At 40.0% G+C, this 57671-nt stretch carries 53 protein-coding genes, 1 tRNA gene and 1 pseudogene; 28 read left to right on the top strand and 27 right to left on the bottom strand.

Annotated features, from left to right (window positions below; translation table 11 throughout):
• The first annotated feature begins 45 nt into the window (after positions 1 to 45).
• The gene (locus JQC92_RS00265; protein WP_204997756.1) at positions 46 to 846 is read left to right on the top strand and encodes a dual specificity protein phosphatase family protein; all 801 of its coding nucleotides are present in this window, start codon (positions 46 to 48) and stop codon (positions 844 to 846) included.
• On the opposite strand, the gene JQC92_RS00260 is transcribed toward JQC92_RS00265, so the two are convergent.
• Both JQC92_RS00260 and JQC92_RS00255 read right to left on the bottom strand, forming a co-directional pair.
• Positions 809 to 1720 carry an alpha/beta fold hydrolase gene (locus JQC92_RS00260; RefSeq protein WP_204997755.1) on the bottom strand — a complete coding sequence of 304 codons (912 nt, stop codon included), beginning with the start codon at positions 1718 to 1720 and terminating at the stop codon, positions 809 to 811. The two genes, JQC92_RS00265 and JQC92_RS00260, sit on opposite strands and share 38 nt — an antisense overlap.
• Positions 1721 to 1976: 256 nt before the next feature.
• Positions 1977 to 3071, bottom strand: coding sequence for an MBL fold metallo-hydrolase (locus JQC92_RS00255; protein ID WP_204997754.1), 1095 nt, complete (start codon positions 3069 to 3071; stop codon positions 1977 to 1979).
• A 185-nt stretch (positions 3072 to 3256) separates the two neighbouring features.
• Between JQC92_RS00255 and JQC92_RS23010 the strand changes: the two genes are divergently transcribed.
• From JQC92_RS23010 to JQC92_RS00215, 9 genes are all read left to right on the top strand, one after another.
• The gene (locus tag JQC92_RS23010; RefSeq protein WP_338049471.1) at positions 3257 to 3379 is read left to right on the top strand and encodes a hypothetical protein; all 123 of its coding nucleotides are present in this window, start codon (positions 3257 to 3259) and stop codon (positions 3377 to 3379) included.
• Positions 3342 to 3671 (top strand): BlaI/MecI/CopY family transcriptional regulator, encoded by a 330-nt coding sequence (locus JQC92_RS00250; protein WP_338049470.1) that lies wholly within the window; start codon positions 3342 to 3344, stop codon positions 3669 to 3671. The genes JQC92_RS23010 and JQC92_RS00250 overlap by 38 nt, the downstream gene beginning before the upstream one ends.
• A 111-nt stretch (positions 3672 to 3782) precedes the next feature.
• A complete protein-coding gene (gene rsfS, locus JQC92_RS00245) occupies positions 3783 to 4112 on the top strand; it encodes a ribosome silencing factor (RefSeq protein WP_129948229.1) in 330 nt (109 codons plus the stop codon).
• A 43-nt stretch (positions 4113 to 4155) separates the two neighbouring features.
• Complete coding sequence (gene rlmH / locus JQC92_RS00240) at positions 4156 to 4626, top strand: 23S rRNA (pseudouridine(1915)-N(3))-methyltransferase RlmH (protein ID WP_204997753.1); 471 nt, start codon at positions 4156 to 4158, stop codon at positions 4624 to 4626.
• A gap of 48 nt (positions 4627 to 4674) precedes the next feature.
• A complete protein-coding gene (gene mrdA / locus JQC92_RS00235) occupies positions 4675 to 6531 on the top strand; it encodes a penicillin-binding protein 2 (RefSeq protein ID WP_204997752.1) in 1857 nt (618 codons plus the stop codon).
• Positions 6528 to 7634 carry a rod shape-determining protein RodA gene (gene rodA / locus JQC92_RS00230; RefSeq protein WP_204997751.1) on the top strand — a complete coding sequence of 369 codons (1107 nt, stop codon included), beginning with the start codon at positions 6528 to 6530 and terminating at the stop codon, positions 7632 to 7634. Before mrdA ends, rodA begins: the two co-directional genes overlap by 4 nt.
• 15 nt (positions 7635 to 7649) lie before the next feature.
• On the top strand, positions 7650 to 8642 hold the full coding sequence (gene mltB / locus JQC92_RS00225; RefSeq protein WP_204997750.1) for a lytic murein transglycosylase B: 993 nt from the start codon (positions 7650 to 7652) through the stop codon (positions 8640 to 8642).
• On the top strand, positions 8629 to 9438 hold the full coding sequence (locus JQC92_RS00220) for a septal ring lytic transglycosylase RlpA family protein (RefSeq protein ID WP_204997749.1): 810 nt from the start codon (positions 8629 to 8631) through the stop codon (positions 9436 to 9438). The genes mltB and JQC92_RS00220 overlap by 14 nt, the downstream gene beginning before the upstream one ends.
• A 98-nt stretch (positions 9439 to 9536) precedes the next feature.
• Positions 9537 to 10700 (top strand): serine hydrolase, encoded by a 1164-nt coding sequence (locus JQC92_RS00215; RefSeq protein ID WP_204997748.1) that lies wholly within the window; start codon positions 9537 to 9539, stop codon positions 10698 to 10700.
• Positions 10701 to 10741: 41 nt separating this feature from the next.
• Here JQC92_RS00215 and JQC92_RS00210 read toward each other — a convergent pair whose 3' ends face one another.
• Both JQC92_RS00210 and JQC92_RS00205 read right to left on the bottom strand, forming a co-directional pair.
• Entirely contained in the window at positions 10742 to 11185 is a 444-nt protein-coding gene (locus JQC92_RS00210; protein WP_204997747.1) for a hypothetical protein, read from the bottom strand.
• A gap of 32 nt (positions 11186 to 11217) precedes the next feature.
• Entirely contained in the window at positions 11218 to 11583 is a 366-nt protein-coding gene (locus tag JQC92_RS00205) for a glutathione S-transferase N-terminal domain-containing protein (protein WP_204997746.1), read from the bottom strand.
• Between the two features lie 173 nt (positions 11584 to 11756).
• Between JQC92_RS00205 and JQC92_RS00200 the strand changes: the two genes are divergently transcribed.
• Positions 11757 to 11833: transfer RNA gene (locus JQC92_RS00200), tRNA-Trp, on the top strand.
• Between the two features lie 59 nt (positions 11834 to 11892).
• Here JQC92_RS00200 and JQC92_RS00195 read toward each other — a convergent pair.
• The gene (locus JQC92_RS00195; protein ID WP_204997745.1) at positions 11893 to 12330 is read right to left on the bottom strand and encodes a hypothetical protein; all 438 of its coding nucleotides are present in this window, start codon (positions 12328 to 12330) and stop codon (positions 11893 to 11895) included.
• Between the two features lie 258 nt (positions 12331 to 12588).
• The gene (locus tag JQC92_RS00190; protein WP_204997744.1) at positions 12589 to 12792 is read right to left on the bottom strand and encodes a hypothetical protein; all 204 of its coding nucleotides are present in this window, start codon (positions 12790 to 12792) and stop codon (positions 12589 to 12591) included.
• Positions 12793 to 13061: 269 nt separating this feature from the next.
• Here JQC92_RS00190 and ahpC point away from each other — a divergent pair, with 269 nt between their 5' ends.
• The 4 genes from ahpC to JQC92_RS00175 all read left to right on the top strand — a co-directional run bounded on the left by ahpC (position 13062) and on the right by JQC92_RS00175 (position 18766).
• A complete protein-coding gene (gene ahpC / locus JQC92_RS00185; RefSeq protein WP_204997743.1) occupies positions 13062 to 13631 on the top strand; it encodes an alkyl hydroperoxide reductase subunit C in 570 nt (189 codons plus the stop codon).
• 139 nt (positions 13632 to 13770) lie between these two features.
• On the top strand, positions 13771 to 15342 hold the full coding sequence (gene ahpF, locus JQC92_RS00180) for an alkyl hydroperoxide reductase subunit F (protein WP_204997742.1): 1572 nt from the start codon (positions 13771 to 13773) through the stop codon (positions 15340 to 15342).
• A 286-nt stretch (positions 15343 to 15628) separates the two neighbouring features.
• On the top strand, positions 15629 to 15751 hold the full coding sequence (locus JQC92_RS22875; RefSeq protein ID WP_276315767.1) for a hypothetical protein: 123 nt from the start codon (positions 15629 to 15631) through the stop codon (positions 15749 to 15751).
• 39 nt (positions 15752 to 15790) lie between these two features.
• On the top strand, positions 15791 to 18766 hold the full coding sequence (locus tag JQC92_RS00175; RefSeq protein ID WP_204997741.1) for a TonB-dependent receptor domain-containing protein: 2976 nt from the start codon (positions 15791 to 15793) through the stop codon (positions 18764 to 18766).
• Between the two features lie 64 nt (positions 18767 to 18830).
• Here JQC92_RS00175 and JQC92_RS00170 read toward each other — a convergent pair whose 3' ends face one another.
• Both JQC92_RS00170 and JQC92_RS00165 read right to left on the bottom strand, forming a co-directional pair.
• On the bottom strand, positions 18831 to 20843 hold the full coding sequence (locus JQC92_RS00170) for a winged helix-turn-helix domain-containing protein (RefSeq protein ID WP_204997740.1): 2013 nt from the start codon (positions 20841 to 20843) through the stop codon (positions 18831 to 18833).
• 324 nt (positions 20844 to 21167) lie between these two features.
• Positions 21168 to 24827 carry a S8 family serine peptidase gene (locus JQC92_RS00165; protein ID WP_204997739.1) on the bottom strand — a complete coding sequence of 1220 codons (3660 nt, stop codon included), beginning with the start codon at positions 24825 to 24827 and terminating at the stop codon, positions 21168 to 21170.
• A 494-nt stretch (positions 24828 to 25321) separates the two neighbouring features.
• Between JQC92_RS00165 and JQC92_RS00160 the strand changes: the two genes are divergently transcribed.
• The gene (locus JQC92_RS00160; protein WP_204997738.1) at positions 25322 to 29164 is read left to right on the top strand and encodes a S8 family serine peptidase; all 3843 of its coding nucleotides are present in this window, start codon (positions 25322 to 25324) and stop codon (positions 29162 to 29164) included.
• 342 nt (positions 29165 to 29506) lie between these two features.
• Here JQC92_RS00160 and JQC92_RS00155 read toward each other — a convergent pair whose 3' ends face one another.
• Positions 29507 to 29692: a cytoplasmic protein gene (locus JQC92_RS00155; protein WP_239480227.1), complete on the bottom strand. Its 186-nt coding sequence runs from the start codon at positions 29690 to 29692 to the stop codon at positions 29507 to 29509.
• A gap of 252 nt (positions 29693 to 29944) precedes the next feature.
• On the opposite strand from JQC92_RS00155, the gene JQC92_RS00150 reads away from it, so the two are divergent.
• Positions 29945 to 30364: a CBS domain-containing protein gene (locus tag JQC92_RS00150; RefSeq protein WP_204997736.1), complete on the top strand. Its 420-nt coding sequence runs from the start codon at positions 29945 to 29947 to the stop codon at positions 30362 to 30364.
• A 3-nt stretch (positions 30365 to 30367) separates the two neighbouring features.
• On the opposite strand, the gene JQC92_RS00145 is transcribed toward JQC92_RS00150, so the two are convergent.
• The 6 genes from JQC92_RS00145 to JQC92_RS00120 form a co-directional block, all read right to left on the bottom strand.
• Complete coding sequence (locus JQC92_RS00145; protein ID WP_204997735.1) at positions 30368 to 31207, bottom strand: hypothetical protein; 840 nt, start codon at positions 31205 to 31207, stop codon at positions 30368 to 30370.
• Positions 31208 to 31314: 107 nt separating this feature from the next.
• A complete protein-coding gene (queG, locus tag JQC92_RS00140; RefSeq protein ID WP_204997734.1) occupies positions 31315 to 32475 on the bottom strand; it encodes a tRNA epoxyqueuosine(34) reductase QueG in 1161 nt (386 codons plus the stop codon).
• Positions 32476 to 32551: 76 nt separating this feature from the next.
• Complete coding sequence (locus JQC92_RS00135) at positions 32552 to 34240, bottom strand: NAD-dependent malic enzyme (RefSeq protein WP_204997733.1); 1689 nt, start codon at positions 34238 to 34240, stop codon at positions 32552 to 32554.
• 42 nt (positions 34241 to 34282) lie between these two features.
• A complete protein-coding gene (locus tag JQC92_RS00130) occupies positions 34283 to 34744 on the bottom strand; it encodes a YehS family protein (RefSeq protein ID WP_204997732.1) in 462 nt (153 codons plus the stop codon).
• A gap of 78 nt (positions 34745 to 34822) precedes the next feature.
• A complete protein-coding gene (locus tag JQC92_RS00125; RefSeq protein WP_204997731.1) occupies positions 34823 to 35725 on the bottom strand; it encodes a pentapeptide repeat-containing protein in 903 nt (300 codons plus the stop codon).
• 83 nt (positions 35726 to 35808) lie between these two features.
• Positions 35809 to 36537, bottom strand: a complete 729-nt coding sequence (locus JQC92_RS00120; protein WP_204997730.1) for a hypothetical protein — start codon at positions 36535 to 36537, stop codon at positions 35809 to 35811.
• Between the two features lie 189 nt (positions 36538 to 36726).
• Between JQC92_RS00120 and JQC92_RS00115 the strand changes: the two genes are divergently transcribed.
• The 4 genes from JQC92_RS00115 (at position 36727) to ung (ending at position 41305) form a co-directional block, all read left to right on the top strand.
• Positions 36727 to 38226, top strand: a complete 1500-nt coding sequence (locus JQC92_RS00115; RefSeq protein ID WP_204997729.1) for a S10 family peptidase — start codon at positions 36727 to 36729, stop codon at positions 38224 to 38226.
• A gap of 180 nt (positions 38227 to 38406) precedes the next feature.
• Positions 38407 to 39912: a S10 family peptidase gene (locus tag JQC92_RS00110; RefSeq protein WP_204997728.1), complete on the top strand. Its 1506-nt coding sequence runs from the start codon at positions 38407 to 38409 to the stop codon at positions 39910 to 39912.
• 101 nt (positions 39913 to 40013) lie between these two features.
• Complete coding sequence (locus JQC92_RS00105) at positions 40014 to 40634, top strand: LysE family translocator (protein WP_204997727.1); 621 nt, start codon at positions 40014 to 40016, stop codon at positions 40632 to 40634.
• Between the two features lie 5 nt (positions 40635 to 40639).
• On the top strand, positions 40640 to 41305 hold the full coding sequence (gene ung, locus JQC92_RS00100; protein ID WP_204997726.1) for a uracil-DNA glycosylase: 666 nt from the start codon (positions 40640 to 40642) through the stop codon (positions 41303 to 41305).
• 100 nt (positions 41306 to 41405) lie between these two features.
• Here ung and JQC92_RS00095 read toward each other — a convergent pair whose 3' ends face one another.
• The gene (locus JQC92_RS00095; RefSeq protein WP_204997725.1) at positions 41406 to 42530 is read right to left on the bottom strand and encodes a hypothetical protein; all 1125 of its coding nucleotides are present in this window, start codon (positions 42528 to 42530) and stop codon (positions 41406 to 41408) included.
• A gap of 727 nt (positions 42531 to 43257) precedes the next feature.
• Positions 43258 to 44229: an octaprenyl diphosphate synthase gene (gene ispB, locus JQC92_RS00090; protein ID WP_204997724.1), complete on the bottom strand. Its 972-nt coding sequence runs from the start codon at positions 44227 to 44229 to the stop codon at positions 43258 to 43260.
• Between the two features lie 267 nt (positions 44230 to 44496).
• Here ispB and rplU point away from each other — a divergent pair, with 267 nt between their 5' ends.
• The 7 genes from rplU (at position 44497) to JQC92_RS00055 (ending at position 48593) form a co-directional block, all read left to right on the top strand.
• Positions 44497 to 44808, top strand: a complete 312-nt coding sequence (gene rplU / locus JQC92_RS00085) for a 50S ribosomal protein L21 (RefSeq protein ID WP_129948259.1) — start codon at positions 44497 to 44499, stop codon at positions 44806 to 44808.
• 15 nt (positions 44809 to 44823) lie between these two features.
• Positions 44824 to 45078 (top strand): 50S ribosomal protein L27, encoded by a 255-nt coding sequence (rpmA, locus tag JQC92_RS00080; RefSeq protein ID WP_129948260.1) that lies wholly within the window; start codon positions 44824 to 44826, stop codon positions 45076 to 45078.
• Positions 45079 to 45207: 129 nt separating this feature from the next.
• Positions 45208 to 46368, top strand: coding sequence for an Obg family GTPase CgtA (gene cgtA / locus JQC92_RS00075; RefSeq protein WP_129948261.1), 1161 nt, complete (start codon positions 45208 to 45210; stop codon positions 46366 to 46368).
• Positions 46369 to 46427: 59 nt separating this feature from the next.
• Positions 46428 to 47192, top strand: a complete 765-nt coding sequence (locus JQC92_RS00070) for a threonine/serine exporter family protein (RefSeq protein ID WP_204997723.1) — start codon at positions 46428 to 46430, stop codon at positions 47190 to 47192.
• The gene (locus JQC92_RS00065; protein ID WP_204997722.1) at positions 47192 to 47659 is read left to right on the top strand and encodes a threonine/serine exporter family protein; all 468 of its coding nucleotides are present in this window, start codon (positions 47192 to 47194) and stop codon (positions 47657 to 47659) included. The genes JQC92_RS00070 and JQC92_RS00065 overlap by 1 nt, the downstream gene beginning before the upstream one ends.
• Before the next feature lie 13 nt (positions 47660 to 47672).
• The gene (gene folA, locus JQC92_RS00060; RefSeq protein ID WP_204997721.1) at positions 47673 to 48155 is read left to right on the top strand and encodes a type 3 dihydrofolate reductase; all 483 of its coding nucleotides are present in this window, start codon (positions 47673 to 47675) and stop codon (positions 48153 to 48155) included.
• Positions 48156 to 48221: 66 nt separating this feature from the next.
• The gene (locus JQC92_RS00055; protein ID WP_129948265.1) at positions 48222 to 48593 is read left to right on the top strand and encodes a DUF3718 domain-containing protein; all 372 of its coding nucleotides are present in this window, start codon (positions 48222 to 48224) and stop codon (positions 48591 to 48593) included.
• A 67-nt stretch (positions 48594 to 48660) separates the two neighbouring features.
• Here JQC92_RS00055 and JQC92_RS00050 read toward each other — a convergent pair whose 3' ends face one another.
• The 10 genes and pseudogenes from JQC92_RS00050 to JQC92_RS00005 all read right to left on the bottom strand — a co-directional run bounded on the left by JQC92_RS00050 (position 48661) and on the right by JQC92_RS00005 (position 57506).
• A complete protein-coding gene (locus JQC92_RS00050; RefSeq protein ID WP_204997720.1) occupies positions 48661 to 49287 on the bottom strand; it encodes an SCO family protein in 627 nt (208 codons plus the stop codon).
• Positions 49288 to 49311: 24 nt separating this feature from the next.
• A complete protein-coding gene (cyoE, locus tag JQC92_RS00045; protein WP_204997719.1) occupies positions 49312 to 50202 on the bottom strand; it encodes a heme o synthase in 891 nt (296 codons plus the stop codon).
• On the bottom strand, positions 50199 to 51188 hold the full coding sequence (locus JQC92_RS00040) for a COX15/CtaA family protein (protein WP_204997718.1): 990 nt from the start codon (positions 51186 to 51188) through the stop codon (positions 50199 to 50201). The genes cyoE and JQC92_RS00040 overlap by 4 nt, the downstream gene beginning before the upstream one ends.
• Entirely contained in the window at positions 51188 to 51733 is a 546-nt protein-coding gene (locus tag JQC92_RS00035; protein ID WP_204997717.1) for a hypothetical protein, read from the bottom strand. Before JQC92_RS00035 ends, JQC92_RS00040 begins: the two co-directional genes overlap by 1 nt.
• Entirely contained in the window at positions 51711 to 52415 is a 705-nt protein-coding gene (locus JQC92_RS00030) for an SURF1 family protein (RefSeq protein ID WP_204997716.1), read from the bottom strand. The genes JQC92_RS00035 and JQC92_RS00030 overlap by 23 nt, the downstream gene beginning before the upstream one ends.
• Positions 52416 to 52479: 64 nt before the next feature.
• Entirely contained in the window at positions 52480 to 53352 is an 873-nt protein-coding gene (locus tag JQC92_RS00025) for a cytochrome c oxidase subunit 3 (RefSeq protein ID WP_204997715.1), read from the bottom strand.
• Between the two features lie 9 nt (positions 53353 to 53361).
• Entirely contained in the window at positions 53362 to 53985 is a 624-nt protein-coding gene (locus tag JQC92_RS00020) for a cytochrome c oxidase assembly protein (RefSeq protein ID WP_129948271.1), read from the bottom strand.
• Between the two features lies 1 nt (position 53986).
• Positions 53987 to 55603 (bottom strand): cytochrome c oxidase subunit I, encoded by a 1617-nt coding sequence (ctaD, locus tag JQC92_RS00015; RefSeq protein WP_204997714.1) that lies wholly within the window; start codon positions 55601 to 55603, stop codon positions 53987 to 53989.
• Between the two features lie 24 nt (positions 55604 to 55627).
• Positions 55628 to 56734 (bottom strand): annotated as a pseudogene (gene coxB / locus JQC92_RS00010) (cytochrome c oxidase subunit II); the annotation flags it as partial.
• 490 nt (positions 56735 to 57224) lie between these two features.
• The gene (locus JQC92_RS00005) at positions 57225 to 57506 is read right to left on the bottom strand and encodes a hypothetical protein (protein WP_204997712.1); all 282 of its coding nucleotides are present in this window, start codon (positions 57504 to 57506) and stop codon (positions 57225 to 57227) included.
• Positions 57507 to 57671: the final 165 nt, after the last annotated feature.

Below are 57671 nucleotides of genomic sequence, written 5' to 3'. Positions count from 1 at the left end.
AGCTTCATTTTATAATCAAACACCGATTTAAAAAAATGAATACCAATGAATATCACCTACAAGTTATTGATAATCTTTAGTCTATGTGGTGTCACAACAGCATCATTAGCCACTGACTATTATCCAGAAAGAACACACCTCATCGATCAAAACACTCAATTAGGTACCTACCTGTTTCGTGGCAACATGCCGCTCATAGGAAAAGGTAATCAACGTACGTTTCAATATGAGCAACTTTCAAAACAGCTAAAAAAGTACGTAAAAATACTTAATTCTGGTTTTTACTTAATTGATGTTTCTCTTATTAATAAAGTGAACTCCGACGAACGTAAGGATTTAAATATTGAAAATGTCTATTTTGATAATAATCCAGACAAAGGTGTTCTAGCACACCATGCTATTTTTGGACAACTTGTGTCATACCCTAGAACACTAAAAAAACTGTTCCATCAAAGCAGCAATGCAACACTAGCAACAATTAAACTTCCCATTTTTCTAGACAAACTTCCCAGCCTTATCGAGCAACTGGGTCAATGTACACATAAAAAGCAATGCGATAATTTAGCGCCACTCTATAACAACCCTGATAATTTACCCGTTGTCATTTATTTTCATTGTGAATCGGGGACTGATCGAACTGGCAACATAGCCGCCTCATATCGGATGCATTATAAGAATATGGGACTAAATCAAGCTTGGAATATGAATTTAAACGAAAGCTATCGATCTCCAAATAAAGCTGCACAACGTGAAACTGAAAACTATTGCGCTCGTATAACCCCATATTCAGATTGGGTGTCACACTGTATTATTCAGCCTTTTGATACCAATCAATTAGCTCTATAAAATGATCTTGGGTGCAATCTGGGTGAGTAAGCATGCTTGCATGGTCATAGTCTTGCTTATTGCCTTTACCTTTCCCAAGCAAAGTGAATTTAAATATTGAGGGTTGTAACTCTTCTAAAGAATCTTTCACATCTTTGGGATTTCCAAGAACTTTATCGTTAACCGCAGCAAAAAACCAACATGGAGGCAAAGTTGCAGTACTTATACATTCTTGATAATTAAAACCATCGACCGGATCGATCCAATCTTTACTCAACCAAGGAATTTGATTTTTAATAGAGAATTCACTCTCATTATCCATCCCTAAACCATACTTATCAGCGGCTAAATAACCCTGTTTTTTTATCATTAGCAATGAGATATGTTTCCAAAATACATCTATCATCAAAAACTTCTTGATCGATTTTGCTCGCAAACGTCTTTTCGTACCAAATCCAACCAAAGTCTTAACTTGCTTTTGCAATTCAGGAAAACGGAGTAAAGCCGCAGACATAAGCACTCCGCCCCACGAATGCCCCACCCAATTAACTTTTTTCGTATCAGGATGCTGAGATAAAATGAACTGTTGTATTTGTGGAATAACGTCAACAATAACTTCGGTTTGTGAAGGGTTCACCCCACGAGATAATTTAGGCTCGCTCAAGCCTCGACCCGGCATATCAATGATGTAAGACGTGAATCCATGCTTGGCTAGAAAGCATGCGAATCCCTTCCCCGATTCCGAATAAAAAACTTTTCCATTAGATATAGAACCGTGAAGCATCATGAAAGGCTTTTCAACTTTATTGATATTTACCGGTGCAACTTTTCGTATATGAAGACACCCTTGTTTATAAGGAAAAAATATAGATTCCTGCTTTATTTCATCATGCACTTAGACATTCCACTGTAGACTTTTTACTCAACCACATTGCCAATTTCACATTTAGTTTTCAAGTTTTAAAACTTTTAAGCATCTTTTTTTATAACTGACGTCTATTACTCCATGAATAAAAGCCTTTGAATGACACCATCATGATCAAAATAATTAGCTTTAAAATTTGTCCGTTTGTGCAACGTGTAACTGCAGCACTTGAAGCTAAAAATATCACCCATAAAATCAAGTTCTTATCATCAGGTACTTAACCACGTTAAAACCTCGATTTTTCACCTTCATTCAGAATATAAAGATGTACTTTAGAGTCGAGTTTTTTATGCATGTGTAATAGTCTTAATAATGGGCCGTAAGAAGATCGATCGCCCATTTGCCAGCTGTATTTTCCATAGCCCCATGGGATCATAACCTTACAATTCAATTCATCTGCAGCAGCAAGTGCATCTTCTGGCGTTAAATGAACATATCGATACCACATTCCATTTTCTGGATGATGATAAGAGGCTATCGGCATCAGGCATACATCCATATCACCATATCTTTTTTGAATATCTTTAAAGTGATCGGAATAGCCTGTATCACCAGCAAAAAATAGTTTCTTATCTTTATTTTCAATAACCCAACCGCCCCATAAAGAAGTATTACGATCTTCATAAATATAAGGGACCAAAATTCGATCACTGAAATGATTGCCCGGAACAAAATTAATCGTAGTATCACTTAATGTAGTAGATGAAAACCACGCCATTTCATTGATTTTGTAGCCATCATTTTCAAAGTGTTCTGCGAACCCTAATGGCACTATGTACTGAATATGCCGACTCATATTATCAATGTCAGATTTATTAAAATGATCGTAATGGGTATGAGAATACATTATTGCGTCAACATCATTAAGCTCTGTATCCGAAAGCCAAGATTCTGGTTCGTTACGGTATTTGCCACCGAATGCCCACAGTGCAAAACCCACCGGCCAATCAAATTGTTGCGAAATAGGATCGAATAATAAACTAGTTCCATCTTCAGTCTTAACATGAAAACTTGCATGCCCAAGCCAATGAACATCAAACCCTGTATTGGTCGTTGATGACTTCTGTTGCCCAACAAACTGACAATTCTCTTCTTTTAATTCACATTGGAGTTTCTCAGATTCAGGGTAACAATCTTGCTCACACGTATAAGGATAAACACGATCTTTTAATTTTTTTACTGGATACAAATTAGAAAAACGATTCTTCTCTTTTTCTCGGTACTTAATAATTGAATTATTATCAACGATTCGTTGTACTTGATTAGTGTTCGTACACCCCATGACAGTAATTAGAAACAGCAAACTGAACCATAATCGCATTTTATTTACATCCATATCTTTTTTAACTAATTCTATTGTTTTAATGACATAGCTTCTATCACGAAGATGTTAGCGAGTGTTTCTGACAAAGATAAAGTTTCATCTTGTTGCAAATATATACCATTATGATGTAAAACCAATCACCAATCGGTTTTAAACTATTTTTTATAGGATCAGGAGATAAAATGCAGTTAGGTGCTCTTGAAAAACAAGTATTGCATTACCTGTGGCAGTATAAATCGGCCGATGCAAAGCAAACGTGGTGGTACGTTGAATACAATCCAGAGTACGTTAGACCGTTTGTATAAGAAAGGGTTACTTACTCGCCATAAAGTCAGTTACGCTTGGTGCTACGAACCTAAAATTGAAAAGCATCAATTGATTGCACAATTGATAAAATCCGTCACCAGTGATTTTGTTAACGATGAAGAAAATAGCTTAATTGCTGCGCTTTATACCTTGGCAATGGAATATGGTGTGAATGCGCTGAGTATCCTAACGATTTCTGACCACATTGTTACTGGAGAAGAAACCACAAGCGAGGAACGCCAGAACGGCTTTACTGATATGGTTAAACTCGCACCGGAAACTGGAATATAAATTTTTCCGAGTTGCTCAAATTACGTTCTCAACCTTGTGGAGGATATCGTATATTTAAGCTCAAAGTTTTGCTATTATGCTGGGCTATTTTAAAATAAGGGGTAGCTCAGCGTGCAAGGCGCCGAATTAAGAGATTTTATCATCGACAAAGTTGATGATCTAAAAGCAAAAGATATCATTTCACTTGATGTACAAGATAAATCAACTATCACAGACTACATGGTGATCTGTTCAGGTACTTCAAAAACTCATGTTAAATCTATTGCAGAATATATTGCATTAGAAACCAAAAATGCAGGATTTCCACCAGTAGGCATCGAAGGTCGAAGTGGCAGTGAATGGGTTCTTGTCGATATGGGTGATGTTATCTTGCATGTGATGCAAGACCAAACTCGAGACTTTTATCAATTAGAAAAACTGTGGTCTGATAATCACGCTTAATGGGTTGTTCTCTATCAGCCTTATTACATGAGAACAATTTAATATGAAATTACAATTGATTGCAGTTGGCACTAAAATGCCTTCTTGGGTTACTCAAGGTTTTCAGGAGTATCAGAGGCGATTTCCACGAGATATGCCGCTTGAATTGCTTGAAATCCCAGCAGGGAAACGTGGCAAAAATGCAGATATTGCACGAATCCTTCATAAAGAAGGCGAGCAAATGCTTGCTGCAATTCCCAAAGGCAATCGTATTGTAACTCTTGATTTACCTGGAAAAAATTTAACGACTCCGGCCCTTGCAACTGCCATGAATAAATGGCAACTTGATGGTCGGGATGTCACTTTATTGATTGGCGGACCAGAAGGACTTGCACCAGCCTGTAAACAAGCTGCTCAAGAGAGTTGGTGTTTATCCGCGCTTACTCTTCCCCATCCTTTGGTTCGTATTGTTGTCTCTGAAAGCCTTTATCGGGCTTGGAGTGTCAACAATAACCATCCTTACCACCGAGAGTAACAATATAATTACCTACAGTTAGCTAGGACTGATTTCGGAGAAACATCAGTGTCGCCAAAAAAGCGAATGACCATACATGATCACGCCGCTGAGGCGTCACTGTTTAAACGCAGAGCATTTTTTACCTTTACTTGTGTTTTAGTGATGATAGGGATATTGCTCACTAACCTTTATCGCCTACAAATCGAAGATTTCAAAGACTTTAGCACTCGTTCTAATGATAACCGAATTAGAGTTGTTCCTGTCGCACCAAGCCGTGGATTAATTTATGATCGTAACGGTCAGCTTCTGGCTGAAAATCGCCCTTTTTATACACTTCAAGTGCTTCCAGAAAAAGTAAAAAACATAAATGAAACCCTGGAAAATCTTAAAAAAGTCATTCCGATATCTGATGATGAAATCGAAGACTTTAAAACCTCATTAAAATATCACCGCCGCTTCAAGCCGCTTTCACTCAAGAACCGTTTAACTCAAGAACAAGTTGCCGAGTTCAGCGTTAATCAGTATAGATTTCCTGGTGTTTATGTAGATGCAGGGCTAAAGCGCTTTTATCCGTATGGTTCACTTCTGACTCATGTTTTGGGGTATGTCGGAAGAATTAATCAAAAAGATCAAGCTCGCCTCGAAGCGAACGATGAGTGGAAAAATTATGCCGCTACCAAAGACATTGGTAAACAAGGAATCGAACGCTATTACGAATCTCTGTTACACGGTAAGCCTGGTCACTTAGAAGAAGAAGTAAATAATCGCGGCAGAACTATACGAACGCTAAAAAGCACACCGCCAGTCCCTGGACAGGACATCTATCTCACTATTGACTTGAACTTACAAGCAAAAGCAATGGAACTGCTTAATGGCCGCCGTGGGACAGTAGTAGCAATCGATCCAACAGATGGCGGTGTTTTGGCTATGGCTTCGAGCCCAAGTTACGACCCGAATCAATTTGTTCATGGCATTTCAAGTAAAGCTTACCGTGGTTTGCTTAACGATGATGCACGACCATTAATTAATCGTGCAACTCAAGGACAATACTCGCCGGCATCCACCATCAAACCATTAATGGCACTGGCGGGGCTGGAGGATAAAGTGGTCACGGAACAAACGCGCATTTGGGATCCTGGTTTTTGGCAAATTCCGAATGTTGAGCACAAGTACCGTGACTGGAAACGCTGGGGGCATGGTTGGGTTGATGTCCATGATGCGATTATTGACTCCTGTGATACCTATTTTTACGAACTCGCCTACAAATTGGGGGTAAATCGCATTGCACAATTTATGGCGCCTTTTGGATTTGGTGAAAGCACCGGCATCGACATTTTCGAAGAGTCTACCGGCAACTTACCAGATAAAGATTGGAAGCGAATTAAGTACGAACAACCTTGGTATATTGGTGATACGATTTCAGTAGGCATTGGCCAAGGATACTGGACTGCAACGCCAATGCAACTTGCTAAAGCTATAACGATCATTGCTAATAAAGGTGAGCGATTTGTCCCACACTTTTTAAAATCACTCCAAGATGATACCTCAAAAATAGATGCGCCGATCGATGAACTACCTCCAATAAAACTCTCTAACCCACACAGTTGGGATATCGTAATTGATTCAATGTATCGCACTGCGATGAAAAAGCGCTTTACACATTCACCTTATATGGCAGCGATGAAAACGGGGACAGCCCAAGTTATTGGTATTGCACAAGACCAGAAGTACGATGCGAAATCCATCAGCAAGAAACATCGGGATAATGCTCTGACCGTTGCCTTTGCCCCTGTAGATAACCCCAAAATTGTTGTTGCTGTCGTGCTCGAGAATGCAGGTTGGGGAGGAGATAATGCCGGCCCTGTGGCTAAAGGAATGTTAGATACTTATTTGCTTAATACTGATGGGAGTTTAAAACAATGAATTCACGACACCATCGCCCTAACATATGGCGCAGACTTCATCTTGATCTCCCGCTCTTAGTTGGCCTGTTAGCATTGATGACCTTTAGCATTTTTGTCATTTATTCAGCCAGTGGTGGCAGTTGGGCAATGATTGAACGTCAAGGTGTCCGTATTGGTCTATCACTTTTTGTCATGTTTGTGGTAGCTCAAATTAACCCAGAAATATTAAGGCGTTGGGCACTGCCCATTTACTCAGTTGGAATAGCTTTGCTTCTCGGTGTTCACTTCTTTGGGGAGATCAACAAGGGCGCTCAGCGTTGGTTAAATTTAGGTTTTGTTGAGTTTCAGCCTTCAGAGCTAATGAAACTCGCCTTTCCAATAACGATGGCTTGGTATATCAGCAAGTTTCCACTTCCTCCTAAAAAACGTTACTTAGCGGGTGCTGCCGTTCTGCTCATTGTTCCAACGTTACTTATTGCTAAACAACCTGACTTAGGCACATCTATTCTTGTAGCAGCCTCAGGCGTTTTTGTATTGTTTTTATCAGGAATGAGTTGGTGGATTGTCGGCGGCATAATAGCCGCAGGCTTGGCTTTTTTACCCGTATTATGGTTTTTCTTAATGCACGATTACCAAAGAACTCGGGTACTTACGCTGTTAGATCCTGAAAAAGATCCCTTAGGCGCTGGCTATCATATTATCCAATCAACCATCGCAATTGGATCTGGTGGTCTTTGGGGTAAAGGCTGGTTACAAGGTACCCAGTCACAATTAGAGTTTTTACCCGAACGCCACACTGACTTTATTTTTGCTGTAATTGGTGAAGAATTTGGTCTTGTCGGCAGTCTTTGCTTACTTGCTCTTTACCTATACGTTATCGGGCGTGGGCTTGTGATTGCATCAAGAGCACAAACCAGTTTTGCACGTTTATTAGCAGGAAGTATCACACTGACATTTTTCGTCTATATTTTTGTAAACATTGGTATGGTTTCGGGTATTTTACCCGTGGTCGGTGTTCCCTTGCCATTGATCAGTTATGGTGGTACTTCTATGATGACATTGATGATTGGTTTTGGGATATTGATGAGCATTAATACTCATCGACGCTTTATTGATAGATAACAATATGGAATTTTTATGTCTTTATTAAAAGGGTTTGCTGCTGCCAGTATTCTCGTGTGCTTTAGTTTTTCTTCCGAAGCAGTCGTATCAGAAGCACCTCCTGCTCAGCTCAAAGCTGAGTTTATAAAAAAGCAAGTTAGCGACGGCATGCCAGAACAAGAGGTCAAAGCCTTATTGGCCAAAGCTCAGTATCAACAAGAAGTGATTGATGCGATCACTCGGCCGTGGGAAGCAAAGCCATGGCATCAGTACTATCCAATATTTCTAACCGAAAAGCGGTTAACTAAAGGTTTAGCGTTTTGGAATACTTATCAAAAAGATATTGACCGAGCAGCGGAACAATTCAATGTCGACCCACAAGTGATTGTTGCCATCATTGGCATTGAAACCTTCTATGGTGGCTATTTAGGCAAATATTCAGTGCTAGACGCTCTTTATAGCCTTGGATTTTATTATCCACCTAGAGGTAAGTTTTTCCGTAGCGAGCTTGGACACTTATTCCACCTGATCGATGAAGAAAATCTCGATATATCAAAATTAAAAGGCTCTTATGCAGGCGCAATGGGTTATGGCCAATTCATACCATCAAGCTATCGTCATTACTCGGTAAATTTTGATGACCAACATGGTCGAGATCTTATCGAAAGTCCTGTAGATGCAATTGGGAGTGTGGCTAACTATTTACATCAACATGGTTGGCAAAAAGGTAACCCTGTTGCTTTGCAACTCGTCACCAAGGCGACACCAAAAGCCAAGGTCTGGTCAGGTGAACGTTTGAAATTAAAAGTTTCAGATATTCTATCGCCTTCTGTTTATCTTAAAGACAATATTGACTTAGATGTTTCACAACCAACGATGCTCATAAAACTCAAACAGCCTGAAGCCACAGAGTATTGGCTAGGCTTAAAGAACTTTTATGTGATAACTCGATACAATCGAAGCCCATTATATGCAATGGCCGTTTACCAATTTAGCCAACAATTAAAGCAGGCTCATGAAAACCCATAACCTGTTACCTCTTGTCGTTTCAATATCCATTTTGGCCTTATCAGCTTGTAGCTCTTCGGGTGGCCGCTATCATCTAAAAAATGATCGCGCTCCTGTAAACCCACCTGATTTATCTAAAATTGAAAATGCACAACCAAGATACGAGCCATATTCCAGGCAAGGTAATAAACCTTATGAGGTTTTCAATAAGCAATATCGTGTACTTCAAACAGCTAAGGATTATGTCGAAGAAGGTAAGGCATCCTATTATGGCGCCAAATTTCATGGCTATCACACCTCTAATGGTGAAGTGTATGATATGTATTCTATGTCTGCAGCTCACAAAACGTTACCGATCCCCAGTTATGCTAAAGTTACTAACTTAGCGAACAGAAAATCTGTGATTGTTAGAGTTAATGACCGTGGTCCTTTCCACTCGAATCGAATTATAGATTTGTCTTATGCCGCAGCATACAAACTCGGCATGCTTAAACATGGCGTTGCTGATGTACGTGTAGAGGCTATTCACTTCGACTCCCCAACCCAAACCTATCAAGGCAAAACTAGCAAACCTAAAACAACACCTATTGCATCTGGCCACTTTATTCAGATTGTTGCTTCAAAAGACAGAATAAAGCTCTCGGTCATTGCGAATCAATTGAAGAAGAAATACAAAGTGAGTTCTCGTCTAAAACGCGCAGATGGCCTCTATAAATTGCAGATGGGTCCCATTTCGCAAACTTTACTCGCAAATGAATTACTTGAATCTGTTCGTAGAAATGGTTACCCACAGAGCTACTTGGTCAAAACTGATTGATTTTTATATAACAAAGGAACTTTATGACTTATGGAAAGTCTAATCGCTGATGTTATACTGTTTCTTATTTTCTAATCTAACTAAAATGTGCCTTTTTGATGATGAATCTTTTTAAATACTCTTGTAAGACTGCGTTTCTTTCGTTAGTTACCTTTTCTTCTTTCGCAGCACCTGTAATCATTCCAGAAGCTCCAAAAGTAGCGGCTAAAGCTTATGTTTTAATGGACTACAATACTGGGCAAATCATTGCTGAAAATAATGCTTACGATCAGTTAAACCCTGCGAGTTTAACAAAGATGATGACCAGTTATGTCATCGGTACAGAGATTAAAAACGGTAATATAAGCCCCACGGATGAAGTAATCATTTCTAAAAAGGCGTGGTCAAAAAACTTTCCAGACTCGTCAAAGATGTTTATTGAAGTCGGTAAAAAAGTCACCGTATCTGAACTTAATCGCGGCATCATTGTTCAGTCTGGCAACGATGCATGTGTAGCAATGGCAGAACATATTGCTGGAACGGAAGATGGCTTTGTTGCATTAATGAACTCTTGGGCGACTCAGCTTGGAATGAAAGACAGCCATTTTGAAAATGCTCATGGACTCGATTCAGATGCGCACAAAACAACGGCTTATGATATGGCCCTTTTAGGTGCGGCACTGATTCGTGATGTTCCTGAGGAATATCGAATTTATAGTGAAAAATCGTTTACCTATAACGGCATTAAACAATACAACCGTAATGGTCTATTGTGGGATAAAAGTATGAATGTGGACGGCATTAAAACCGGTCACACTTCTGGTGCAGGCTTCAACTTAGTCGCATCAGCAACCAAAGGTAATATGCGCCTTGTGTCTGTAGTTATGGGGGCGAGAAGTAGCACTGCACGCAAAGCTGAAAGTAAGAAATTACTGAACTTTGGATTCCGTTTTTATGAAACAGTAATCCCATATAAATCAGGCGATAGCTTTGTAACTCAAAAAATTTGGTTTGGTGATAAGCCAACAATTGATTTGGGTGTAAATACTGATACTCCAATTACAGTATCTCGCTCTCAAGCAAAACAACTTAAAGCACATTTTGAGTTAACCAAAGAGATTGAAGCACCTATAGCTAAAGGTGAGACAGTTGGTCGTATTTACTTTCAATTAAATGGGAAAGACGTTGCAGAATATCCACTGGTAACGCTTCAAAAAGTGAATGAAGGTAGCTGGTTCAGTAAACTTACTGATTACTTCAAAAAGAAAATTGCTGAGTTTTAATCACTCACAAGAACTAAAATATATGACAAATAAAGAAGGGGCTATTTAGCCCCTTCTTTACATTCGCCTCTAATCTCAACCGTCTCATGTAACACGGTACGATTGAGCTCATAAAAACCATTCTTACAATAGCCAGTTTGCTTTAGCGTTCTTTCCAACCCTAACTCAACCGCTAACTCCCAATCCTTTTCTCGCTTTTTATACGCTTCATACTCTTTCTTGAGTTGTCGGCGAGATTTTTTACGATTAGAAATTCGGTTTTCATGTGGTAAAGGATGTACCAGAGCATTTTGTGCTCTGACTTTCCATGCCTTATAGGTGAACAGTTTTAGCCCATTATCTTTAACCTCGGTACTAAAGCTGTCCTTTACTCTACCTCGAAGTGACTCAGTTTGCTCTTCGGCGGTCTTTGTTGAGCTGCACCCTGCGATCAAAGCTGCAACAATCACAAGTAATAATGCCTTATAGCCGCTCCTTGGTAGCATACCCTTATCCTTTACTAAAATTGACGATTGACTTACTTAGCTTCAATAATAAGCTCTTCAAGATAATTAATGACATCGTTCGATTCGTATAACCACTCTACTTTGCCGTCTTTCTCTATGCGTAGACATGGCACTTGAACTTTACCACCATTATTTAACAATTCTTGGCGGTTATCCGCTTGTTTTGCGTCGACTAATTTAATATTTAATCCTTTACGACAAATATCTCGACGTACTTTCACGCAAAATGGGCAGGCTGCAAATTGGTATAACTGTAGACTACGAGTCTGCTCATCTAATTTAGCTTGTAATTCATCAGAGTGATTAGGTTTTTTAGGTGCAAAAATAAAATCAAAAAAAAGAATGATTCGGCCTAAAACCCAACGAATAATAAACATAAACTACCTCTATTAACTAATTGTGTGAGCAGTGTAACGAAATATTAGCTGTGCTCAAAGCTGAAAAATGAGCGAGATGGAAAGAACTGACCGAAAAATCTGCACTTAGTCGTAATGATTTGAAAAAGTCCTTTACCTTTTAGATCGCTTTTTGCATAATGCGTTTCGTCGACAGGGGTGTAGCTCCAATTGGTAGAGCGCCGGTCTCCAAAACCGGATGTTGTGAGTTCGAATCTCTCCACCCCTGCCAAGATTTCGAAAGCCTTGCATTTATGCGAGGCTTTTTTCGTTTACAGTTATTAATTATCTTCAATAACTGTGTCCACCTGCTTGCACATAATGATATGTAAACTTAGCTACATCTCCGCCAAAAAATATTCTCCAAGCCCTGGATATTGAATGCCTTTCTGATATGTGTTCGTTTTCCACCTTGGAAAACTCAGCAGTTAATAGCCGTTCTCTTGAAACCGTATCGTTTATTGTCTTATCTCTTAATCGTTCACTCTTAATACCACGACGTGACATTAACAGTACGGCTTCTTTACGACCATTAGTGCTATCCGCTATCAGTTTGACCCTGACAGCAGTTTCTTTAGTTAGCACTTCTCCAGTAATTGGGCACCTTTCTCTGATCCTAAACGTTTTTTCTTCTAACTTATCAGCAGCACTTACCTCAGTTTTTTTTACTTTATTCCAGGTCATCCTTGTTTTTTCAAAATTATTATCTTTAGCTCTAATAATATCCAAATTGGAAACACCAACGTTTCCCCTAACACAGGCGATTCGCCTTCACTCAGTTGATGGTCTCTTACAGGAGTCAGCCCAGAGGTTCGTAGTTCTGCATCAAGTTGTTTATCTGTATCCATTTTCAATGCACTAAAACGCTCAACAATAAATTTTTTAAAGTTAGTAAAACTAAATTCAAATTTACGTTTTGCAAAAAAATTCGGGAATGTACCATTAGGATTATCAGAAATATCACGTTTTATTTGGTAACTCCTCCCTTCAACGGTTAACCCCCCCTTTTATATCCGAACTGGTGCTTACAGAATGTGAACCTTGTACTGAAACATCAGTTGAACCCACTAAAAGTTCTGTGTGAGAATCTGATTCAGTATTATCTGACAAACCAGTTACTTGGTTTAAATAATCATTTACAGATCTACCAGCTGCAGAATTAATTCCGATATGACTGGTTAGGTGGCTCATTAGATTCCCCCTCTGCGATCTCTTATATCTATATCTTTGTATCTACCTTACTGTTCTACAACTTAATAAAAGTTAATTAATTACCAGAGAATATGAAATTAATATTGATCGTTCATTCTCGAACAAGATGAATCTAAAAAAACGATTACAGCGATAGCTTTTATCTGTTATACATAATTATGAGTTAGCTCTATTATTTGAATCAACAAAACGAAGCATGAAAACAAACATCATGCAGATGAAATTCAAAATACATAATGGAGCTAAAAATGAGCCAATCAATCATCAACACAAAACTAAAACCATTCGCTGCAACGGCTTTTCACAATGGTGACTTTGTTGACCTAACTGAGCAAGACCTTCTAGGCAAATGGTCTGTTGTTTTCTTCTACCCTGCTGACTTCACTTTTGTTTGCCCAACTGAATTAGGTGACATGGCTGACCATTACGCTCAACTGCAAGAAATGGGTGTTGAAGTTTTCGCTGTATCTACTGACAAGCACTTTACTCATAAAGCATGGCACGACACTTCTGACACCATTAACAAAATCCAATTCCCAATGATTGGTGACCCAACGGGTGCAATTAGCCGAAACTTCGGTGTACTGGTTGAAGAAGATGGTGTTGCACTTCGAGGTAGCTTTGTAATGAATCCAGAAGGTGAAATTAAAATTGCTGAAGTTCATGACTTAGGTATTGGTCGTAGCGCAGCTGAGTTACTCCGTAAAATTCAAGCAGCACAATATGTTGCTACACATAACGGTGAAGTTTGCCCAGCAGCATGGACTCCAGGTGAAGAAACATTGGCTCCATCATTAGATTTGGTAGGCAAAATCTAAATTTAAAATAAAAAAGTTGTATTCGTAAAACGATTATCCAGTGACTTTTCCTCTTTCCTAGAAAGTCACTGGATGCCTGCCTACGCAGGCATGACGATACAAGAAGAACATTTAGTCGTTATTTCTACAAGGAGTCATCATGCTAGATACTAATTTAAAAAATCAATTGGCCACGTACTTACAAAATCTAAAACGCCCAATTGAACTTCTATTAAGCCTTGATGATTCAAAAGCTGCACAGCAATTGGATCAACTTGCCGTTGATATCACTTCATTATCTGAGCTGATCACGATAAAACATCAAACAAGTTCACGACTTGTAGAAATGACGATTTACGACCCTGCAAACAATACTCGCATTCAATTTGCAGGGATCCCAACCGGACATGAATTTACTTCATTAGTGTTAGCCCTGCTTCACTCTGGTGGCCACCCGATAAAGCTTGATGAAGAAACCATTGAACAAGTACGAAATCTTGATGGTTCTTTTCAATTCGAAACGTTTATATCCTTGAGCTGCCAAAACTGCCCTGACGTTGTGCAAGCGCTTAACATAATGGCTGCCATCAACCCAAACATTACCAATGTCATGATTGACGGTGCGGTATATCAAGATGAAGTCACTGAACGCAATATCATGGCGGTACCATCTGTATTCTTGAACGGCGAGGAATTCAGCCAAGGTCGCATCAGTTTAAAAGACATTTTGTCGAAACTTGATTCAACTTCTGATGCTAAGCAAGTTGAAAAATTGAATGCGAAAGAACAATTTGATGTATTGGTTGTCGGCGCAGGGCCTGCAGGTGCAAGTGCAGCCATCTATGCTGCACGTAAAGGCTTAAAAACGGGTATTGTTGCCGACCGCTTTGGTGGGCAAGTGAGTGAAACGGTCGGCATTGAAAACTTTATTTCAGTGAAAGCCACTGAAGGGCCAAAGTTGGTTGCCAGCCTTGAAGAGCATGTACGTGACTATGATGTTGATATTATGCAAGGTCAAAAAGCTAAATCGTTAAGCAGCACTCAAGGCTTATCAATTGAGTTAGAATCTGGTGCAACGCTGAGCAGTAAAACCGTGCTTTTAGCTACCGGTGCGCGTTGGAGAGAAATGAACGTGCCGGGTGAACAGCAATATCGTGGCAAAGGTGTCGCTTACTGCCCGCATTGCGATGGCCCATTGTTTAAAGGCAAACGTGTCGCTGTTATTGGTGGTGGTAACTCAGGCATTGAAGCGGCTATTGATTTAGCTGGAATAGTTGAACATGTCACCGTTCTTGAGTTTGACTCAACGCTGCGTGCTGACCAAGTACTGCAAAACAAAGCGAACTCTATGGGTAATATCGATATCATCACCCAAGCTCAAACTACTGAAGTACTCGGTGATGATAACAAAGTTACCCGTTTGAATTATACCGACCGCAAGACTGGGGACACACACAATATAGAGCTGGCTGGTATTTTTGTTCAAATTGGACTGGTGCCGAATACTGAATGGGCTAAAGACGAACTGCTGTTAACAAATCGTGGCGAAGTGATTGTTGATGGAAAAGGCCAAACGAATGTGCCAGGTGTTTTTGCTGCTGGTGATGTAACAGACAGTGCTTATAAGCAAATTATTATTGCTATGGGTAGCGGTGCTACCGCTTCACTTGCTGCTTTCGACTACTTAATTCGTCATTCAGAACCTGAAGTCAGCACTGTGAAAGCGGCTTAGTCCTCAAAATTCGTTAAATCCTTACATTCCCCCCACTTGCCCCAGACTGCCTTCGCAGACTGGGGCTTTTTTAGTTATTCCTGAAAGCATGAATCAATCGATTTTTAATACCTCGACACGAAATATATTAGCTTTTTTTGTTATATGAAAATTTGAAATAAAACATTAAAACAACAGGTTTTTAACTTTGTGCGCACAAATAAATAAAACAAGCTTACTGACAATTAGGTGGAGCCTTTTTGTTATACCATTCACACTAATTAGATATGTGTATTAGGGTGAAATTTTGAAGTCAGTACGAGGCGCAATGACGAGTCATAGTCGTAGCTATGGCGAGGAATTGCAACGCAGTAATGGCAAAAACAATTTCGCACTTTATGGCATAGATAATGAGTACGAATGGTATTAGTAGGTAATCTATGACACAACAATAAAAATTGAGGTGCGTATGTCTGCATACAATCGTTCAAAGTTAACAAAATCAATAAAGAGAGCATTATTATTGGGGACGGCAGCGACCCTACTTTCACCTATGGCAATGGCTGAGGAAGAAAACGAAGGCGCTGAGAAAGTTGAGCGTATTTCGGTAACAGGCTCTCGTATCCGTTCCACTGATCTTCAAGAGTACACACCGATTCAAACCATTGATGCGAGTGACATCGATGCGTCTGGTGCCATTAACTTACAAGAAACATTATTAAAGAATCCACAGTTTGGTGCGCCTGGTATCAGCCGTACTAACTCAAATTTCTCAACATCAAGTGCAGGTGTTTCATCGGTAGACTTAAGAAACCTTGGTTCAAATCGTACTCTTGTACTCGTTAACGGTCGTCGTGTTGTTTCAGGTATCCCAGGGTCTTCAACCGTTGATTTAAATACCATTCCAGCACAATTTATTGAACGTGTTGAAATCGTAAGTGGTGGTGCATCTGCGGCCTACGGCTCAGACGCGGTAGCGGGTGTTGTGAACATCATCTTGAAGAAAGATTTCGAGGGCTTAGAGTTTGAAGGTCAATTCGGCCAAACAGCTGAAAGTGACGGTGAAGACGCACAATTACAAGTAACTTTCGGTTCTTCTACAGAAGATGGTAAAGGCAACGTCATGTTTCATGCGGCTTATACCGACCAAGGTGCGATTTTTTCTCGAGATCGTGAACGTTCTGCTGTTGATCAAATTTCAGAAGGGTTATTTACTGGCGATGTGAATGATGTATTTACGCCTCGTCGACCATTTAACTCTTCATTCCCACCACAAGGTCGTTTTACTGCAGGCGATACAACCTACACTTACGATCCAAATGGCAATCTCATTGATTCATTCTCAGCAAACGGTGGTGACGGTCAAGCGGCCAACGGTTTCAACCGTAGCGCATTCCGTACCATTGCCATTCCAACAGAACGTTATTTATTAGCAGGCTCAGCTAATTATGAGTTTTCAGAAGGTTGGGTAGCTTCTCTTTCAGGTAACTATGCTTCAACCCAAACTCAAACAGAGCTAGAACCATTCCCATTTTCATCAGATGATATTTACCCTAACGGTGGGCAAGCGCCTATTGAGTATGCACAATACATTGAAAATGAAGCTGGTGAAATTGAAAAATTATTGTTGAGAAACGCCTACGTACCTGATGCTATTTTTAATGCTGCAACAGATACTGATGGTGACGGGCTCAAAGACATTTCGTTTGCTCGACGCCTTTCAGATATTGGCGCAAGAGGTAATATTGCCGATCGTGACACTTTCCAAGTGACTGCGTCAGTAGAAGGTGAATTATCAGATACATGGTACCTTAATGCCTTTTATAGTTATGGCCAAACGAAAGAAAGCCAAGTTTCAAGTGGTCAAGTTAACGTACTTAACTTCCGAAGTGCATTCGAATCAGTTATCGATCCTGAAACTGGTGATGCAGTATGTTTAGACCCAATAGCTAACGCACAAAATTTTGCCTGTGTACCGCTCAACCCGTTTGGTGAAGGCTCAATTTCAGAAGATGCAGCGGCATACGTGAGTGCATCAGGCTTACTTTCAACATTTGTTTCGCAGAAAGTTGCAGGTGCGAGTGTTTCAGGTGAGTTATTTGATTTACCAGCAGGTACCGTTTCGACTGCATTCGGGGTTGAATATCGTGAAGAGTTTTCTCGAGATGAATTCGATGCTCTGCAACAAGCAGGTTTAAATGCTGGTAATGCCATTCCAAGAACAGAAGGTGAATTTGATGTCATCGAATACTTCGCCGAAGTTCAGGTTCCTCTGCTTGCAGATTTACCATTTATTCAACGGTTGGACTTGAAGTCAGCAGTTCGTTTATCTGATTATTCAACTGTTGGTAAAACAACAAGCTGGGATGTCGGATTAAACTGGACACCATTTGATGATTTAAAATTCCGTGTGAACCGTTCACAGTCAACTCGAGCACCGAATATTGGCGAACTTTTCTCACCGCCAAGTCAGACATTCCCATCAGTTACAGATCCGTGTGTTGGTGTTACATCAACCTCAACAGGCGCAGTTTCTGAAGCTTGTCGTGCTGATTCCGCAGTGTTAGCCAACATTAATGCAAATGGTGGAACATTTTCACTTAATCAATCAGACCTTCAAGGTGTCAGTGGCTTCAACCGAGGTAACTCTGAACTAAAGGAGGAAGTCGGTCGCTCATTAATCGCTGGTTTCAGTTATGCGCCAGAGGGCATCCTTGTTCTTGAAGACTTTGATTTTAATTTTGATTATTTCGACATCGAAATTGAAGATGCCATTGTTGGAACTCCAAGAAGCTTTATTCTCGAGCAGTGTTATGGCGGTGACGCTGCGCTTTGCCAATTCGTAACTCGACGTGATACCGGTGGTGCCACCAACAGCATCGGCTCTTTAGAATTTGTTGATTCTGCTGTAACTAACAGTGGTGGAACTGAGACATCAGGCTACGATATTGTTGTATCGTATGTAAAAGAACTCGATGACTATGGCTTAGCGGGCGATGTTAGCTCTCGTTTATCTTACACCCATGTCATTCGTTACGACGATACACCATTACCTGGTTCAGCCGTTGATCCGTTTGCTGGTGAAGTTGGTGCAGCTAAAGATAAGTTCTTCTTAACTACTTCGTATGGCTATGAAGACTTTGCAGTTACTTGGAATGTTAATTACATTGGCAGCTCTTACCTTGATGATCAGTTCTTAGCGAGCACTTTTGGTGCTGAACCTGAGTCTGCGGGCATAGGTAGTTACACCTATCACGATGTGAATGTTCGTTACCACTTAAGTGAAAGTACTGAACTATTCGCTGGTATAAATAATGTGTTCGATAAAGAGCCACCTAAATTAATTACTGGTGTTGCTGGTAACAATACAGGTACTGAAACTAATGCTGCGATTTACGATGCGATCGGCCAACGCTGGTATGCAGGTATTAGAATGAAGTTTTAATACTCATATTTACAACTAAGCAAAGCCCCGACCTTCCCTCAGGGGCTTTTTTTATTTAATAAAATTATGGATTAACATTCAATTCAAGCTCAAAAATATCGGCATCATTAATGCCTAGCATACTGACGATAACTTGCCCATCAGCCCCCTTTGCTATCGCTCGACCAGTTCGAATACTTTTTGCTGGTAATTCAAATAACGTTTCTGTCATTCCATCTAAATTGCGTTTTTGAAGTAAATCTTTTTCTTTTGTGCGTGCGACATAAAATATCTCATTACCATGCACAAAAAAGCTTCCCCAATCACCTTTACTCAACTCAGGAATAAGTAAAGTTTCTTCATTCGTTACAAAGTTAAAATGAAAAAGACCTGAATGATTTTCTTTACTGAAGTACAACCCTTTTTCTGTTTGAACCGTATATCTTGCATTAGCACTGTGAAGCTGAGTAAACGACTTATCATCAAGATTATAGCTTTGAATAATCCAGTTTGAACCTTCCATTACCGAAAATACGATATTTTCCCCGTCACTGCTAAACGATGGGTATTTAATGTTTTTACCTTCAAATTCAGGCATTGACTGTAATTGATTTTGTCGGCGGTCGCCCAAATACAGCTGATAATCGACATTACCTTTAGGTTTAATAAGCACAATAAATTGGCTATCAACGGGAGATACCGAGGGTAAACTGACCAGACCAACATCATCGGTCAGCATAAGATTTTGGCCGTTTTTTTTACTCCATAACTCCCAATTACCATTTCGATTTGAGACATACAAAATTTCATTAGTGGCCTTTAATTGCTGACCAAATAAATCACGGGAAGATGAGATAACCTGCGAGTGAATGGCACCCGTTGTTATATCTCTAACGGTGATAAATTCTTGACCAATATGGTTCGAATAATAGAGTTTTGTACCTGCTTTATTGAGTGTAAGACTACTAATGGTATTATCACGATGAAACTCAGTTGTACTGAAATCATCTAGATTAAGCTTTTCTATCACAAAGCTCCCTTCTTTTAATGCCGTTGCGTACAACTCATTTTTTTTATGCTGCCATGCAAGGCCAATAACCATATCTCGCGCATAAGGTAATGTTGAAGTTTCATCCGTAGAAAAGTCAAACATGACTAGCTCAGCACTCATTTCTCGCTCACGAATATAGAGTAGCTGCTCGGAATCCGCTGACCACTCAATCAGCACATCTTGAATTTCTTCATCAGGTATTGATACTTGCTTAACTTTATTCGAATCTAAATCAGTACTGAATACGGCTTTTTGATCACCTGTCGATTTTATATAAACCAACTTTTTTCCATCAGGCGACCATGAAAGGTTTCGACGGAATCCGAGTTTAGCGCAGCCAGTATCAATTTCTCTGTCCTGATTAGAAATGAGATCGCGAATTCGAATTGAACATTCATCATTGTCTTTAATTTGCAAATAGGCCAATGATTGGTTGTCTGGTGACCACGTCGGGCTTTCTTCTGAATATTCAGACATCGATACTTGTCGAAGTGGTGCGTTTTGATCAACTAAATCTTTAATGTAAATCTGCGCTGGTTTGCGATCTCTCTGCCATAAAAAAGCCATTCGCTTACCATCTGGAGAGATTGCAGCCTGTTCTTCTACACCTTCATAATGCGTTATTCTTTGAGGTTCAGAGTTAACTGCTTGCTGCACCTCACTATTAGGCCGCCAGAAAAAGATAAAGCCTAATAAGATAATGATACCAATTAATGCAAACACGATTTGAGACGTTGAGCGTTTATCTTGTTGATAAACCGCTGCTGTTACAGGGAGCTCTATAACAGGTAAGAGTAACTGATAACCAACTTTAGGAATGGTTTTGAAATAATCATCAGGATCTAGCCCTAATTCATTCCATGTCTTTCTTAATTGCCAAATGGCGTTTCCGACTCCCCGTTTTCCAACTTCAACATTCCTTTCCCATACCAACTCAATAGCTTGCTCTTTAGAGACCGTTTGCTGTGCATTTAGTACTAATAACTTTAAGAACTCGAATACCTTAGCAGGTAGGTGTTCACTGTTTTCTAGGTATTGGACTGACATATCATTGCAGTTAATTATGCAATCACCCAGTTGGAATTTTTGAAATGGTAAGGCGATCATTATTAGAGTTTTAACCTCTTTGCAAACCAAAGAAAACAATGGTCATCATCATAGACCGCAAATAATGATTAACCAATAGCCCTAAAAAAAACAGTGTATTCCTACTACCAACCCACCCAAACAAGACGATTCACCCACAATGTTAACGCTCAGCAGTTTTAGGCACTAAAAGAACCCTGCAAACCAACACTATTAATTTGCTATAACATATAAAAAGAGCATCTAAACGATGCTCTCTTTAACAACTAAATGTGAATAGACTGCTTATTTAAGCATTTTGCGACGACGAACGGTTGCAAATAACCCTGCTAATGCAATCAGACCAAAACCAAAACTACCACTGCTTTTCTTCTTTGGTTCTTCAGGTTCAGGCTCAACGACGGGTTGGGCATTAACGGTTATAGTGAAGTTTGCTTCAGTGTTGTTTACCGAATCATCAGCAACAACCGTCACTTCAAAACTACCAGCATTAGAAACAGAACCTGTAATCATGCCGCTATTAGCATCAATAGATACACCTTCTGGTAAGCCCGTTGCGCTGTACATTAACGAATCCCCCTCTGCGTCAGTAAAGTGCTCTGCTGCGTTGATTTCAATACTTTCACTGGTTTCAACGGTTACAGCATCAAACTCAACAACAACTTCAGGCGCAATGTCATTAATAGGGTTGATGTTAATGTACACTTTTGACGCCGATACATGTCGATTACCTTGCTTAGCAATAACCTCTAACATGTACTCTCTATGTCCAGCATCATAATCTAATGCTTCTGGGTTATTAACAATCAGCTGACCTTTAGGCGTCAGAATGAATGGGCTTCCTGGTAACGTATTCACCATTTTTAATTCATAAGGATTCCATTCTGATTCAAAATCCGCCGAGGCAAAGAAGCCCTTAGCATCGAGTTCAATCGTTGCAACTAAATCGTCCTTATTAGCGTCTTCATTAACTGAATGCTGTTGCCCATCTTTAACATAAGCTGTTGGTGTTAGTGATGTGTCAAGCGGTGACCACATTCCCCAGTTATCATTAAGGCTGACTAGCATCATTCCTGGGTTTTGACATCCAAAACTAACGCCAAGCCCTCCGGTAAATGCACAAACACTAATACTGGACATTTGTGCTGATTCATCAGGCCCTAATGTCAACATTGGTGAATATTGACGTTCCTCTCCCTCTGCAACTGACTTCGAAAGTAAAGGTAAACCGCCCATATTACTTTCTCTAACTTGCTCCTCTCCTGTAAACCAATCAAAATATGAAACTTTTTCAATCATGCCATATTTCACTGGGTTATATTGAATCATCGGCTCACCAACATCTGCCACAGCATCACGATCCGTTGCAAATAACCAACCATGGTTCTTATCGAAATCTTCGATACTATTCATGTGCTCATTGTGATACAAATCTTCTAAACAATACTGAGCCACTACATTTTGACCATGACCAGAAATATGAGTTGGAAGTTTTGATTTTTTATAGCGAGCACGGGGTTGTGTATAATCGTACTCCATGTTCATATCAATATACCAAGCGACAGGTAATTGATTCTCATCAGGTTCAATAAAGCCACTCATTACAATATCTGTCGCTTCATTAGCATACGGTTGACCCAATACTTCTTTATCAAGCCCATTGTCGATAACAAATTGCTCTTGATAGGTAGACCACCATAATAATGCTGCGCCACCTTTATCAAAATGATTGGCCATTCCAGCATCGTTCGGATCAAAAAAGCGTGAAGCTACTACAAGTTTTTTTCCACTAGTACACTGTGCTTCATCGTAAACACCACCACCGATATCTGATGGAAAATTACCGCGTGACTTTTCTTTTGTCACCGGCTTATGTTCTGCATGGTACAGGGAAGGAAAAACCGCAAAAGTTGTTTCTGTCGGACTGTCATTGGTGAAGTCTTGAGTATATGCTGCTGCAGTCGGATCAAATTCAGCAGCTTTTGGATGTTGAAAGTCTTCCTTAAGTGTATCGAAATGACGGCTAATTTCTGTAGATTGTCTTGGTTTTATCAGCCAGTTCATTTTTATTGAAGAAGCCCCTTCCATTGTAAATGAAAGCCCACCTGTCAATTCAATTTTCGACCAGTTTTCTGAGGTAAAAGTGTCTGCACTGTTAATTGGCCAATTATCTAATTTACTGAAATCTACATTTAAGATAACTGGAAATTCAATCGTTTGCCCTGCTGGAACGCTTACGGAATTAGGATGTTCCCAGCCTAATGCTTCTGTGCCCGGTTTTTCCTCTGAATGAACAGCAACCTCATAGGTCACCGTTTTATCAGTTAAATTCTTAAGCTGAACATTTTTAACAAAACGTTGCTGAGCCATTCCTTCTTGGAAACCGAAATTTAGATTGGGTTGGTAACTGCCTTTTTCCCATGCAACCGCTGATGAAGCCAAAGCTGCTTCCATATTTTCAAAACCGTTCCCTATCAACGCTAATTCAGCCGTTTTACTTGCTAAATTCATCACAGTACCATCAGCCGTATTCATCAATAGCGACTTAACTTCGATCATTGACAGCTCAGGGCGTTTAGATTTAATAATGGCCGCTGCGGCAGCAAGGCGAGCTGCTCCCATTACAGTATCTGATGACTTATCCATTTCAGTAACGCTACCAACAACTGCAACACCCACCTGTTCTGCGTAAGTCACCATGTCGGGTTTAGTATAAGTATTCGCACCACGCACTGGGCCGTGTGGTGTTTTCTCAGTGACTTTCATTGAGTCACCGTCAATAGTCATACCACCAACCGTTAATGCGCTTGGTGCAGCACCACGCCACGCAAGATTAAAACGGTTATTCGAATACTCACCCGCACTTCCTGCATTAACAACAACGAGACTACCAAGCGATGAAGCCATTTCTATTGCCAGTATTTCAGCTACTGGTGATGAAATTCCATCATCATCTGAGCGATAAAAGGCATTTGAACCTTGAGAATCAATCAGAATCACATCGGCGCGACCTTCAAAGCTACCATCGCCTTTAGGATCAACGGCTCTTTCAAGTGCCATTATAAATGTATCGCTAGTTTCAAGTGATAAGTTACATGTATTTGGATCTGGCATCTGTACATTTGACGTTTTATACGCCGCCAACTTTGCACCAGGCGCTAACTCATGAACAACACTGGCTAAACGAGTACCATGCCCCGTATTGTGTGTAGAACCATCATAATCTCGAACACAGCTGATGTTCTGATCGATCGGGTTTTCATCTAAGCCCCAGCCTGAGTCACTACTAAAATCTAAGCCATCTACAACAACTTCAGTCGGAAAGCCATCGAAAGGTGCGGCGCCATTCTCAATCGCTTCAGCATAAGCTTCTGCCGTACCTAAACCACCCAAAGACTTATGCGTGTAATCAACGCCTGTACCAATAATGGCAACCTTTACGCCTTCACCAGCATTCGCATCTTCAGATAAAGCTGGAATGACAATTTCATCATCATTTTGAACTTGATTTTTTATTTTTGAAGCAAGTGCATTCACTGGCATTGAGGTAGCCTGAACTTCTGCAGTTACTCTACTTACACCGTCAACTGAGCTAATGCGATTGAGTAAGGTAGAATTTGCTTTTACTCGAATAAAATTTCCAAATAGTTTTGCCGAAGATAAGACTTCTACATTGCCATCTAAAGCTTCAATGTCAGCAATCACCTTTTGCTGCTGTTTCGTTATTTTGGCTAACTCAGCATTCAGCAACTTTTTATTTTTCAACGTGGCTTTTGATAAGCTACCTGCTTGAGCAAAGTGAACATAAAACGTCGTTACTTGTTCAATACTTGTATTAGCTGCATAAGGTGTTTTGATTTCGGTTACTTGAGAACTGATTGCTGTTGCAGGCATAACTGCAGCCATCGCAATACAAGCGGCAAGTTTATTTATTTTAAATGACATATTATTCCTTTGGCTTGCTTTATTAGAATTGTTATTTGAGTTGTATTGTTTGGAGAGCGGCTCTTGCTTGGCAGTTGTGTGGGAACCAAACAAGAGCCAACGAGATATGGAAAATCACTAAAACATATCTCGGCTCCACCAGTTGACGTCCTATTTGTTAACCAAAAGTTATTTACAAACAAGTTTCAAGCATGCTTTTTTGTGTCACATTTATTTCAAATTTATTTCATTTACTTAAAATACAATTAGTTACAACGTTAAAATCACACCTTAAACTTCACTGAACTTCAAAATAAATCCATTTACGATGTATCTATTTTGTTATTTTTTTCAGCGTTACAACTTCAAACAAAACAAGTTGTAACCATTTGTTTTTATTGGTATTGAAATAAAATTGAAAAAAAACTGATGCATTTTTAATTGCACAGTTGTTACATAAACATTAATTAGTAGAAGGAAATGCATTAATACAAAAATAAAAGAAGGAATACCCTGTGAAAATATTCCCAAAGAAAAGCCTCATCACCATTGCAATGGCGGCAGCTTTCAGCCCGAATGTTTATTCAGTACAAATTGATTCAAGAGGATTAAACCCAGATAGTGGTCAACAAATAACGGTGCCTAAAAAATCAAAACGCAATGTAGAGAACCTACATATCGTGTTATTACAAGACGCACCACTTGCAGGCTATCATGGCGAAAAAAGCCATTTAACCGCAACAAGTGTTCAATCCAACCCATCCAACAAAAATCAAAAAACGGGTTTATTGAATGTTAAAAGTTCAGTCAGTAAAACTTATATAGCTCATCTAAAATCAACACAGCAGCAAGTACTTAATCAAGCTCAGTCAATACTGAAGCGTGACATCAAGGCTGAAATTAATTATCAAATTGTATTAAATGGTTTTTCAACCAGATTGTCTGAACATGAAATTGAACAGCTTAAACAACTTGAACAAGTTAAAAGCATCATCAAAGTTAAACCTAATTATCTCACTACGGACTCGGGCCCTAGCCATATAAAAGCACCCACAGCTTGGAACGGAAGTGCTACTGGCTTGGAGAGCCAAGGTGAAGGTGTGATTGTCGGCATTATGGATACAGGCATCAGCCCTTTTAACTCATCTTTTGCAGACGAAGCTGCTGATGGTTATAACCACACAAATCCATTAGGAGAAGGGGTTTACTTAGGTGACTGTAATAAGTCTGATTTAGCTGAATATTGTAATGACAAACTAATCGGTATTTGGGCTCACCCTGGCATATTAGACGATTACACACCAGAAGGTGATGATAAAATTGGCGTTGATCATAATGGTCATGGTTCTCACACCGCATCTACAACGGCAGGTAATGTAGTAAAAGACGTGCCTGTATTTAATGTGTTAGGTGATAAAGCGGATTTCAAGTTCAATCAGATAAGTGGCGTTGCGCCACGAGCAAACATTGTTTCGTATCAAGTGTGTGATGGCTCAGGTTCATGTTGGCCAGATGTAACAGCGCAAGCTGTAGAACATGCGATAGTTAACGGGGTTAAAGTGATTAACTACTCTGTTGGCGGCGCTGCCCGTTCACCTTGGGATAGCGCAGATTCACAAGCTTTTTTAGCTGCTCGTGAAGCCGGTATTCACGTAGCAACGTCAGCAGGCAATAGTGGCCCTGGGCCTGAGACGGTTGGCAGCCCTGGAAACGCACCTTGGGTAACAACGGTTGCTGCTTATACACATGACAGAAGTTTTACCGATAAAAACATCAGTTTCACTGGTGGTGAAACAGAGTTAGCCACTATAACGGGTAAAGGGGCAACAAAAGGGTTCAGTGGTGCAGTCCTAGATGCTGCTGACTTTGGCGATGCTCAATGCTTGAGTCCATTTGAGGAAAATACATTTGATAACCAAATTGTCATTTGTGAACGTGGTGAAATTGCTAGAGTTGCTAAAGGAAAAAACGTAAAAGAAGGCGGCGCAGGTGGCATGATCTTCATGAACCTTGCTGGTGAAGAACAGGCCAAATCTGTTGATGCCGATCTTCACGTTCTGCCCGCTATTCACGTAAATGCTGAGGACGGTCAAAAAATCAGAGATTGGTTAGCTTCTGGCAACGATCATCAAGCAACCTTTGAGAACTCCGATTTAACGAAAGACAGCGACTTAGCTGACATTGCTGCGGTATTTACGTCTCGCGGTCCTGAATCTGTTTTTAATCGCTGGATGACACCTCACGTTGCAGCGCCAGGTGTGGATATTTACGCTGCGAACTCAGAGTATCAGCCACACACTCCAGTAGAAGACCGCACTGAATCACCATATACCTTTATGAGCGGCACCTCGATGGCAAGCCCACACGTTGCAGGTGCACTTACACTGATAGCCTCTCTAAAACCTGAGTGGACGCCAGCAGAAGCTCAATCGGCATTAATGCTCACCACCGAATTTGATACTAAAAAAGAAGACGGCATAACACCATCAGATTTCTTCGATGCAGGTTCAGGTAGCATCCGCATTGATAAGGCACTGAATACAGGCTTGATAATGGATGTCACCTATGACGAATATGTGGCAGCGAATCCTGATGAAGACGGCTCTCCTGAATCGTTAAACATGCCAGCCATGCTTGCTCATGACTGTTTAATTCGCTGCACTTGGACAAGAACGTTTACTGCAACGGAAACGGCAACCTGGAACTCAAGCCAAGGTCAGATTACTGAAGGCGTTACAATTACCGCTGAGCCTTCCTCTTTTTCACTCGCTAAAGGTGAAAGTATTGATGTAGCCATTACCGCTGAAATAGGTGAAGGCTTTGATTCAGACTATGGTTTTGGGCGATTAATGCTAACCCCAAATAATGCAGACTTATCTGCTTCCGCTCTACCTGTTATCGGAACATTTGTCGCAGGTTCTTTTCCTGAAAATCAAAGAATAGAAACATCAAGTGCTACTGGGGTTGCAACAATAAGTGGTATTAAAACCATTGTGACTGACGAGTTACAAATTGCAAAGTTTGAATTAGCCGAAGTTGAAACCATAGACGTTAAGATCCCTCGAGATGACAGCGACACGAATGGTTGGCCAACTAATGTTTGGAATGATGAGCAATACAACTATGCTCAAAAGTTGAATATTAACAGTAATGTTAAACGAATCGTTGCTCGAATAAAATCGACAACATCACCAGATTTAGATATGTATATCGGTCGCGATAGTAACTTAAACGGAAAACCTGATAGTTACAGCGAATTCCAAAACTTGCTTTGCATGAGTGCTGATGACACCGCATTTGAAAGTTGTGTTATCAATAATCCCGAACCAGGCTCATATTACCTTGCAGTTCATAACTTTGGTGATACTAGCGCCCCATCAACAACTGTTGATGATATTTCCATAGAGCTTGCCGTGATTGGTAAAGACGACAATAGCATTACAGTAACTGCGCCTGAAACTATTGTATCAGAAGACGCTTTTGATATCAGTATTGCTTGGGATAAGCCACTTAAACGTGACACCTTGTATATGACAGCTCTGGAGCTTGGTTCTGGTGCCAACACGCCAGACAATATCGGTCTTATGCCAATCGAGATTTATCGAAACGCAAATTTAGTTGGTGGCTCATTAAACACAACTTCAGCGACGACGGGCGATACACTGACCGCCACAATCGATTTAGTGGGCAACGATAGCGATGCAGAAAGAACTGTCAGCATTGAACTTACCTTACCAGAAGCCGTAAACGTTAATTCTGACAGCCACAATGGTCAGCTTGAGGCAAACGTTATTTCTTGGGAAATAGCTCAAGCCGCAAACAGTGCGGATGAAGCCATTGTCGTCGAATTGGGTACAGATTCACTGGTAAAATCAAAGCAGTTAATGTTTGAATTAGGCCACACCATCGCCGATGAGAGCATCAGTGAAACCATCGGAATGGTTGATTTCTCTGGGGTTACAGTTGCCAAGATTAATGGTGAGAGTGATGCGAGTATTGGTGCAAATGAGCAAACGCTCGTGACACTTGCAGCAACAGGCAGCTCAGTGCCTGGTGTTGAAGATACCATCTCATACGAGTGGTCTCAAACATCTGGTCCTGAAGTTGAAATTTCTGATACAACAGCAAGTGAAATTGAAATCTCAGTACCCGATGTGAGTAGTGATGCTCAAGTCGTGATAACGCTTACCGTCACAAATGGCGAGTCACTGGACACAGCAACGGCAACCATCAATGTGAAAGCCGAACAAGAACCCGTTCCTGAGCCTATGCCAGAAAAGAAAAACTCTGGTGGCGCATTAGGCTTTATGACCTTAGCACTTGGGCTTATTGCACTCAGAAGAAAGAACCGCAAATAACTCAAAAAGTGAATGTTCCCCATTTCCTATGAGATGGTTTAACATTGGCAATAAAAAAGCGCCCTGATTAATCAGGGCGCTTTTTTAATGTCAACATTTAGAAACCTTAAACCTGAAAAACTCAGTTGAACGCTAAATGACTTTTTAAGCCCATGAAAGTAAATCAATAACATTTTGATAGTAAAACTAAACGCTGTATTTTAATCTGCAGTTCGACTCATTTTGTGTAGTTTTAGGCGTTTCAGTTCGTAATCGTTAATCTATTTCGGGCTGAAACAACAACGAAATACGCATAAGTAGTTGTGCTGAAAAGATTTGCTTATCCCGAGTTCAGGTTGATGACTAAGCTTTAGTATTTATTATATGCCCAGAATTTCCCACAGGTTGCGGCGGAATACTCGCCGCTTCAATTAACTGCATGGCCATTTCGCCCTGCATCTCTTGATGTTCTTTTGCCTTGACTAACATCTTTGTATTTGCCGTTTCATTACTAACGTTAGGTTGAATGTTGCTGCTATTTACATTCATGTGCATTATCCTTCTTTTGTTTTCCTTTCATCGGCAAATATATCACTAACTTTAAGCATTTCTTCAATAAAAATGAATTTTTACTCACAGAAAACAACTCTGTAACCAACAAAGAACAATCGCTTCATTGTCGATTTAAAATTTTCTATTTTGTACTTACAAAAAAACGATCTTGATCAAATAATTAACCGTAAAAAGTGCCAATATGGAGGTAGGAAAAGTTTAAACCTTCTACTCAAAAGGAAATGATAAATGCGTAAAAATGATCCTATTTCAAAAATCATGTCTACAGATGTTCATGCAATCCAAGATGGACAAAACCTCAGTGACGTTAGACACATTATGTGTAACTCCAGTGTTCACCATGTACCAGTATTGAATGGCAAAAAGCTTGTTGGACTTATTAGCTTCACGGATATGATGAAGCTTAACTTAGTGACAGGCCAAGCTAACGAATACACCGCCGACGTTATTATTGACCAGCAATTTTCCGTTACAGATGTCATGTCTAAGGACTTAAAGACAATAACAACTAAAGATAATATTCGAACGGCAGCTAAATTACTTTCAGAGGGTGACTTTCATTCGCTTCCAGTGATAAATGAGGAAAGAGAGTTAGTTGGAATAATTACAAGTACGGACTTAATTAGCTATTTAGCAGAGCTATATTAACATTCAATTTAATGTCAATTTAAACCCTTCGTAAACTCTAGGAGGAAGTTGTTTTAAAGCTTCCTCCGCAGAAGTAAATTTATCATTTAGCAAATCAGTTAAAATTTTTCTCATATCACTTTCGACCCAAGGTTTAAATTCAGAATCTGCTTGAGAAGTAAAACATACTTTTTTTATTAATAGTTTAACTTGATCTAACGAATTAAGTTCGCCATTCTCTGCTTCAATTGAATGTTCAAAGGCGGACAATTTAATAGCGCCTTGCTTTCGAAAATAAAGTAAATCATGAAGGTTTCGGCAATGAATAAAATGAATACGATCCAACTCAGAATACAGAGTTAAGACTTGAGTCAGTAAATTTCCTAGTCCAAGATCATCGACTTGTATATCTAATCTGAATAAATCTCCATCGGCTAGCTCTTGAACCAATATTAGAGCTCCAGTCTCAGGTAGTTTAATTTCCTCTATTGTTTGCACGGCAAAATGCACGCCTAGTCTTGAGCTCAAAGCTTTTTCTTTTTCTACAAGCTGCTTTTTATGCTCTGAAGATACTTTTTGGTCTTTCAAATCCACAAAATTTAACGCCACACCTTCTGTAGACTTTTTATTTCTAGCCTTAAACAAATAAGAATTGTAGCCTGTATTCTCTCCAGCCATTATAAATTGCCTAATTGCATATTTTTGATAAACGGCTTGAGTTAGTTCTTCTTTATTTTCACTAAATCTACCACGAGAATGCCCTACTCCATCACAGAGCTCTTGATGTGATTGCTTTATATCTGCAGAGTTTATCGAGTAATGAGAAGTAAATCTTATTTCTGAGGCGGAGTGAAGAGGAAGCATATAAATGTTCTACTAAAACGGGGGTAATATTAAGAGTAACCAATCACCAATTTTAGTCACGTAATATTAACCATCTTTAATAGCATTTTAACCAATCAGAGCCTTTGCTAAGCATCCCTTATTAATCCTTTCTCTACCGACTTAATCACTCGACCAGTTTTACGACTGATACTCTCACCACCTTTATCTCCCTTTAAAGCTTGTTGCTCCAGCGCCCAATCAATATGTTCAAGCACCATATCATCAACCTCTTCTGATGATTTCCGTTGTTTTAAGTGTTCTATAACCTCTTCAGAATATGGAGCATTACCCAATGCGATTGCGATATTTCTAAGCCAAAGTTTATGACCAATCCGACGAATAGCGCTACCCTGCATGCGTTGTAAAAACTCAGCCTCTGTCCATGCGAATAAATCCAGCAACTTAGGAAGTTGAAGTGGCTCTCGGATATGAAAATCAGTTTCTTGGGTTATAGGGGCTTCGCTGTTTACTGGGCAGACTAACTGGCAATCATCACAACCATAAATACGATTCCCCATCAAAGGTCGTAACGCTTCAGGAATTGAACCTTGATGTTCAATAGTCAGATAGGAAATACAACGCCGACCATCAACAACATAAGGCTCAACAATGGCGTTGGTTGGGCAAGACTTAATACATGCTACACAAGTATTACACCCCTCTTCTACCGCTGTATCGACAGGGAGTGGCAGGTTAATCAATAACTCACCTAAAAAAAACCAACTACCCGCACTCTTATTCAGAATTAATGAGTGCTTGCCTGTCCAGCCAATGCCAGCCTTTTCAGCGAGTGGTCTCTCTAAGATAGGGGCTGAATCCACAAAAGGGCGATAGTCAGGTAACTCTTCACCTAGAACCTCCAATTCTGCTGAAATTTTGTCTCCGAGCTTTTTCAACTTATTGCGCATCAGCTTGTGATAATCACGTCCACCAGCATATCTGGAAATATAAGCAAGGTTTGGATCTTTTAAATTAGTGGCAAAACCTGCTTGTGGGGGGAGATAATCCATTCGAGCACTGATAACACGAATACAGCCAGGATGAAGCTCATATGGTCTTGCGCGCATCATGCCATGATTAGCCATATAAGCCATTTCACCGTGGTAACCTTTATCTAACCAGGCTTGAAATTTAGGCTCTTCTGCTGATAAATCAGTATCACAAATACCAATATGAGCAAAGCCAAATTCTTTGCCCCAAACTTTAATTTTGTCTACCAATTGTTGAAGCTGCTCAGCAGATAACATGAAAAGTCACTCTCATAAAAAATCGGGTCAATGATAATATTGAACCCGATTCTATCGTTTTATCTAAAATCAATTCTTAGAAAGAAGTACGCTTATATTGACGGTACTCAGGACGCCAGAAGTTCTTCTCAATGGATTTGAGTAAAACTTCTTCTTTCATTTCTAACGCTACGCCGTCAGCAATCGCAGCCAGTGCTACAGCAACTGCGATTTTTTTACTGACAATATGAATGTCTTCTAAAGGCGGTAATAACTGGCCTTCACCATCTTGAGCCAATGGCGAACACTCTGCTAATGCACGGCTCGACGCCATCAGCATTGCATCTGTTACACGCTTCGCTTTTACAGCAACAACACCTAAGCCAATACCAGGGAAAATATAACTGTTGTTACATTGAGCAATCTCAAACGTTTTGTCACCAACAACAACAGGTTCAAATGGACTACCTGTTGCTACAAGCGCTTGACCGTTCGTCCAATTAAGCACATCTTTTGGTGTCGCTTCTACACGACTTGTAGGATTAGATAATGGGAATACTATCGGGCGAGCACAATGCTTATGCATGGTCTTGATCACTTCTTCAGTAAACAAACCTGGGGCGCCAGAAACACCAATCAATACAGTCGGTTTGGCGTTATTTACTACATCTATGAGTGAGATGTGCTCGCTGACATCTTCCCAGCTTGATGTTTTATCAGCTTTTTGAGCAAGCTTAGCTTGGAATGGTAATAGCGTAGGCATGTTATCAAGTAATAACCCCCAACGATCGACCATATAAACTCGACTGCGAGCATCTTCATCAGAGATTCCTTCAGATACCATTTGGGCCACAATCGCTTCAGCAATTCCGCAACCAGCACTACCTGCACCTAAGAAAGTTACACGCTGTTCACTGAGCTTGGTTCCCGCAGCTTTACACGCTGCAAGTAAAGATCCAACAGTGACGGCCGCAGTTCCTTGAATATCATCATTAAAACAACAGTAACGATCTTTATATCGTTCAAGTAATGGCATTGCGTTCTTTTGAGCAAAATCCTCAAATTGTACCAATGCATCAGGCCAACGTTCTTGAACGGCTTCCATGAATGCTTCAACAAATTCGTTATATTGGTCACCGCTAATTCGAGGATGGCGCCACCCCATGTACATTGGGTCTTCCAATAACTGTGGGTTATCTGTACCTACGTCTAGGGTAATAGGTAAAGCATGAGCTGGGCTGATACCGCCACAACTGGTATACAGTGATAACTTACCAATTGGGATCCCCATACCACCAATACCTTGGTCACCCAGACCAAGAATACGTTCGCCATCTGTCACAACAATAACCTTAACTTTACGGCGGGTAGAGTTATTGATTATATCTCTTATTCTGTCTTTACTAGGGTACGAGATAAATAAACCACGATTTCGACGATAGTTTTTTGAGAAACGTTCGCACGCTAAACCAACCGTTGGCGTGTAGATGATAGGCATCATCTCAGTAATATTTTCTTGTACTAGACGATAGAACAAGGTTTCGTTGGTATCTTGAATGTTACGCAAATAAATATGTTTGTTTAAATCACTGTCGAAGCGTTTATATTGCTCGTAGGCACGAGAAACCTGCTCTTCGATTGTTTCAATCGCTGAGGGTAATAAGCCTTCAAGGTTGAAGAAGATACGCTCTTCTTCAGTGAATGCAGTCCCCTTATTAATTAGCGGGGCTTCTAAGATCGCTGGACCAGCAAAAGGAAGATACAGTGGGCGTTTTTTATCGTCCATGGGCAGACCTTTTTTTAATTCTGTTGCAATTAATAGAGAAGATTACTTCCCTTGATATTTTAAAGATAGACCTTTAATAAAGTTTCGAAGCACTTGGTCACCACAAGGCTTGAAGTTCTTGTGTTGAGGGTTTCTAAAAAATGCCCCTAATTCACCTTTCGACACTCTGAGATCCGCTAATAATAAAACATCAATAATGTCTTGCTCTTTTAACTCCAGAGCAATACGAAGCTTCTTCAATATCAGATTATTATTAAGCTTTGTTGGCTTTGGTAAATCTGCACCTTCACGCAAACCACGCTTTTCAATAATGATGCCATCTAAAAAGCGACATAAAACGAGATCGACACAAGGTACGAATTGCTTATCGTCTTCTTTACGTAATAAGTGGTGCAGTTCGACATTGGTCATTTTCGCTCCGGTGTGGGCGAAAACATCCAGAATTTTTGCGTCGTTATAATCAAATACAAAACGCAAGCGGCGCAAAATATCGTTGTTATTCATTGGGATTATAGAAACAGATTTAATTTGAGCGGTATTATAGCCGAAATGACGAGTTATGACGCCCTATATCTAGCTATTTTATTTGTCTGATTCTGAAAGGCTTGCTTGGTTTCGTTCAAGTGCTTCTATGATCTTTTGATCTGACTCGTCAATTCTCCTTGAACGGATCCTATTTTGTATTGGTACATATTTCTCCATTTCGTTTAACGATAATGTTTGTTCAATATCCTCAGCAGAATGCACAAGCTTTGTTCTAGCACGTTGAAGAGTGATATTTGGCTGCTTTGGCTTTCCATCTTCATCCCTTACTCCAGAGGATTTCATATCGCTTGAAAGTTTTAAGCTAACACTTGAACGTGGTGGTACTGGAGGAAGATAACTTGAACAATCCGCTACAGCATTCTGGTCAATCGGCTCTATTACAATGGATTGAAAATTTCGCGAAAAAAACCTATCCAAACATGAATCAGCACTGGTGATCAATTCACAATTTACATTATCGAAGTTCTCAAGTTTTAAATTTCTAGCTCCTGTAAACTCAACATCGTCTAGCTTTGTATTCTCAAATTTTACAGTTTCAAGATTACAGCCTTTGAATGAGCAATTATTTAATACACAATTTTTAAATACTACACTTTCTAAATTTGCGCCTTCAAAATTTACTTTAGTAAGATCTAAATGTTCAAATATAACCTCTTTTAATTTAGATGAATTCAAGCTAATATCTTGAAGCTTTCCGCCACCTTCACCATTAAAGACACATTGTTCAAAGGTCAGCTTCTCCTGACTACATTTGACTAAAGTTGCACCCGAAAAGTTGATATTTTTGAATGCGACATTTTTAAATTTACAATTGTTAAACATAGTTCCAGATAAATCACTACTAAACCATTCAATATCGCTGAAACTCCCAGAAAGATATTTACCTTTACAAGCGCTGGCAGCTTCAATCTTTAGGTTTTTAAAAGAAGCAAAAGACATTAACGAGCCATCTAGGCAACATCTTTTCAGTTTCCCTTGATGACTTTGTCCTTCTATTGTTATATGAGGCACTATGGCAGAGTTCAGCGATACTCCGACCAGTTAGGGTTAATAACTTCAAAGCAATCACAATTTAATCTCTCTAAACATGCTTCAATTAAATGACCATCTTGAAAGAGGAGTGTTTTAGATTTCAGCTTCGTCCAATTAATTTTGTATAAATCAGTTTTTACGACTTCAACATCATTAGCTGAACACTCTAATAGTGATAAATTTTCTACCGAAGAACTTTTAATATGGAGTGAACCGAATGATTGTTTTTCGGCTTGTGAATTTTTAACGTTAGCCTGTTCAATACGGATATCAGATAAGTCTATCTCTGAAAAATTAAGATTAGTCAAAGTCCGAGCTAACTTTATTCTTTCATCAGGGTTGAAATGCTCTAAAACTTGTTGAGCAAGCATTGATGTTTGGGGCTCTGTACTGATCTGTTCGAGAAAAACAGTTTCACATAATGGCGTATCATAAATTTTATAAGAGACAGAGTCTGAAGCTGCATCGACAGCAAATACACACTGTGTAGTCGAATCAGAGTGTGTGGCACGTTGAATGCTCAAAAATGCTTCTAATTTAAATTTTAGTGCAACACCTTCCTCAGTTGTTTTCATAACGCTCGCTAAAGAGCTCCATTCTTTATTCGCAAGAATACAAGTGACTTTCGTTCTTTCGCCCGAAGATGCATGTTTTTCACACATCTCAGATTTCATATCTAATCGATGAATACAGTGACCATCATGAATAAGCTGAAGCATTAATTATTTGATTACAAAAAGGTTTGTAAGAGATACTCAATATCCTACTTTTTTAACTTTGCGAATAAAAGAAGATGAACAAAATATAATTTTTATATAAAAATATGTTTATTCAGTTACATATTTTTTCAATTCTCATTTTGCAATTCTTTATCGCCAAACGTAGGCTACTTGCAAAAGGAGAATACAATGAACAACAGAACTTCGATAGCTATAGCTCTCTCGTTTGGGTTAGCTTTAATTTCCAGCCCAATCAGCCTGGCTGCAGACAAGCCAGCAAAGCCTATTGCTCAACCAAAAGTATTTAAAAGCACTTCGTCAGTTCGAATTAATGGCGATAAAGTTTCTTACAAAACCATTGCAGGCGGCACCCTTTTAAAAAATGATAAACAAGAAGCTGTCGCAAATATGTTTTCAACCACATATTTACGTACAGATGTAAAAAAATCAGCAAAAAGACCGGTAACGTTTGTATTTAATGGTGGCCCGGGTTCAGCATCAATTTGGCTACATCTTGGTATCTACGGCCCAAAACGAGTTGAAGTACCTGCTGGTGCAAAAGACGATGGGGCTGCACCATATAAATTAGTAAAAAATGAATACTCACTATTAGACGTAACAGATTTAGTCTTTATTGATCCTATCGGTACCGGCGTTAGCCATGTAGTAGGCAAAGGTGAAAACAAAGACTTTTGGGGCGTTAAGCAAGACGCAAAATCCATAGCTCAATTTATTCAACAGTGGCTGACAAAGCACAATCGTTGGAACTCTCCTAAATATCTTGCGGGTGAAAGCTATGGTACAACTCGTGCAGCAGCAGTAACTCAAGAACTTCAAGGTGGTTGGACGGATGTATCACTCAATGGCGTGATGTTGATTTCGTCCATTCTTGACTTCACTCACGCTCGATATCAGCCAGGAAACAACCAGCCTTATCTAGGTTTTTTACCAACCATGGCAGCGACAGCCTTCTATCACGGTAAAGTATCAGCAGAAGATAAAGCACTTGGTCTTGAAGCTTTCATTGAGCAATCTCGTCAATTTGCACTTAACGACTATGCAACCGCACTCGTTAAAGGTAATCGATTGTCCGCAGACGAAAAGCAAAGAGTGCTCAATGAGCTTGCTCGCTTTACAGGTCTAAAAGAATCCTATCTAAATGCTTTGAACCTAAGAGTTAATGCTTTCCGTTATGAAAAAGAGCTGTTAAGAGATCAACATAAAACCGTTGGCCGCTTAGACAGCCGTTTTATCGGCAACGATTACGATTCTGGTGGAGAGCGTTTTGATGCAGACCCCTCAGGCTACGGTATCGATGGCGCTTATACTGCAGCGATTAATCACTACTTAGCAAACGATTTGAACGTTAAATTAGAGCGTCCTTTTACCGTGCTTTCAAGTGATGTTTTCCGAAAGTGGGATTGGAAAATCGGCAGAAGCATGAGCTTTGTCAATGTTGCACCTTACCTTGGTAAGGCTCAACGTGAGAACAGCCAGTTTAAGATTTTTGTCGCCAACGGTTACTATGACTTTGCGACTCCATTTTTTGCGACTGAAAACACAATCGCTGACAATGGCATCGACCCAAGTCGTGTTGAGATGAAATACTATCAAGCTGGCCATATGATGTACATTGAGCCATCAGAGTTAAAACAGCTGTCTGAAGACTTACGCTCTTTCTACAAGTAGCATAAGCTATGTTTCAGGGCTTTTATACCCATGATATCTGAAGATGCATATTTCAGGTATCATGGGTATAGCTTAAAGCTCCGAAAAACGCCTTTCATTACAATTTCAGTTATATTAATTTCTTATTTCTACTTTGAGTTTTCTGAGCTTAGGATTTAGTCTGAGTGTGAGGAGAACTTTATGATTACACGTAAATTAACTGCATTAGTTTCACTGTTTATTTTGGTTGTTTCACCCGTTTCTTTCGCACATGACAAACCTGAGGTTAAGGCGCCGATTGCGAGCCCAGTTATGGTAACAACTGAACACTCGGCAAAAATACATGGTAAAAAGATCGAGTACAAAGCCATAGCAGGTGGCACTATTTTAAAAAACGACAAGTTAGAACCTGTCGCGAATCTATTTTCCACAACCTACCTTCGAACCAATATTAAAAACAAGTCAGACCGTCCAGTAACCTTTATCTTTAATGGTGGGCCCGGCTCAGCCTCTTTATGGCTGCATATGGGATTATTTGGCCCTAAACGAGTAGTAATCCCGGCAAATGGAATAAATGCGGGTGCAGCGCCCTATAAAATCGTTAATAATCAATATTCCTTATTAGATATTAGTGATTTGGTGTTTATCGATCCTGTTGGTACGGGGGTCAGCCATGTCGTCGGTAAAGGAAAAAATGAAAACTATTGGGGGTTAGAACAAGATGCAAAATCTGTTGCGAAATTTATTAAGCAATGGCTGACAAAGAATAATCGTTGGAACTCACCAAAATATTTAGCAGGTGAAAGCTATGGAACCACCCGAGCAGCGGCCGTCACCCAAGAGCTCCAAGGTGGTTGGCAAGGTGTCGCACTCAATGGTGTAACCTTGCTGTCTACCGTATTAGATTTCAACCAATTACGGTACCAACCAGGAAACAATCGCCCCTATATAAGTTATTTACCGTCAATGGCTGCAGCGGCTTTCTACCACGACAAAGTTTCACCGCAAGATAAAGCTTTAGGTTTAGCCAGCTTTGTAGAACAAGCACGTCAGTTTGCTTTAAACGATTATGCATCGGCTTTATTACAAGGCAGCCGCTTAAAGGCTAATCTTAGACGGAACATCATCACTCAATTAGCTCGTTTTACAGGTCTAAAAGAAAACTACATTGATGCTGTGAATTTACGTATCAGTGCAGATCGTTATGAAAAAGAACTTTTAAGAGACCAACGTAAAACCATTGGTCGATTTGATAGTCGCTTTTTGGGGAAAGACTACGACGCTGGTGGTGAGTATTTTGATAATGACCCATCTGCATACGGACTCGTTGGTGCCTTTACAGCAGCATACAATAATTATCTAGCAAACGATTTGAACGTAAAACTGAAACGTCCTTTTGTGGTGATTTCTGAAAAAGTCAACCAGCAATGGCAATGGAAAAATGCAACAAACCCCAATCAAAATGTGAATGTTGCCCCCTACATTGGAAAGGCACAACGTGAAAATAGCCAATTTAAATTGTTTATCGGTAATGGTTACTTTGACTTTGCAACGCCCTTTTTAGGCACCGAAAATACCATTGCTGACAATGGTATTGATATGAAGCGTGTCGAGATGAAATATTACAAAGCTGGCCATATGATGTACATCAATCAGCCTTCCCTAATTCAACTCACAAAAGATTTAAGAGCTTTCTATCTGAAGTAGGGTTACAAGTTAATGGCTTAAAAGACTTTCATTTGCTTTATAGTAAATGAAAGTCTACTTGCTATAATCACCATCTCTAAAATTATTTGGTAACCCTATTTATGTCATTTACTGTTTGGCTCGGGCTTTTAGCCATTTGTTTTTTAGGAGTAATGTCTCCTGGCCCTTCTCTTACAATGGTGATTCGCCACACTGTTGGTGGTAGTCGATTGCATGGTATTGTTTGCGCCTGGGCTCATTCAATCGGTATCGGCTTTTATGCTCTGCTTACTTTATTTGGTTTAGCCATTGCTCTTAAACATTCTCCACTGGTTTTTAACAGCATAGCGATTATTGGTGCTTTGTATTTAGCATGGATGGGCATAAAGGCCATTCAATCCAAAGGAGGGATGGAACAAAAGCTCGCTGGCGGTAAGAAAAGCAGCTTAAGGCAAGCTGCGCGAGACGGTTTAGCGATTTCTTTATTTAATCCGAAAATATTATTATTTTTTCTTGCACTGTTTAGCCAATTTGTCCGTGATGCGAATGGTCATTTTGGACAAGCTTTGATTGTACTCACGCCATTGGTTACTGACGGCCTGTGGTACACAATCATCGCCGTTGTTTTATCCCATTCAACTGTACTGCCTAAGCTGCAAGCTAAAGCTTCCTTGATAGATAAGATGTCAGGCATTGTACTACTCCTTCTAGCTGCTCGCGTTATTTTCACTTTGGAGTTTTAAGATTAATGCTCAATAATTCTTGGAAACCATTTTTTCAACAACAAACTCAACAGGCTTATTATCAAACCTTGCAGACGTTTTTAGAGCAAGAAACACAAGCGGGAAAAGTCATCTTTCCCCCGCAAGAAGACATTTTCAGCGCATTTAATTTAACAACTTTAGAAGAGGTAAAAGTCGTCATTTTTGGACAAGATCCTTACCATGGCCCTAACCAAGCACATGGTTTGTGTTTTTCGGTAAATAAAGGTGTAAAAACTCCGCCTTCACTGGTGAACATATACAAAGAGTTGACAACTGACATTGCGGGATTTGACACACCTGTGCATGGTGATTTACGTTCTTGGGCAAAACAAGGTGTAATGATGCTCAATACCGTGTTAACGGTTGAACAAGCTAAGGCTCATTCTCATGCTAACAAAGGTTGGGAAATATTTACTGACAAAGCATTAGAAGAGCTTAACAAGCAACAGCATCAAATTGTATTTTTACTTTGGGGTAGTCATGCTATCAAAAAAGCGGCAAAGATCACCAATCCTATTCATAAGATTTTGCAAGGTCCACACCCTTCACCTTTATCAGCTTATCGTGGATTCTTTGGTTGCCGTCATTTTTCGCAAGCTAACCAATTGCTCATTGATGCAGGGCAAACTCCGATCAATTGGCAAGTTTAACTCCTACAAAACAGAGCGAGTTACTCTTTAACTCGCTGATTTCAATCGTAGAGCAAACACTGTACACCATTTAAACTTCACTGAATTCAAAACCTAATTTCTAAGCCCAATCAAATTTGTGAGTCAGCATAAGGTGATTATGCTTTTCAGAAGCCGACATTACATCATAAGCTTCTTGCTCAGATATCTCAGAATTCTCCATCTCATCACCCTGAAAAGATTTTACAGCCATATAAGGCCTTGCAGAATGAACTTGGACGCCTTCGAAAGAAACATCACGATTTTTACAAATTTCTTCAACTTTCTCTAAATAATATGTCTCATTATCACAAAAAACAATACGTTCTGGGCTATTGTTATTGAGGGTATTAAGACGAAAGCCAAAAATGATACCATTAAGCGAAGAATTCTTATTTCTACGAGGAGAAGGTATTTCCCCTTCCACTTCATCAGGTGCATACACTTCTTCAAAATCTGATCGATTTAAACCACATTTCGCTAGCTTATCATCAATTTTACCTTCCTTCCCTTCTCGAGAATTTGTTACAAGAAAAACTTGTCCATTAGGTCTATTGCGTTTGAATGTTTTTAAAGCAAGTTTAATTCCACTATCAAGGCTCTCTAAGTTGTCATTTTTAAGGCTATCATCAGCAGATGAACGCTCTAAACTTAATGTGTTATCTAGATCGAGCACTAGTAAAGTCCTCTCGTCTGATTCGTCTTTAAATCTTTCGTTGATATACACAGAAGGCCTTATAACAGCGTTAAAACCATCTCCTGATTTAACCCGTAAATCTGAACCAGCCTCTCTAAAATTTAAGAAATCACTGGCCGCATGGGCAGTTGTATCGGAATTTATTCGTGCTAAGGTAGTGGCATAATTAGCAAATAAGTCATTGGCAGCTTGTACTTTTTCACTGACTTCAACTCTAGTTGCAGTAGGATCATAATAAGTCCTACCAATACATCTATTAAAAAATGCTTTCCAATTGTTGCGTTGAACTGTTGCAGTAAAATGACCATTAGAATCTCTGGTGAGTTTTACTCGGAACTTTTTAGTTTCACCGTTAGGACTTGTTTGAATTTTGAACTTAGTCCAGCTTCCACTCTGCGACGCTTTCTTCGCTAATTGCTCTAGTGTTGTAAAATTAGTACCGTGTGTTCTAGAAATAATTTCTGGATTAAAATGACTGTTAGAGTGTGATTGTAAAGTGATCGTAGTCATAGAAATCTCCTTAATTTAGTTACTATCTAGAGGCCGTTTTCAATTAACTATTTCAATTAACTATTTCAATTAATTGTTGTAGATTTTTTGTTTATTTAAGGCGACGAATGTGAGGTGCAGTTGTTACCGGCATACAAAACTGTCGTTACTACATTTCTACATGAGCATTCGGCAACACAGAAGAAACGAAAAATATACACAGCCCTTGGGGTTACGCCTAAAATTGGCAAACTCATTGTTACTCATCTTTCATTGTTCGACATAGAAAACTGCCGTTACTGCGTTTAACCCACTAAACTTCATTCTTCGTGCTTCGATTTTGCCAATTTTAGGCAGTAACAAATCCAACTCCATGAATGAAAAATTGAAGCAAAACACCTCGTCATACCAACTTGCTTTAGGCTAACATCCAGCCTAAGCTGGTGTGACTTTCATTTAATGCTCTATCAGAGAGTTAATTAAAAAAAAATTTATGCGTCTGGGTAATAGGTGTTCGAAAACAAAAAAGTTTACTTTAGAGGTTATTTCTCATTATATCACTTTTAGGCAATCGCTAGATGTAGTAAGGCTTAAAAGTTGATTAAGAGTTTTTTATAAAATTGAAGGAATAGAAGTGATTTAATCAAAATAAGGAACGTAGATCACTTTTGAATAGAAATTTATTAAGGTATGCAAATAAGAAAAATTGATGTCAACAAGCAAAGCTTGCTGACATCATTAATAGAATTTACTTTTTACGATTTGCTGAAATCTTAGCTAAACCCAATAACGCTTCTTTATATTCACTCTCTGGTAATACCGATAAAGCTTGTATCGCTTTTTCAGCTTCTTCTTCTGCACGTTTTTGGGTGTAATCCAGCGCATCTGTTCTCTTAAGTGCAGCTAGAATTTGATCGATCACTTCCGTTCCGTCCGCATTTTCGATCACACCTTTAATTAACGCTTTTTCTTCATCGTTACCATGAGCTAGTGCGTAAATAAGTGGCAATGTTGGCTTACCTTCGGCTAAATCATCACCGATATTTTTACCAAGTTCTTCTGCATCAGCCGTATAATCCAGTAGATCGTCTGCGATCTGAAACGCAGTTCCTAAATACTTTCCATACTCACCAAGTGCTAATTCGATCGATTCATCCACGTCAGCTAAAACACCACCAAGCTGAGTTGCCGCTTCAAATAAACGCGCCGTTTTACAGTAAATGACACGCATATAGTTGTCTTCACTTGTATCAGGCTCGTTCAAATTCATCAGCTGCATCACTTCGCCTTCTGCAAGTACGTTTGTGGTATCTGCTAGAATTCTAAGAACTTTTAGACTGTTCAGCTCTGTCATCATTTGGAATGAACGAGTATAAAGGAAGTCACCCACTAATACTGACGCACTATTACCAAACATCGCATTTGCCGTTTGGCGGCCACGGCGCATTGTTGATTTATCGACGACGTCATCGTGCAATAAAGAAGCGGTGTGAATGAACTCAACGATCGCAGCGAGCTTTAAGTGATCGCTACCTTTATAGTCTACCGATTTAGCCGCAAGAACGGATAAAAGCGGTCTTAGCCTTTTACCGCCACTGTTGACAATATAAAACCCAAGTTGATTTATTAAAGCGACATCTGATTCTAATTGTTTATAAATCAGCTGATTAACATTTTGCATATCAGTATCAGTTAAAGCGCGAATGGCGTTCAAATCCATAGTAGACTCTGGTTATTTGAGATAATCTTATGATTACCTCGAGTTAAAACATAAATTAACAAGATTTTACCTAAAAATAGCCAAGTTAACAGCATTTGCCATGTATTCATTTCAACTCATCAGATGTTTTGTATTCTTTGCTATTTAGTACTTGCCAGTATCTCATTCTTAGCGTAAAATCCGCGCCCATTGTCATTAAAAATTTTTGTAGCACTCGCACGCAAAATATATGCTGTGATGTGTTAAAGATCTCGGAGTAAAATAGCTATGTACGCTGTTTTTCAAAGTGGCGGAAAGCAACACAGAGTTGCTAAAGGTCACGTTGTACGTTTAGAAAAATTAGAAGTTGCTACTGGCGAAACAATCGAATTTGATAAAGTTCTTTTAGTTGCTGATGGTGAAAATGTAACAGTTGGCGCACCTTTAATCGAAGGCGGCAAAGTAGTTGCAGAAGTAGTTAACCATGGTCGTGGTGAGAAAGTACGCATTGTTAAGTTCAAGCGTCGTAAGCACCATGAAAAGCAGATGGGCCACCGCCAGTGGTTCACTGAAGTTAAAATCACTGAAATCAACGCTTAATAAGGAGTCTGACTCATGGCACATAAAAAAGCTGGTGGTTCTACCCGTAACGGTCGCGATTCAGAAAGCAAACGCCTAGGTGTTAAGCGTTTCGGTGGCGAATCTGTTTTAGCTGGTAACATTATCGTTCGTCAACGTGGTACTAAGTTCCACGCTGGTGTTAATGTTGGTATCGGTCGTGATCACACTTTATTTGCTTTATCTGACGGTAAAGTTAAATTTGAAGTTAAAGGTCCTAAAAACCGTAAATTTATTAGCATCGAAGCTTAATACGCTCGAAAGCTTATAATAAATTTAAGCCCTGCCATTGGCGGGGCTTTTGTTTTTCTGACGAAAGAGAATGTATAATCGCTGAACTAACTGTTAAGTTGGTGATGATTTAGCGATTCAGGAGTTAATATGAAATTTGTCGATGAAGCAATCATCAGGGTCGAAGCCGGTGATGGTGGCAGTGGTTGTGTCAGCTTCAGACGTGAAAAGTATGTCCCTGACGGCGGCCCAGATGGTGGCGACGGTGGTGACGGTGGTAGCGTTTATCTTTTAGCAGATGAAAACCTTAACACATTGATTGATTTTCGTTTTGAGCGTTTTCATCGCGCAGAACGAGGTAACAATGGTAAAGGTCGTGACTGTACTGGCGCCGGTGGTGAAGACTTAATACTGAAAGTACCCGTCGGTACTCGTGCGACAGATGAAGATACAGGCGAAGGCTTAGGTGATCTTACCCATCACGGACAAAAACTTCTGGTTGCAAAAGGCGGTTTCCACGGCTTAGGTAATACTCGCTTTAAGAGCAGTACTAACCGTGCTCCACGTCAGAAAACATTAGGCACCGCTGGCGAAGTTCGCAACTTACAGTTAGAACTTATGCTGCTAGCTGATGTTGGTTTATTAGGTTTGCCTAACGCAGGTAAATCAACCTTCATTCGCTCCGTTTCTCGTGCAACACCAAAAGTCGCTGATTATCCATTTACGACATTGGTTCCAAATTTGGGTGTGGTAAATCCGCGCGCAGGCCAAAGCTTTGTAATTGCAGATATCCCAGGCTTAATTGAAGGTGCAGCAGATGGTGCAGGACTTGGTATTCGTTTCTTAAAGCATTTAGAACGTTGCCGAGTATTACTTCACGTCATTGATATTGCGCCAATCGATCAAAGTGACCCCGTTGAAGCTGCAACATCAATATTAGCGGAACTCGATAAGTATTCTCCAAAGCTAGCGTCTAAGCCACGCTGGTTGGTCATCAACAAAACTGATTTAATGTTAGAAGAGGAACTGGACGAACAAATTCAGCGTCTCACCGATGCATTAGATTGGGATGATAAAGTTTATAAAATCTCCGCTTATAATCGTGAGGGCACATCTGAACTTGCACTTGAGCTTTTGGATTTCATTCAAAGCTTACCTGCAGAGGAAGAAGCACCAGATCCTGATGCTGAAGTTGAATTTAAGTGGGATAACTACCACAGTAATACCACCGCTGACGATCTTGATGACGACCTCGATGACGAAGATTGGGATGAAGATGAATACGACGTAGAAGTTTTCTACGAACGTTAATCACCATTATTTAATTAGGAGAGCTATTCAGCTCTCTTTTTGTTTCAAGAGCAGTAACCTTGGAAAACCAAACTCATATTACCCGCCTAACAGCACGTGTAGCACAGCTGCTTCTAGCTTATGGCGCAGAGTCAGAACTTGTTGAAGAAATAAGTCAGAGACTCGGTATCGCACTTGGATTGAGCAGTGTCGAGCTCTCCATTTCATCAAATTCACTCGTACTAACCAGTATTGCAGACGATAACTGCATTACCACCACACGTCGTATGCGTGCTCATGGACTGAATATGACCATTGTGTATGAGCTACAAAAGATCTGTATTAAGGCCGAAAGAGGCATTTATGGATTAGCACACGTCGAGAAGCATTTGAACAAGCTTAAAGTGAGATCGTATCCAGCTAAAGTTTTGATCCCAACGATCGGTTTATCTTGTGCTTGCTTTTGTCATCTGTTTGGTGGTGATTTAGGTGCGACGATTATGACGTTCTTAGCGTCTTCAGCTGGAATGGCTTTAAGAGTGTTCTTGTCGAAAAAGCACTTTAACTTATTGGTTAATTTCCACTTCACAGCGTTGCTCATCACTGTTATCGCACAACTTGCCAACCTTGAGGGGATCAGTCATACCCCCGAGCTTGCAGCCGCTGCGAGTGTTTTACTTTTAGTTCCGGGTTTTCCGCTTATCAATGCTATGTCAGATATGATTAAAGGCCATATGAATGTTGGGATTGCCCGCTGGGGCCAAGCGACTATATTAACCGTCTCTTCGGTAATAGGCATCACTATTGGTATTCAAATCGGTCAGTTCATTGTTGGAGTCGTCTAATGGACGTATTCGTAAACTTACTGGATGACGCTTTTTTCTCAGCCATTCCAGCCATAGGTTTTGCAATGGTTTTTAATGTACCAAGACGCTTTTTAATCCATTGTGCTCTCACAGGTGCTTTTGCTCATGCACTTCGTACATTTTTACTGCATCAAGGCTTGGCGATCGAATGGTCAACCTTTGCTGCTGCAGCTTTTATTGGTTTTACAGCCATAGTCTTCGCAAAAAGGCATTTTGCCCCACCTCTTATGCTGGCCGTAGCGGCCAGTATTCCTATGTTACCGGGTGTTTTTGCTTTTAATACCGTAACAGCACTGATACAACTCACGGCGCAATCACAAGTTAGCCATGAGCTGACAGATGCTGTTATTACTAATGGTCTGAAAACTGTTTTCATCGTTGCCGCTTTAGCTGGCGGGCTAGCTATGCCACAATTACTCTTTTTCCGTACTCGACCAATAATCTAATAACAGGGAAATTATGAAGATCTCAATGATTGCCGCTATGACAGTAAATCGTGTGATTGGCAAGGATAACCAAATGCCATGGCACTTACCCGAAGACTTAAAGCATTTTAAGGCATCAACGATGGGTAAGCCGATTGTAATGGGTCGTAAAACATTTGAGTCTATTGGTCGACCGCTTCCTGGTCGTCATAATATTGTAATTACTCGTCAATCTGATTTTTCAGTAGAAGGTATTACTGCTGTATCGAGCTTTGAAGAAGCTAAATCAGCAGCTGGTAATGTAGAAGAAATCGCTGTCATTGGTGGTGGTCAACTTTATAAGCAGTTGCTGCCAATTGCAGACAAACTTTACCTGACATTAATCAATATTGATGTTGATGGTGACACTTATTTCCCTGATTGGGACGATGGTTCATGGCAACAAGAATGTTGCGAAAATGGCACAAGTTCTGATGGAATTGAATATAGCTTTATCAATTATGTAAAAAAATGTTAAATTAACGCTGTTTTTCTGTCGCTATATTATAAAAATATCTTATAAAACCATCGGAAGGAGCATCAGATGCGAAGCCTTATTATCGCAGGAACAGTTCTGATTGCCACATCAATTGTGGTCCCTACAAAAGTCCAAGCTAATGAACAACTTTTTATCAGTGTTTGTGGCTATGTTAAAGCAAACGATAAAAGTAAATTACGTAAGAAGTTAAAAGAGGGCCGCGTGACTCTTCGTAACATCTACACAGATCTAAAATGCAACGGTGAAAACTTACTGCAAACGGCCTACGGTAGTAGCGCAAATGAAGTCGGTCAATTTATCGTTAAACGCGTGTCATCAAAAGCACTTAAAGCAAGTGACATTTATGGCTGGGCAAATGGTAATGGCCATGGTTCAAGCCCAATTACTGCAGCATTAAAGTCAAAATTAAAGCTATAACGAAATTCCAACAATGCCGCTGACTCAAGCGGCATTGTTTATCTCGCACCCCGTCATTCAAGCTGAATCAGCTGTACCGACTCATTAACTGCTCCACATCAGCTACCATTTCTTTATTTTTAATTTGTGGTACTTTTCCTGGTGCTATCTGAGGTTTTACAATGGCAATTTTTTCACCTTGTGGCGAGACTAACGTCATCGTAGCACTATGAGTAATTTGATAGTTTTTCCCTTCGCCAATTAACGAATAAGCCATCCCTAAATTTCGAGTTAAAGGCAACAATTGCTTTTGCTCTCCAGTGACAGCAATAAACTTTTTATTGAAGAACGAAGTATATTGCTTGAGCTTATCGGGTGTATCTCGGTTCGGATCCACAGAAATAAACACAACTTGAAAGGGGTTATCTTTAATTAACTTAGGATAAGCCGCAGCCAGTTTAGTCATTGCTGTTGGGCAAATATCTGGACAAGATGTGTACCCAACAAAAAACAGTGTCCACTTTCCTTTTAGGTTTGAGTTATCAAATTTATGACCGTACTGATCTGTCAGCTTAAAAGGAATGACAGGTGTCTTATTAGGATATTCGGCAGTAGTCAACAAATGCAAAGGTCGATGTTGATAGTAATATGACGCATAACCACCAAAACTTGCAAAGATAACAAAAGCAAATGCAATTAATAATGACTTTTTCACAGCAGAGTACCTCCTAACTTAGACTTAAATATAGTGATCCACCAGCAATAACACGAATAACAGCATCAAGTGATAAATTGAAAAAGTGAACACTTTCATAGCTCTCTCTTTAGTCGGTGAATACTTTAATAGCCATGCTTGATAGAAAAATAGAGCACTAAGAATAGAGGCGCCTATTAGATAGATATCACCTGACATACCAACCGCCACAGGCATTAAGCAAGCTAGCCCTAAAAGCACGGTATACAACAGAATATATGTTTTAGTGAAGGCATCACCGTGCGTTACAGGTAAAACTGGAATATCGGCTTTAGCGTATTCTTCCTTCTTAGCAATCGAAAGCGCCCAGAAATGCGGTGGCGTCCATAGAAAAATAATCATCACAAGAAGGAAAGCGTTGTTATCTAAATGGTTAGTAACAGCCGTCCAGCCCAATAACGGCGGCATAGCACCAGCAAGGCCACCGATCACAATATTTTGTGACGTCGCTCGTTTAAGGTACATGGTATAAATCACGGCATAACCAATTAAACTAAAGAAGGTTAACCAAGCAGTTAATGTATTGACCCATTCAAATAAGATGACAAAGCCCAATATACCAATGGCAAAGGCAAAGATAGTGGCTTTTACTGCTGAAATTCTGTGATTTGGCAAAGGACGTCCACGGGTCCGTCCCATAACAGCATCGGTTTTTCTATCAATGACATGGTTAAACGTTGCTGCTGATGCAGACATCAACGCAATACCAGTCAAGCCAAGGACTAATGCTTGTACTGGCAGTGCTCCCTCTACCGATAAACACATACCTACCACCACGGTAAGTAACATTAGTGCGACAACCTTAGGCTTGGTCATTTCAAGGTAATCACGCCAAGCAAAAGAAACTGGAGGGGTTAAGGTAATCTCTTTACTCACGATGCACTCCTAAGCTTAAAGTTAATACACACCATAGTTAATAGTAATAATACGGCTCCGCCGTTATGAGCAACGGCAACCGGAAGTGGTAATTGAAATAATATATTGCTCATACCCAGTGATACTTGCAGTAATAAGAACAGGGTTAATACCACTGCCATCACCCTGCTATTTAAGATATCTAACTGCCACAGTCGATAAGCTAAAGTCAGTAGCATTATGCTAGTAACCATTGCCCATATGCGGTGACACACGTGAATCGTCGTGCGAGCACTTGCACTGAGTACTCCAAACTCATAGGTTTGATGTTGTCCTTGAAAAGGATTAAATGCTTGAGCGAATTGTAAATGTTGAAACCAGTTCCCTTGGCAAATCGGTAATGATGTACAAGAGAGTGCGGCATAGTTTGTTGACGTCCAGCCACCAAGAATAATCTGAATGATCAATGCAACTAAAGCTAATAATGCATGTACTTGTATACTTGAGCCGATTTTCCCTGCGAAGCCATTATTCGGTGATGTTTTTTGCCATTGAACGAGATAAATCAATAGCAATAATGCAATGACGGCATAACCACCCAGAAGATGAGACATCACCACTATTGGCATCAGCTTCATCGTCACCGTCCACATCCCTAATGCGGCTTGAAATACTACTATTACAGTAAGTAGCAGGGCTAATTTTTTAGAGGCTGCTTTACTCGCCCAAAGATAAATTAAAATAGCAAGTATCAAGGTGCCCAAAGTGCCTGCGAGATAGCGATGGATCATCTCTAACCACGCTTTCGCAGGTTTAACAATTTGACCATTAAACTTTGCTTCAGCTTGTTTAATCACGCTCGGCTGACTTGGTACAGTGACTTGTCCATAACAACCAGGCCAATCTGGGCAACCCAACCCCGCATTCGATAGCCGAGTATAGGCGCCCATCAAGATCACAACAAAAGCAAGCAATATGGCAGCTCTTATAAACCAAGCAAACCGCATTATCCAACCCTCGATAGTTTCAACATTTTGTGTAAATCATTGAGTAACGCACGCCCCTGCATCACTTGCTCATTCTTGCTTGGCATCAAATCATAACGGGTAACGAGTTTCCCTAGCGGATCGACCACTATCATCTGTTGCCTATCCATCTGTTTAACTATCATTTTGCTGGCAACAGCTTGTGTAAACTTGTACTGACTCATAGCCAAAGCATCTGTACCTTGCTGATGTAAAACGACCGGCGTTACTCGATTTTTGTCTTTGCCCAGCGCCAAGTAACTCTGGTTGAGAACAAAGAGTTGCTGCTGACACTTTTGCGTGCATTCATCTGGCATCATATATATAACTTGCCAATGATGAGGCGCAGGATTTTTCATCTTAAGACTTTGGTAAGTCATCGAGTCGGGCAGTAACTGCCCTTTGTTGGTTACTCCAGTTTGATACCAATGCATAGCCAAAAACAGTTTTGCTAAAACAACAGGTGCGATAAATACCAAAGCCAAAACTAACAACACTCGGGAATTATTTTTTCTTGCTAATTCCAACTTTGCGTCTCCTAATTACTGTAAATAAACCAATTACGACCAGCACTGTTGCCATTGCAAACCACTGAGCCGCATAACCAAAATTCTTAGTTGATGACATCGTTATTGGCCGCCAAGGTTTTAACAATTGCCTGCCATCCGCCGAATAAATAACTCGTTGCGGCTGTAATGCAAAATCAAAAACTTGATGCCCAAGCAATTGACTGAGTTGCTGATAATTTAAATTTTGAATACGTAAAGGATTACCCTTTTCAGGCAATAACTTGTGGCTAAACGGGTTTTTTGAAGTATGGTAAACACGCCCCAAGAAAACCTCTTGCTTATTTATTTTTTGAATCTTTGGTAATCGATTTCGATCAGCGTACGCCGTGATAAAGCCTAACTCGACAAGCAACCATGGTTGTTTTGGTGATACCTGCATCAGCTGATAGACCAAGTAACCTACTTTTCCTTTAACACTCTGATTATCTAGAAAAATCAAAGGGGTTTGCGTGATATTTAGTTGTACTTTTGTTTTACTTCCAGTGAGTGTTTTTGGGTCTTTATTTTGTATGAGTTGATTAAAACCAACGGTTTGTTGCTGACGAGTGTAATAAGCTTGTTCAAGCTGTTGTCGCTCATGGCCTCTCGATAATTGCCAAAAACCTAACCTTACTAATATGCAAAATAGGCCAATGAACAATACATAGCCTATAAACGATTTAACGCATCCCTGCCAATGATTCCGTTTTACAATTGCACTAACGTCAGAGCACATATACAAAAACAAACAAACATAACCAGACGACGTCCACAAAGTGCCAATACCAACTTCCGGCTTGAAAAGCAAAATGCTGTTCAGGAGTGAAGTGTCCTTTTAATACTCGACAAAACAACACGATGAGGAAAATAGTTCCGAGCGTGACATGCAATCCATGGAAGCCTGTCAACATAAAGAAAGTATTGCCATAAACGCCAGATTGAAGCGTGAGCCCTATTTCGGTGTAAGCATGGATATACTCTTTCGCCTGAAAGAATAAAAAGCTCATACCTAATAAAATGGTGCAGCCTAAACAAATAGCCAATACCTTTCGCTTTTTTTGCTCCAAACTGACATGTGCAAAATGTAATGTAATGGAAGAGGTCAACAGAATAATGGTATTAACCAGAGGAACACCTAACCAAGGCATCGCTTTCGTTGTTGTTCCTTTTGGTGTCGTAGTTAGTGGCCATTGAGCATGAAATGTTGGCCATAATACTTGATGTGTCATGCTGCCATCGGCCCCACCAAGCCAAGGAACAGAGAACATTCTCACGAAGAATAGAGCACCAAAAAACACACCGAAAAACATGACTTCAGAGAAAATAAACCAACTCATTCCCTGACGAAAAGAAACATCCATTTGCTCAGAGTATAAGCCACTCATGGACTCATGAATCACATGCCTGAACCAGCCTGTGAGCATAAATAGAATGGTAAAAATACCTGCAACCAATAAGTAGATACCGTTATTGGGAGTATGCTTATCCAAACCAATAACAAAATGTCCTGCGCCAAATGCAATTAAAAATAAACCCATTGCACCAATAATCGGCCAATGGCTTTGTTCAGGAACATAATACTTTGCATGTGCACTCATCAAATACTCCTAGCTTTTATATTCTGATTCTGGAACTTTATGACTGCCTTGATGTGACTTAATAAAATTTGGGTCTGCATATTCAGGGCTATTCTTTAACACCTCTTTTGTAACGTCGTACAAGGTGTAAGATAATGTAATGGTGTGAATGTCTTTTGGTAATGCAGGATCAATAAAGAAGACGACGGGTAAGTCTTCTTTTGTGTGCCCTTGCAATGGTTGTTGAGTAAAACAAAAACACTCCGTTTTATGGAAGTACAACGAGCCTTGTCCAGGCGATATCGAAGGAATTGCTTGAGAAATAATTAACTTGTCTGAATTGTTTTTAGCGTAAAACTTCGCATGCTCAAGCTCGCCAGGATGTACCGTTAACGTTTTAGTTACTGCGGTAAAATCATAGGGAACACCGGGACTTACTTGAGCCATAAACTCAACGTTGATGTTTCTGCTTTTATCAACAACCAGTTCTTTCTCGTATTTCTCAGGTAAGTTAGAACTGTGGCCGTTGATACCAAGTTGTTTGCACATCACGTTATAAAGAGGCACCAAAGCAAAGCCAAACCCAAACATACCAATCGCACCAAAGATCAAATAAATCATCAGTTTTTTGTTGGGGCTCATCTTTGAGGTCATATTATTCGACCTCTGGTGGCGTTGTGAATGAGTGATATGGTGCTGGGCTTGGTAATGTCCATTCTAAACCCTCTGCTCCATCCCAAGGTTTAGCGGGTGCTTTTTCTCCGCCTCTTATGCACTTGATCACAAGCGCTAGGAACAGTAACTGAGATAAACCAAAGGCAAAGCCACCTATGGAAACAACCTTATTTAAATTCGCAAACTGCAATGCATAATCAGGGATACGTCTTGGCATTCCCGCTAACCCTAAGAAGTGCATCGGGAAGAACAAAACGTTTACCGATATCACGGAGCACCAGAAATGCCATTTTGCTAAGGTGAAGCTGTACATATTTCCGGTCCACTTTGGTAACCAATAATATGCAGCTGCCATGATCGAGAACACCGCCCCTGTTACCAACACATAGTGGAAGTGAGCAACCACAAAATACGTGTTGTGATATTGAAAATCAGCAGGGGTAATCGCTAACATCAATCCAGAGAAACCACCAATAGTAAACAAAATAACAAACGCAATGGCGAACAACATGGGTGGCTCAAAAGAAAGTGAGCCACGCCACATGGTCGCTACCCAGTTAAAGACTTTAACCCCGGTCGGTATTGCAATGATCATGGTGCAATACATAAAGAAAAGTTCAGAAAACAATGGCATACCTGTGGTAAACATATGATGCCCCCACACAATGAACGATAAGACCGCAATGCTACTTGTCGCATAAACCATTGAAGAATAGCCAAACAATTTTTTACGGCTGAATGCCGGAATGATCGATGAAATCACCCCAAAAGCCGGTAAAATCATAATGTAAACTTCGGGATGCCCAAAGAACCAGAAAATATGCTGGAACATCACCGGATCGCCACCACCAGCAGCATCAAAGAAACTCGTACCGAAGAACTTATCGGTAAGTACCATGGTCACAACGCCGGCTAAAACAGGCATCACCGCAATCAATAAGAACGCTGTAATCAACCATGTCCAAACGAACAACGGTAACTTCATCCAGCTCATACCCGGAGCACGTAAGTTGAATATGGTTACAATGACGTTCATTGCCCCCATGATTGAACTTATCCCCATAATATGAATAGAAAACACAAATAAAGCAGTACTGTCACCGCTGTATTTGGTGGAAAGCGGTGCATAGAAAGTCCAACCAAAGTTCGGACCACCACCCGGCATAAAAATGGTACTCAGCAGAATGGCAAATGCGAAAGGCAGAATCCAGAAACTCCAGTTATTCATCCTCGGCAATGCCATATCCGGCGCACCAATCATCATTGGAATGAGCCAGTTCGCCAATCCAGTAAAGGCTGGCATTACAGCGCCAAACACCATGATTAGCCCATGAATCGTCGTCATTTCATTGAAGAGATTAGGTTCTAAAATCACCTTACCAGGTTCAAATAGTTCTACCCTGATCAGCATAGCCATTGTGCCGCCAATCAAGAACATGATGAAACTGAACCATAGATATAGCGTACCGATGTCTTTATGGTTAGTCGTCAAAAACCAACGCATGATGCCTTTTTTAGGTTGATGCGAATGATGCTCATCATGCTCATGCGATGAAGAGTTAATGGTTTCATTTATTTGTGGATTAAGTGTCGTCATAGCAGCCCCTTACTTCTGTACTTTATGGATATCAGCCGCTTGTACGGCATCACCCATATTGTTACCCCATGAATTCCGTTCATAGGTAATTGCTGCAGCAATCTGCTCGTCCGTTAGTTGCTTACCAAAGGCTTGCATTGCAGTACCTGGGCGACCAAATTTCACGGTATGGATATGGTTATGTACAGGGCCTGTAGCGGTCTTACTGCCTTTCAGAGCAGGAAATACACCTGGTAGGCCCATTCCATTTGGCTGATGACATACTGCGCAATGCGCGGTATAAACATCCGCCCCTTCTTTCATCAGCTGCGCTTTAGTAAGCGTTTTAGACAATGATGCCTTTGCTGCTTGTGCCGCCTGAGATTCAGCCGTCTTCTGAGCCTTAAGCCATTCATCGAACTTCTCCCCTGATACTGCTTTAACGACAATAGGCATAAATCCATGCCCTTTTCCGCACAATTGTGCGCATTGACCACGATAGGTTCCTTCTTTATCAATTCTGGTCCATGCTTCATTAATGAAGCCTGGGTTAGCATCTTTTTGAATAGCAAACGCAGGCACCCACCATGAGTGGATAACATCTTCTGAAGTCACGAGAAATCGAATTTTTCGGTTTGTAGGTAAAACCAAAGGCTTATCTACCTCAAGTAAGTAATGCTTACCTTTGGGCTTTTTGTTATTTATCTGATCTTGAGGCGTTTTAAGAATACTGTAAAAGCCGACACCTTTATTAAAGTAGTCATAGTGCCACTTCCATTGAGAACCTGTAATTTTCACCGTTAAATCAGCATTACTGGTGTCATCCATCGTTACCAAGGTTTTAGTGGCAGGTATCGCCATTAAGACTAAGATAAAAAATGGAATAATTGTCCAGGCTAACTCAACTTTCGTACTTTCATGAAAGTTTGCCGCTTTATGACCTTTTGACTTTCGATGATTTAGCATTGCATAAATCATCACACCAAATACACCTACGCCAATTGCACAACATATGTAAAAAATGGTCATATGAAGCTTATAAATGTCATGGCTAACGCCTGTGACACCTGTCGTCATATTCAGTTGTGTAGTTTCAGCAAATATGGAAGATGAGAAAAAAATAGCTAACAACGAGTACCACTTTTTATTCACTCAAAACTCCTTCATTTGTCGGTACAAATAAGGTTATTACCTAATCTATATTCAAATTAGATATACAAATTTAAAGTCCATTGGAAAACTAAAGTGAGGGTCCGGAATACTTTAGAAGCATGTGAAAGAAGTGAAAATGTTAGTGTTTGAGACTTTAAGCATCCTAAAACCCCAAAAACTAACATTCTGCGATCGAGCTCACACTGCTCGCGCAGAAGACTACTGGAAGTTGATTATTATTTCCTCAAAAAATTGCAAAGATGAACAAGGATTAATTTTGTTTTTAAAAATGTAATAAAAAAGATAAAAAAGTTGCATAACATCTTATTTTTATTAGACTTATATTCCTATTCGCTATAAGGAATGATGAGAAGTTTTATCCGTGGTACTTTGCTGTAAAAAGCCTTCTTTCTAAAATAAAGCCCATAATGCCTGAAGCGAATAGAAATACCCCTAGGAGTTCAAGCCAAATGTTCGTCAATCTAGGCACTTATCTTCTTCCATCAAGCCAAAAATAACGATTACCATTCTTTTCAGCTTTTAAAAAAGATTCACCTTTAAAATTAATCGTCTCGACTCCCTTAGGGTCATATATTGTGTTCATCTCAATGCTTTTGTTCTCTCTTTCTTCTGGACGAGTAATGTGTCTCCAATACTTGAAAACATTGTCAGGCTCACCAGGTAAGTTTACGCCCATAGACTGATAAATATATAAATCTTCATTGAAGAACTTCTTGGTATATCCAGCATAAAAACTACTGATACCAAGCACAATTAATAAGGGCTCTTCGTCGTTTAGTGTGGATTTAATGGGTTTGTTTTTGAGATAATAAATCTAGTTTTTGTAGTCAATAATTTAAGAAGTAAATACATGGATGGTAATCAAGTTCTAATGCTTGGCCTTGGTATAGAAGCGCCTTGGAAGTTAGTTAACCAA

Origin of the sequence: Parashewanella hymeniacidonis, assembly GCF_016900895.1 — a bacterium.
GTDB lineage: Bacteria > Pseudomonadota > Gammaproteobacteria > Enterobacterales > Shewanellaceae > Parashewanella > Parashewanella hymeniacidonis.
Note: the sequence above shows the minus strand (reverse complement) of the source record. Positions and strands in the feature narration are given on the sequence as shown.

Bases quoted from the DNA above. Each gene is read 5' to 3' on its own strand.
- JQC92_RS00105 (WP_204997727.1), top strand. From the start codon at position 40,014: ATGTCATTTACTGTTTGGCTCGGGCTTTTAGCCATTTGTTTTTTAGGA.
- JQC92_RS00125 (WP_204997731.1), bottom strand. From the start codon at position 35,725: ATGTCTTTTGCTTCTTTTAAAAACCTAAAGATTGAAGCTGCCAGCGCT.
- JQC92_RS00165 (WP_204997739.1), bottom strand. From the start codon at position 24,827: ATGTCATTTAAAATAAATAAACTTGCCGCTTGTATTGCGATGGCTGCA.
- JQC92_RS23010 (WP_338049471.1), top strand. From the start codon at position 3,257: ATGCAGTTAGGTGCTCTTGAAAAACAAGTATTGCATTACCTGTGGCAG.
- ahpF (WP_204997742.1), top strand. From the start codon at position 13,771: ATGCTAGATACTAATTTAAAAAATCAATTGGCCACGTACTTACAAAAT.
- JQC92_RS00170 (WP_204997740.1), bottom strand. From the start codon at position 20,843: ATGTCAGTCCAATACCTAGAAAACAGTGAACACCTACCTGCTAAGGTA.
- JQC92_RS00110 (WP_204997728.1), top strand. From the start codon at position 38,407: ATGATTACACGTAAATTAACTGCATTAGTTTCACTGTTTATTTTGGTT.
- JQC92_RS00145 (WP_204997735.1), bottom strand. From the start codon at position 31,207: ATGCTTCCTCTTCACTCCGCCTCAGAAATAAGATTTACTTCTCATTAC.
- rplU (WP_129948259.1), top strand. From the start codon at position 44,497: ATGTACGCTGTTTTTCAAAGTGGCGGAAAGCAACACAGAGTTGCTAAA.
- JQC92_RS00220 (WP_204997749.1), top strand. From the start codon at position 8,629: ATGAAAACCCATAACCTGTTACCTCTTGTCGTTTCAATATCCATTTTG.
- JQC92_RS00020 (WP_129948271.1), bottom strand. From the start codon at position 53,985: ATGACCTCAAAGATGAGCCCCAACAAAAAACTGATGATTTATTTGATC.
- JQC92_RS00025 (WP_204997715.1), bottom strand. From the start codon at position 53,352: ATGAGTGCACATGCAAAGTATTATGTTCCTGAACAAAGCCATTGGCCG.
- JQC92_RS00175 (WP_204997741.1), top strand. From the start codon at position 15,791: ATGTCTGCATACAATCGTTCAAAGTTAACAAAATCAATAAAGAGAGCA.
- cgtA (WP_129948261.1), top strand. From the start codon at position 45,208: ATGAAATTTGTCGATGAAGCAATCATCAGGGTCGAAGCCGGTGATGGT.
- ctaD (WP_204997714.1), bottom strand. From the start codon at position 55,603: ATGACGACACTTAATCCACAAATAAATGAAACCATTAACTCTTCATCG.
- rpmA (WP_129948260.1), top strand. From the start codon at position 44,824: ATGGCACATAAAAAAGCTGGTGGTTCTACCCGTAACGGTCGCGATTCA.
- JQC92_RS00265 (WP_204997756.1), top strand. From the start codon at position 46: ATGAATATCACCTACAAGTTATTGATAATCTTTAGTCTATGTGGTGTC.
- JQC92_RS00150 (WP_204997736.1), top strand. From the start codon at position 29,945: ATGCGTAAAAATGATCCTATTTCAAAAATCATGTCTACAGATGTTCAT.
- folA (WP_204997721.1), top strand. From the start codon at position 47,673: ATGAAGATCTCAATGATTGCCGCTATGACAGTAAATCGTGTGATTGGC.
- JQC92_RS00065 (WP_204997722.1), top strand. From the start codon at position 47,192: ATGGACGTATTCGTAAACTTACTGGATGACGCTTTTTTCTCAGCCATT.
- JQC92_RS00130 (WP_204997732.1), bottom strand. From the start codon at position 34,744: ATGAATAACAACGATATTTTGCGCCGCTTGCGTTTTGTATTTGATTAT.
- JQC92_RS00215 (WP_204997748.1), top strand. From the start codon at position 9,537: ATGATGAATCTTTTTAAATACTCTTGTAAGACTGCGTTTCTTTCGTTA.
- JQC92_RS00095 (WP_204997725.1), bottom strand. From the start codon at position 42,530: ATGACTACGATCACTTTACAATCACACTCTAACAGTCATTTTAATCCA.
- JQC92_RS00040 (WP_204997718.1), bottom strand. From the start codon at position 51,188: ATGCGGTTTGCTTGGTTTATAAGAGCTGCCATATTGCTTGCTTTTGTT.
- mltB (WP_204997750.1), top strand. From the start codon at position 7,650: ATGTCTTTATTAAAAGGGTTTGCTGCTGCCAGTATTCTCGTGTGCTTT.
- JQC92_RS00155 (WP_239480227.1), bottom strand. From the start codon at position 29,692: ATGAATGTAAATAGCAGCAACATTCAACCTAACGTTAGTAATGAAACG.
- queG (WP_204997734.1), bottom strand. From the start codon at position 32,475: ATGTTATCTGCTGAGCAGCTTCAACAATTGGTAGACAAAATTAAAGTT.
- JQC92_RS00120 (WP_204997730.1), bottom strand. From the start codon at position 36,537: ATGCTTCAGCTTATTCATGATGGTCACTGTATTCATCGATTAGATATG.
- ispB (WP_204997724.1), bottom strand. From the start codon at position 44,229: ATGGATTTGAACGCCATTCGCGCTTTAACTGATACTGATATGCAAAAT.
- ahpC (WP_204997743.1), top strand. From the start codon at position 13,062: ATGAGCCAATCAATCATCAACACAAAACTAAAACCATTCGCTGCAACG.
- JQC92_RS00255 (WP_204997754.1), bottom strand. From the start codon at position 3,071: ATGCGATTATGGTTCAGTTTGCTGTTTCTAATTACTGTCATGGGGTGT.
- JQC92_RS00205 (WP_204997746.1), bottom strand. From the start codon at position 11,583: ATGTTTATTATTCGTTGGGTTTTAGGCCGAATCATTCTTTTTTTTGAT.
- JQC92_RS00055 (WP_129948265.1), top strand. From the start codon at position 48,222: ATGCGAAGCCTTATTATCGCAGGAACAGTTCTGATTGCCACATCAATT.
- JQC92_RS00210 (WP_204997747.1), bottom strand. From the start codon at position 11,185: ATGCTACCAAGGAGCGGCTATAAGGCATTATTACTTGTGATTGTTGCA.
- rlmH (WP_204997753.1), top strand. From the start codon at position 4,156: ATGAAATTACAATTGATTGCAGTTGGCACTAAAATGCCTTCTTGGGTT.
- JQC92_RS00190 (WP_204997744.1), bottom strand. From the start codon at position 12,792: ATGAGCCACCTAACCAGTCATATCGGAATTAATTCTGCAGCTGGTAGA.
- rodA (WP_204997751.1), top strand. From the start codon at position 6,528: ATGAATTCACGACACCATCGCCCTAACATATGGCGCAGACTTCATCTT.
- ung (WP_204997726.1), top strand. From the start codon at position 40,640: ATGCTCAATAATTCTTGGAAACCATTTTTTCAACAACAAACTCAACAG.
- JQC92_RS00135 (WP_204997733.1), bottom strand. From the start codon at position 34,240: ATGGACGATAAAAAACGCCCACTGTATCTTCCTTTTGCTGGTCCAGCG.
- JQC92_RS00115 (WP_204997729.1), top strand. From the start codon at position 36,727: ATGAACAACAGAACTTCGATAGCTATAGCTCTCTCGTTTGGGTTAGCT.